A 49,666-nucleotide genomic window follows, 5' to 3' on the forward strand; every position below is an offset into this window, starting at 1 on the left:
CGTGCGTGGTCAGCGGGGGTGTGTGCTGTGTCCGCCGTCGTGTGCCGACTATCAATTTTGTCTGGGGTGCGGGGGGAGCGCGGCGCGGGGCGCGCCCCCGTGCCGAGTGGCACGGGGGCTCGCCGGTGACGCGGTGCGTCAGCTGCCGTTGACCGGGATCGTGGCGATCCGCTCGGCGGGCGTCTTGCCGAGCAGCGCCTTGCGCAGCGGGCCCACGACGTCCGTCGGCTGGACGGGCGTCTTGGTGCCGTCGCCGCGCTGGATGAGCACGCCGTTGAAGGCCGTGCCGTACAGCTCCTTGAGCGCTTCGAGGTTGTAGTTGTCGACGAGCTTCCCGCCGACCTCCTTGACGGCCAGGATCTTCGGCAGCGAACGGTCCGGACCGAACTGGATCTTGTGCGCGGCGTCGACCTGGACGGTGACGAGCCCCGACATCGCGGGCTTCGCGAAGTCCTTCATCATCCGGTCGACCTCGGCGTTGCTCACCTTCGGCTGCTGGTGGGAGCTGGGCAGCGTGACGGGCTTGTCCTCGCCGGTGGCGGCGCGGTCGCGGTACGCCTGGGCGACGGTCTTGACCGCGCTGTCGGTGTCCACGCCCTCGTACGCCTGGCCGTACACGGGCACGGCCTTGCCCGGCTCGAACTTGATCGTGCCGTCCTTGGACGAGCCCGACTCGCCGGCCAGCGCCTTGAGCGCGGAGGCGATCTTCTCCTCGTCCGCGACGATCTCGGCCTCGGCCGTGCGGCCGCCGCCGACGAGGGAGCCGATGACGGTGAGCGGGTTGTAGTCCCGCCCGGCCGCCGCCCGGACCGTGGCCTGGGTGTCGATGGACAGGCCCGCCACGGCGGGCTTGAGCTGTGCTTCCTTGCCACCGATCGACACCTTCAGCGGCTTGGCGGCACGGTCGCCGAGCGCGGTGTCGAGCTTTTGGACGGCGTCCTCCTTGGAGCTGCCGCCGATGGCCACGCCGAGCACGGTCGTGCCCTTCGGCACGTCCGCGTGGTCGAGGGCCAGGCCCGCGCCGTACGCGACGGCGACCAGGCCGACGAGCCCGCCGCCGAGCAGGACGAGCTTGGAGCGGCCCTGCTTCTTGGGCGCGGCCTTCGGTGCGGCCTTGGGGGCGCTCTTGGGCGCGCTCTGCGCCGCGGGAGCGGCCGCGCCGGGGCCGGGCACCTTGGGCTTGGGGACGGGCACGCGGGGCGCGCCGGAGTCCACGGCAGCGGCCTTCCGCCCGGGGCCGGGCGGCGGGGGGACGGCGGGGACGCCGCCGACGCGCGTCTGCCCGCCGGCCTGGCCACCGGCGGCGGGGGGCTTGGGCCCGCCCTTCTTGCCGCCGCCCTTGCCGCCCTTGCCGCCGCCCTTGGGCTGCTGCTTGCCGGCCGGGGCGGGCGCGCCGCCGTTCGGTGCGGGGACGCGCGGCGTGCCCTCGCGGGGGGTGTCCGTACGGCCGCCCGCGAAGGCGGCTCCGCCCGCAGGAGCGGCGAACGGCGTGGCCGTCCCCTGGTCCATGGTGGGCGCGGGGAACTGCTGGGTGCTGTCCGCGCCGTCGTTCCACGCCGGGGCGCCCGTGCTCATGGGCGGGGTGGACTGCATGATCGGGTTGGTGCCCGTGGCCATCGGGTCGACGGGCCAGGGGGTGCTGCCCGTGGTCTGCGGCGTGGCGGGCTCGCCGGGCCAGGGCGTCGCGCCCGTGGTGGACATGCCGTCGGAGGGCACACCCTGCCAGGGGGCGCCGGCACCGCCCGCGCCACCGGGCGCGGAGGGCCCGGAGGATCCTGCGGAACCAGCGGTTCCGGAGGCGCCGGGCCAGTCGTCGACCTGCGAACCGGAACCTCGCGCGGCGCGGGCCGCGGAGGCGTCGGCCTGCCACTGCGGCGTCCCCGCCACCGGGCCGGCCGGCCAGTCGTCGACGGGCGCGGCGGGCTGCTGCTGGGCGTTCTGCTGCTGCTGTGCCTGCTGCTGCGCGGCTGTGGGCACCGAGCCCTCGCGCACCCACGGCGCCCCGCCGGTGCCCGCGCCGGGGGTCCCGGTGGCGGGCGAGGGGCTGACGGGCCAGTCGTCGACGGGTGAAGCGGAACCCGTTCCCGGGGTGCCCGCGGCGCCGTCGGCGGGCCAGGGTGTGGCCGCCGTCGTCGAAGGGCTGACGGGCCAGTCGTCGACCGGCGGGGAGGACTGCTGCGGGGCGCCCGGCGCCGCGGAGTCGCCCGGCCACGGCGTCGCCGCCGTGGTCTGGGGGTCGCCCGCGGGCGGCGTGGTGCCGCCGGGTGCCTGCCGGCGGGGGGCCGCCTGCGCGGGCGCGGCGGGGGCCGCCGGGCCGGACTTGCGCGGGGCGAACCAGTCGCTGGTCTTGTCCTTCGCCGCGGCGCCCGACGGGCGCTCCGGCTCCGGGCGCGCGGGAGCCGCGGACGGCTCGGGGCGCCGGGGCAGGGCGGGCTTGCGCTCGGCGCCGCCCGTGGGGGCGGTGCCCGGTCCCTGCGCGGCGGCCGGGCCCGGCGCGGGCGCGGCGGCGTTGTCCGCGGCGGGGCCGCCCTCGTCGACGGGCGTCCGCATGATGACCGGCGGGATGGGCCGCGAGCCGGGGATGTTGATGCGGATCCGCGTCGTCAGCGTGGTCTCGGTCCTGGGCTCTTCCGGCTTCGGCGCCATGGCCGGCTCCTCGCTGCCGCCGCCGTCCTGTGACGGGTGGCGGGTTCCGTACGGCGGGGTCCCCGACGGGTAAGCGGCGCCACCGCGCCCCTGGGGCCCGGAGGACGAACTGTCAGATTCACGGCTCAAAGCAGGTTCTCCCGGTTAGCTCCGCCGCCCGTCATGACCTCGCTCGGGCGGCTCGGCGGCGCGCACCACCATACTGGGCACCGCGGACGCGCGATTGACGGCCGCTGGATCACCCCGGCGACACAAGGGGCGAAGGGTGTCTTGGCGCCTCGGACGCGTCAGGCGGAAATCGTCACGTCACTTGCCAAGTCGGACCGAAGGCCCGCCCGGTTGCGGCAGTTTCGACAGCGTGGCGCACATCACAACCACGGCCATCCCTCCCAGCAGGAAGACATACGACCCGATTCCGGCACCGAAGAGGAAGTCGCCCTCGGACCGGCTCGCGGTCAGCAGCAGCACCGCCAGCAGCCAGCCCGCTCCGGGCACCACGCCGCCGGTTCTGGTGCGGGTGGCGGTGATGCCGCCGTAGCAGAGCCCGGCGATGCCCAGCAGGGCGAGCAGCAACCCGCCGGGGAACCAGCCGCCTTGGACGAGCGCCCCCGCGGCCCCGACCAGGGCCCCGAGCGCGCCGAGCCCGGCATACGCGGCCAGGCGCGCGCCGTTGAGCGGGGACGCCAGGCCGGTCACGCGCCCACCCCCGCGAAGAGGTCGTCCTCGCGGCCGGCCGCGGCCGTGCCCCGGACGAGCCGGTAGTACTCGTCGGCGAGGAGCGGCTGCCCCAGATCGTTGGAGAGCGCGAAGAACGGGCCGTCCACGGCGATCTGGGTGGCGTGGGCCCGCATGGCGGCCGCCTTCGCGGGCGCGTAGGCGGAGCTGTCGATCGCCGCCGTCACCTCTTCGTCGGCGACGACGCCCGGTACGTCGGAGGGCGAGGCGATGCCGGGGAAGAGCTTGTCCTCGCCCCGCTCGCGCAGCCGTGCGAAGCCCGCCTCCACGACGGAGCGCGGCACGCAGTTCCAGTAGACCTTGGCGACCGTGTGGGCATCGCCCAGATCGCGGCGGAACGCCGGCTCCGCGGCCAGCTCCACGGCGCGCATCGCGACGCGGTGCGCCTGGATGTGGTCGGGGTGGCCGTAGCCGCCGTCGGGGTCGTAGGTGACCAGCACTTGCGGACGGACCTCGCGGATCACCTCAACGAGGTACGCGGCGGCCTCGTCGACATCGGCGCGCCAGAAGCACTCGGGGCGCTCGTTCTGCGGGGCGCCCATCATGCCGGAGTCGCGGTACCGGCCGGGGCCGCCGAGGAAGCGGTGGTCGGTGACGCCCAGCTCGGCCATCGCGGCGGAGAGTTCGCCGATGCGGTGGGCGCCGAGGGTGTCGTCCCGGTCGGCCGCCAGGTGGGCCAGGCCGGCCGGGATCACTTCGCCCTCCTCACCGAGGGTGCAGGTCACCAGGGTGACGTGGGCCCCTTCGGCGGCGTACTTGGCCATGGTCGCGCCGTTGTTGATCGATTCGTCGTCCGGGTGCGCGTGCACCAGGAGCAGCCGGCGGCCTGGCAAGTGGGAGCGGTCGGTCATGGGGAACAGCCTACGAGCCCCGCCGCCCCCGCGGGGAGCCGCCCGTACGGAGGACCTTTTCCCCCACGGGTCAGAACTTGATGCTGTTGATGATCCCCGTGACGCTCGACGTCAGCTGGTTGAGGGTCGGGGCGATCGACGAGCTCGCCAGGTAGAAGCCCAGGAGCACGCAGACCACGGCGTGGCCCGCTTTCAGCCCCGACTTCCGGACCAGCAGGAAGACGATGATCGCCAGCAGCACCACCGCCGAAATCGAGAGTGCCACGGCGGTTCACCTCCAGTAAGCGGGTCGGACGGACATGACGGACGGACGACGGGCCGGGCGCCGCGGCGGACAAGCTGACGAACGCCACGGCACACGGCTGACGGACACCCCGCGGAGGGGACGCATCGGCAGGAACGGCAACACCGATACAGCGACGTCCTCCACGGCGCGGCCACCGTGCGCCAGCGATCATAACTTTCTGCAGCCTCTCCATCACTCGGTGCACAGGGGCACACCCGGGGCGCACGGCGAGTTCTCGCCGCCCCGCCGTAGGCTCGCCCGCATGACAGGAGAGCTCTCGTTCCCGCGGCAGCACGCTCGTACTCAGCGCTTTTCCCTCGGCGCGCCGCGCGCCTTCAGCGTGTCGCCGGACGGCTCGCGCGTCGTCTTCCTTCGCTCCCGTACCGGAACCGACCGCGCCAACGTGTTGTGGGTACTCGATCCGGCCACCGGGCGGGAGCACCCGGCCGCCGACCCGGCGGTCCTGCTCGGCGGGGCCGACGAGGAGTTGTCCGCCGAGGAGCGGGCCCGGCGCGAGCGCAGCCGCGAGGGGTCCGCGGGCGTCGTCGGGTACGCCGTGGACAGCGCGGTGGAGACGGCCGCGTTCGCGCTGTCGGGGCGGCTGTTCGTCGCCGGGCTGCGCGACGGCGGCACCGCCCGTGAACTGCCCGTGCCGCAGCCCGTCGTGGACCCGCGCCCCTCGCCCGACGGCCGCCGCATCGCCTATGTGACCGGCGGCGCGCTGCGCGTCGCCGAGGCGGACGGCAGCGGTGACCGCGCCCTGGCCGAGCCCGAGGGCCCCACCGTGACCTGGGGGCTCGCGGAGTTCGTCGCGGCCGAGGAGATGGACCGGGCGCGCGGCTTCTGGTGGGCGCCGGACGGGGAGTCCCTGCTGGCCGCGCGCGTGGACGACGCGCCCGTGCGCCGCTGGTGGATCGCCGACCCGGCCAACCCGGACCGCCGGCCGGCCGAGGTCGCCTACCCGGCGGCGGGCACCCCCAACGCCGAGGTGTCGCTGTCCCTGTTGCGGCTCGGCGGGGGCCGGACGGACATCGTGTGGGACCGCGAGGCCCACCCGTACCTGGCGCGCGTCCACTGGTCCGCCGGCGGCCCGCCCCTGCTGCTGGTGCAGGCCCGTGACCAGCGCAGCCAGCTGTGCCTGACGGTGGACACCGAGACGGGTGCGACCCGAGTGGCACACACGGACGAGGACCCAATCTGGCTGGATCTTTTCCCTGGCGTGCCCGTGTGGACCCCCGATGGCCGACTCGTACGGATCGCCGACGAGGACGGCGCCCGGGTGCTGGTGGTCGGCGGCCGCACGCTGACCGGACCGCACTTGCACGTCCGCGCCGTGCTGGACGTCTCCGAGGAGGACGTGCTGGTCACGGCGTCGGCAGGACCTGGTGCGACCGCCCCGGAGACCGGCGAGACCCACGTCTACCGGGTCACCGAGGACGGCGTGGAACGCATTTCCCAGGGCCGTGGATGGCATTCGGCGGTGCGTTCGGGCGCGGTCACGGTGCTGGTGTCGGCGTCACTGGAGCGCAGCGGTGCGTCGGTCGAGGTGGTGCGCGACGGCAAGCGGGTCGCGTCCGTGGCCTCGCACGCCCATACGCCGGTGCTGTCCGCCCGCGTGCGGCTGACCGAAGCAGGCGCGCGCCGCATTCCGTGCGCCGTGTTGCTGCCGACCGGTTACGCCGAGGGGGACGGCCCGCTGCCGGTCCTCATGGACCCGTACGGCGGGCCGCACGGGCCGCGCGTCGTCGCGGCCCACAACGCCCACCTGACCTCGCAGTGGTTCGCCGACCAGGGCTTCGCGGTCGTGGTCGCCGACGGGCGGGGCACCCCGCACCGCTCCCCCGCCTGGGAGAAGGCCGTGCGCGACGACTTCGCGGGCGTCACCCTGGACGACCAGGTGGACGCGGTCCGGGCGCTCGCGGAGCGCTTCCCGCTGGACCTCTCGCGGGTCGCGATCCGGGGCTGGTCCTACGGCGGGTACCTGGCGGCGCTGGCCGTGCTGCGCCGCCCGGACGTCTTCCACGCGGGTGTCGCGGGCGCCCCCGTCACGGACTGGCGTCTGTACGACACCCATTACACGGAGCGCTACCTCGGCGACCCGGGCGAGCAGCCGGGCGTCTACGCCCGCAACTCCCTGGTCACCGAGCAGGGGCTGGCGGAGGCCGCCGGGCAGGCCCGGCCGCTGATGATCGTGCACGGGCTGGCCGACGACAACGTCGTGGCCGCGCACACCCTGCGGCTCTCCTCGGCCCTCCTCGCGGCAGGCCGGCCGCACGAGGTGCTGCCGCTGTCCGGGGTGACGCACATGACCCCGCAGGAGCAGGTCGCGGAGAATCTCCTGCTGCTCCAGGTCGACTTCCTCAAGCGGTCCCTCGGCCTGTCCTGACCGTCCCGCGGCGCGGCGTGCCCGGCAGCCCTGTCAAGCACGCCGCGTCGTCGATCTGCACAACCTTCGCTCAAGATGCCGGACCCGGCCGCCTCCGGGCCCGCAGCCCCCTTGACTGCGCCGTAAATCCATTGCCACAGTCCGCTCAACCCACCGCGTGCCGGCTGTTCGCGGGGGCTGTCCCGACGACGGGGGATTTGCGCGATGACGGGTACTTCCCAGAGCCTGGCCGCTCCCGTGGAGCTCGCGGGGCGCTCGCCCGGGCAGCTGATGTGGCGTCGCTTCAGACGCGACCGCGCGGGGGTGGTCTCCGCGTACGTCGTGGCGTTCTTCTTCCTCGTCGCCCTCGCGGCCCCGCTGATCTCCCGGCTCTACGGCAAGAATCCGACGACGACCTACGGGCTCAACGAACCGGGCCTGCTCAATGAGTTCGGCTATCCCGTGCAGCCCAACGGCGGTATTTCCGGCCGTTTCTGGTTCGGTATCGAGCCGACACTGGGACGGGACGTCCTGACGCAGCTCGTCTACGGAATCCGCACCTCGCTGCTCATCGCCGCGGCGGCCACCGTGCTGTGCGTGCTGACCGGCGTTCTGGTGGGGGTGACGGCCGGCTATCTCGGCGGCCGGACGGACTATCTCCTGGGCCGTTTCACGGATCTGCTGCTGGCCTTTCCCTCGCAGTTGTCGTTCGTGGCGTTCACCCCGGTCGTCTATTCCCTCTTCGTCAGTCCGGAGAAGGAGACGCCGACGTACCTGCGGGTGCTGACGCTGATCCTCGTGCTGTGGGTGCTGGGCTGGATGGGCCTGGCGCGGCTGCTGCGCGGGCAGGTCCTGAGCCTGCGGGAGCGGGAGTTCGTCGAGGCGGCGAAGGTCACCGGCGCCTCGCCCTGGCGCATCATCCGCAAGGAACTGCTGCCCAATCTCTGGACGCCGATCCTGGTGCAGTCGACGCTGATGCTGCCCTCGATCGTGACCATCGAGGCGGGCCTTTCCTTCATCGGCGTCGGCATCGTGGAACCCACCCCGGACTGGGGCCGGATGTTCGCCAACGGCGCCCATTACTACGAGAGCGACATCACCTATATCTTCTTCCCCGGCCTCGCGATGATCCTCTTCGTGGTCGCCTTCAATCTGCTCGGGGACTCGGTCCGGGACGCCTTCGACCCGAAGACCAAACGCTAGCCCGGGCGCTCTCCGGCGGCCGGCCCCACAACTGACGCAACGCCTTACCAGTTTTCTACGGACAGGCAGGTGCATCGATCCATGAAGACTTCTCACAGGCCAGGAGCCCGGCGCTGCGGGGCCGCGGCGCTGGCGGCCGGGGCCCTGGTGCTCGCCGCGTGCAGCAGCGGTGGCGGGGGCGGCGGAGGCGACAAGAGCCAGGGGCCGGGCGAGGACAAGACCAAGTCCTCCAACTACTCCATCGGCACCAAGGAGGACTCCACCGGCCCGGCGCCCGGCGTCCCGGGGGCGAAGAAGGGGGGCACCGTCACCGTGCTCCAGCGCGACGCCTTCCACCACCTGGACCCGGGGCAGATCTATTACGCCGACGTCCTGGCCAACCAGTTGCTCTACAACCGCTCCCTGACCGCCTACAAGATCGGCGACAAGGGGCAGGTGAAGGTCGTCGGCGATCTGGCCACGGACGCCGGCACCGCCTCGGACGGCGGGAAGACCTGGAAGTTCACCCTCAAGGAGGGACTGAAATTCGAGGACGGCTCCCCCATCACCTCCAAGGACGTGCGGTGGAGCGTCGAGCGGCTCTACGCCTCCTACCAGTCCGACGGCCCGCTCTACATCCCGCAGTGGCTCTCGGGTGAGGGCAGCACCTTCCGCAAGGCCCTGCCGGACGGCCCGTACAAGGGGCAGCACCTGCCCTCCTCGGTGCTGGACACCCCCGACGACCGGACCGTCATCTTCCATTTCCTTCAGCCGCACGCGGACACCCCCTTCGCGACCGCCATGCCCAACATCGGCGCCGTCAAGGCGGAGAAGGACACCAAGCAGAAGTACGACAACGCCCCCTTCTCCTCGGGGCCGTACAAAGTCGGCGACTACAAGGTCGGCAAATCCCTGACGCTGGTGAAGAACGAGAACTGGGACCCCGGGACGGACCCCGTCCGCCACCAGTACGCCGACAGGTTCGACATCAGCTTCGGCCACCAGTACGCCGACTCCACCCGGCGCCTCCTCGCCGATCAGGGCGGCGACAAGAACGGCCTGTCGTTCTCCAACGCCGTGGCCCCCGAGATGACGGAGAAGGTGCTCCAGGCCGACACCGAGCGGCGCCGCTTCATCGAGGTCCAGCCCTACGTCGACTACATGACCATCAACGTCGACCGCATCAAGGACGTACGGGTCCGCAAGGCGATCGTCCACGCGATGCCCAACGGGCAGGTGCTCCAGCAGAACGGCGGGGCGTCCGCCGGGCTCCTGGCCACCAACTACCTCTCGCCCGCGATGGACGGCTACCAGCCGACCGACCCCTACGGAAAGAAGGCCAAGCCCAACGGCGACCCGGAGAAGGCCAAGGCCCTGCTCAAGGAGGCCGGCAAGGAAGGCCAGGAGATCGTCTACGCGTACGCCAACACCGACGTCCACCAGAAGGTCGCCGTGGTGGTGGCCCAGGCCCTGGAGCGGGCCGGCTTTAAGGTGCAGAAGAAGGAGGTCGACTCCAACACCTGGCGGACCGCCATCGCCGAGGTGAAGAACAAGTTCGACATCTACCGCAACTCCTGGGGCGCGGACTGGCCCGTCTCCTCGACCGTCGTCCCGCTGCTCTTCGACGGCCGTCAGATCGCCGACGGCAGTCAGAACTACAGCCACCTCAACAGCCCCGCCGTCAACGCCGAGGTCGACCGCATCAGCAAGATCCCGGACGTGAAGCAGGCCGGCCCCGCGTGGCAGAAGCTCGCCGACCGGATCCTCACCGAGGAGGCCCCGGCGGCGCCCACGTTCTACAACCGGCAGTTCTCGCTGTGGGGTTCGAACCTCGGCGGGGTGAAGTACCACCCGGTCTACGGGACCGTCGACCCGACCGGCGTCTACGTGAAGTAGCCGGGCGCAGCCCCGCTCCCCGCCCGGCCGGGCCCGTGCCCCGGCCGGGCCCGCCGCGACCCGCCGACCGGAGACCGCGACCCCATGCTTCGATTCCTCGCCCGCCGCTCGCTCGGCGCGCTCGTCATCATCCTGCTGATCAGCGCGATCACCTTCACCCTCTTCTTCGCGCTGCCCTCCCAGCCGGCGCTGATGTCCTGCGGCAAGAACTGCACCCCGGACGCCATCGCCCTCATCAACAAGAACCTCGGCCTCGACGACCCGGTGCCCGTGCAGTACTGGCACTACATGGCGGGCATCTTCGCGGGCCGCGACTTCCAGGTCGGCCACTGCCCGGCCCCCTGCTTCGGCTACTCCTTCTCCAACCAGCAGCCGGTCTGGGGCACCATTGTCGACCGCTTCCCGACCACGCTGTCCATCACGCTCGGCGGCGCGTTCGTCTTCCTCGTCGTCGGCATCGGCATCGGCATGCTCGCCGCCGCCTTCCGGGGCACCTGGGTCGACAAGTTCGTCAGCTCCCTGTCGCTCGTCGGCAACGCCCTGCAGATCTACTTCGTGGGCGTCATCGCCCTGGCCGTCCTCGTCAGCGGGCTGCACTGGATGGACAACCCCGCCTACCACCCGATCACCGAGAACCCCGTGAAGTGGTTCACCGGCATGCTCATCCCCTGGCTGGTGCTCTCCATCATCTTCATCGCCAACTACAGCCGGATGACGCGCTCACAGATGATCGAGCAGCTCGGCGAGGACCATGTGCGCACCGCGCGCGCCAAGGGGCTGGGCCGGCGCACGGTCTTCTTCCGGTACGCCTGGCGGGGGGCCATGGCGCCGATCGTCACCATCTTCGGCATCGACCTCGGCTCGCTGTTCGGCGGCGCGATCATCACCGAGTTCACCTTCAGCCTGCACGGGCTGGGCCGGCTGGCGGTCTCCTCGGTGAGCGAGACCGACCTGCCCACCCTGATGGCCGTGATGCTCGTCGGCTGCACGGCCATCGTCGTCGCCAACATCGTCGTCGACGCCGCCTACGCCTTCATCGACCCGCGCGTGCGCTTCGCCTGAGCGCTCCGCCGGAAGCCCGGCACGCCGGCCGCGGGTGCGTCGTGGCTGGTCGCGCAGTTCCCCGCACCGGACTTCACCAGGACCGCTCCGCAGCCGCCCGACACCCAGGAGTACCACCGCCGTGACCGAGACCAGAGCCTTCCTCTCCGTGCGGGACCTGTACGTGCGCTTCGACACCGAGGACGGCGTCGTCCAGGCCGTCGACGGGCTGGACTTCGAGCTGGAGCGCGGCCGGACGCTCGGCATCGTCGGGGAGTCCGGCTCGGGGAAGTCCGTCACCAACCTCGCCGTCCTCGGGCTGCACGACCGGCGGCGGACGGAGATCCGGGGCGAGATCCTGCTGGACGGGCAGGAGCTGACGGGCGCGCCGGAGCCGACCCTGGAGAAGCTGCGCGGCAACAAGATGGCCATGATCTTCCAGGACTCCCTCACCGCGCTCTCCCCCTACTACACCGTCGGCCGGCAGATCGCCGAGCCCTTCCGCAAGCACACCGGCGCGTCCCGGCGCGAGGCCCGGCAGCGGGCCGTGGAGATGCTCGACAAGGTCGGCATCCCGCACGCCGCGCTGCGCGCCGACGACTACCCGCACCAGTTCTCCGGCGGCATGCGGCAGCGGGCGATGATCGCGATGGCGCTCGTCTGCGACCCCGAGCTGCTGATCGCCGACGAGCCGACGACGGCGCTCGACGTGACGGTGCAGGCGCAGATCCTCGACCTGCTCAAGGACCTCCAGCAGCAGACCGGTTCGTCGATCATCCTCATCACCCACGACCTGGGCGTCGTCGCCCACACCGTGGACGAACTGCTGGTGATGTACGCCGGACGGGCCGTCGAGCGCGGCACCGTCCGCGAGGTGCTGCGCTCGCCCCGGCACCCGTACACCTGGGGGCTGCTGGGCTCGATGCCGCGCCTGGCGTCGGACGTCGAGGAGCCGCTCACCCCCGTCCCCGGGACGCCGCCCAGCCTCCTGGCCCCGCCGCCCGGCTGCCCCTTCCATCCGCGCTGCGCCTTTACGGCGGCCGTGGGCGGGGACCGCTGCCGCACCGAGCGGCCCCGGCTGCCGGCGGGCCGGGGAGCCGCCTGCCACCTCACGGACGACCAGCAGCGGACGACGTTCGCCGAGCAGATCAAGCCCCGACTGGGCTGAGGAGCCATACGCCATGACCGAGAACGCCTTGCCGCCCGCGCCCCGTCAGGCCCCGCCCGGGGGCGAGCCGCTGCTCGTCGCCGAGGGGCTGACCAAGCACTTCCCGATCCGGGCCGGCTTCCCCTTCAAGCGCACGGTCGGCGCGGTGCAGGCCGTGGACGGCATCGACCTGACCGTCCTGGCCGGGGAGAGCTTCGGCCTGGTCGGCGAGTCGGGCTGCGGGAAGTCCACCACCGGGCGGCTGCTGACGCGCCTCCTGGAGCCGACCGCCGGGCGGATCACCTACCGGGGGCGGGACATCACGCACGCGGACCGCCGGGCGCTGGCACCGGTCCGCCCCGAGATCCAGATGGTCTTCCAGGACCCCTACGCCTCGCTGAACCCCCGGCAGACGGTCGGCCGGATCATCTCCGGCCCCATGGAGATCAACGGCCTGCGCCCGCCCGGCGGCCGTGAGCGGCGCGTGCGCGAGCTGCTGGAGACGGTGGGTCTTAACGCCGAGCACTTCAACCGCTTCCCGCACGAGTTCTCCGGCGGCCAGCGGCAGCGCATCGGCGTCGCCCGCGCCCTTGCCCTGGAGCCCCGGATCGTCGTGGCCGACGAGCCCGTCTCCGCCCTGGACGTCTCCATCCAGGCCCAGGTGATCAATCTGCTCCAGCGGCTCCAGCGCGAGCTGGGCATCGCGTTCCTCTTCATCGCCCACGACCTCGCCGTCGTACGGCACTTCTCGCAGCGCGTCGCCGTGATGTACCTCGGGAAGATCGTCGAGGTGGGCGACCGCGACGACATCTACGAGCGGCCGCGCCACCCCTACACCCACGCGCTGCTCTCGGCCGTCCCCGAGGCGTCGGACCTCATGGACGAGGGGGTACCGGCCGGAGGTGGCCGGGAGAGGATCCGCCTCGCGGGCGACGTGCCGTCCCCGGTCCGGCCGCCGTCAGGCTGCCGCTTCCGCACCCGGTGCTGGAAGGCGACGGAGAAGTGCGCGGAGGAGGCGCCGCCGCTGGTGCGCCGGCCGGACAGCGCAGCCGGGCACCTGGCGGCCTGCCACTTCCCGGAGCCGCCGACGGTCCGGCGCACCACGGAGGTCATCCTGGACCCGGCGCTGCGGGCGGCGGAGCGCCCGCCGAAATCCAGCCCGTCCGGCGCTTGAGGACGCGCCCGCAGGGCGCCCGCCGCCGCAGACGGCCACGACGGCCCGCAGCCGAAAAGCCGCCGGGCACCCCCTACGCCCCCTCCCCCCCGGCGGAGCCGACCGGAGGAACCACACTCCGCTCCTCCGCATAATGGCAAGCCGAAGGATGCCCCGTCGGCTCGCCGCCCTCGCGGAACCAGTCGGGCACCTCCAGCGGCGGCACCACCTGCGCGCACTTCTCCTTCGCCTTCCAGCAGCGGGTGCGGAAGCGGCAGCCGGACGGCGGGTGGGCCGGCGAGGGCACGTCCCCCGCGAGCAGGATCCTCTCGCGCCGCTCCCGCGCTTGGGGGTCCGGGACGGGCACGGCCGACAGCAGCGCCTGCGTGTAGGGGTGGGTGGGGTGCTCGTAGATCTGGGTGCCGGTGCCCACTTCGGCGAGGCGGCCGAGGTACATCACCGCCACCCGGTCGGAGATGTGGCGCACCACCGACAGGTCGTGGGCGATGAAGACGTAGCTCAGGTCGAACTCGTTCTGCAGCCGCTCCAGCAGGTTGACGACCTGGGCCTGTACGGACACGTCCAGGGCCGAGACCGGCTCGTCGGCGACGATCACCTCGGGGCGCAGGGCCAGGCCGCGGGCGATGCCGATGCGCTGCCGCTGACCGCCGGAGAACTGGTGCGGGTAGCGGTTGATGTACTCGGGGTTGAGGCCGACGACGTCCAGCAGTTCGCGCACCTTCTGCCGCCGGCTGCCCTTGGGCGCCACCTCCGGGTGGATCTCGAACGGTTCGCCGACGATGTCGCCGACCGTCATCCGCGGGTTGAGCGAGGTGTAGGGGTCCTGGAAGACCATCTGGATGTTGCGGCGCACGGCTTTGAGGGCGGGGCCGGAGAGGCGGGTGATGTCCTCGCCCTTGTAGCGGATCTGCCCGCTGGTCGGCCGTTCCAGGTTGACCAGCAGCTTCGCGACCGTCGACTTGCCGCAGCCGGACTCCCCGACGATGCCGAGCGTCTCGCCGCGCCGCAGGTCGAAGGAGATGCCGTCGACGGCCCGGACGGCGCCGATCTGCCGTTTGAAGAGGATGCCCTGCGTCAGCGGGTAGTGCTTGACGAGGTCCCGCACCTCCACAATCGCCTCGCCGTCAGCGCTCATCGAGGGTTTCCTTCCAGAAGTGGCAGGCGCTGGCGCGGCCGGGGGCCACGGCGAAGAGCGGCGGCCGGTCCGTGCGGCAGATGTCCTGGGCCTTGGGGCAGCGGGGGTTGAACGGGCAGCCGGGCGGGATCGCGGTCAGGTTGGGCGGCAGACCCTTGATCGCGTAGAGCTGACGGCCCTTGTGGTCCAGGCGGGGGATGGAGTCCAGCAGGCCGCGGGTGTACGGGTGGGCGGGGGCGGCGTAGAGGGCGTGCACGGGGGCGGTCTCCACGATGCGGCCGGCGTACATCACCGCGATCTCGTCCGCGACGTCCGCCACGACGCCCAGGTCGTGGGTGATCAGGACGAGGCCCATGTGGTACTCGCGCTGCAACTCCGCGAGCAGGTCCATGACCTGGGCCTGGACGGTGACGTCCAGCGCGGTCGTCGGCTCGTCCGCGATGATCAGGTCCGGCTCCAGGGCCAGCGCCATCGCGATCATGATGCGCTGGCGCATCCCCCCGGAGAACTGGTGCGGGTAGTCGCCCAGCCGCTCCTTGGCGGCCGGGATACGGACCCGGTCCATCAGCTGGACCGCCTTCGCCCGGGCGTCCTTGCGGGCCATCCGCTCGTGCACCTGGAACATCTCGGCGAGCTGGGCGCCCACGCTCATCACGGGGTTGAGCGAGGACAGCGCGTCCTGGAAGATCATCGCCAGCTTGGCACCCCGCACCCGGCGGCGGGTCTCGGCACCCATGGTCAGCAGGTCCCGGCCGCGGAAGAGGACCTGGCCGCCGGTGACGAAGCCCGGCGGCGAGTCGAGGATGCCCATGATCGCCTGCGCGGTCACCGACTTGCCCGACCCCGACTCCCCCAGCACCGCCAGGGTCCGGCCGGCCGCCACGCTGTAGCTGACGCCGTTGACCGCCTTGGCCACGCCGTCCCGGGTGCGGAACTCCACCTGGAGGTCGCGCACGTCCAGCAGGGTCGCCGGCTCGTCGTTCGGGTGCTCCATCCGCCCGCTCCTCAGCGCAGTTTGGGGTCGAGGGCGTCGCGCACCGCGTCGCCGAGCATGATGAACGCCAGCACCGTGATGCTCAGCGCCCCCGCGGGCCACAGCAGCATGTGCGGGGCGTTGCGGATCTGGGGGGAGGCGTTGGAGATGTCGATGCCCCAGGACACGGTGGGCGGCTTCAGGCCGACGCCCACGAACGACAGCGTCGCCTCCAGAGCGATGTACGTGCCCAGCGCGATGGTCGCCACGACGATGACGGGCGCCACCGCGTTGGGCGCGATGTGCCGCAGCAGCATCCGCCGGTTGCCGGCGCCCAGGGCCCGGGCCGCCTGGACGTAGTCGTTCTGCTTGGCGGTGACCACGGAGCCGCGGGCGATCCGGGAGATCTGCGGCCAGCCCAGCAGCACGATGAACCCGACGACGGGCCACACCGAACCGCTGGTGACCACGGAGAGGAAGACCAGCCCGCCGAGGACGATCGGGATGCCGAAGAAGATGTCGGCGATCCGGGACAGCAGCGCGTCCCACCAGCCGCCGAAGAACCCGGCCAGCCCGCCCAGCACGCTGCCGAGCAGGGCGGCCCCCGCCGTGGCGCAGACGCCGACGGCGATGGAGGCCCGGGCCCCGTGGACCGTCCGGGTGTAGACGTCGCAGCCCTGGGCGTCGAAGCCGAAGGGGTGCCCGGCCTGGGAGCCCTCCTGGGCCCGGGCGAGGTCGCACGCGAGGGGGTTTCCGCTCGCGATCAGACCAGGCCAGAGCGCGATCAGCACCAGAAAGAGGATGACCAGGCCGGAGGCCACGAAGACGGGGTTGCGCCGCAGGTCGTGCCAGGCGTCGGACCACAGGCTGCGGTCCTTGCCGCTGCCGGGGCCGCCGGGTACCGGGCCGCCCTCCAGGGTCTGCGCGTCCTCGGTGGCCAGGGTCATCGCCCCGCCGTCACCGGGGGTGATGGCGTCCTGTGTTCCGTGGGATTCAGGCATAGCGGATCCTCGGGTCGAGCACGGCGTAGAGGAGGTCGACCAGCAGGTTCGCCAGCAGGAAGACGATGACGAGGATCGTCACGAAGCCGACGACGGTCGGGGAGTTCTGGCGCAGGATGCCCTGGTAGAGCTGGAAGCCGACGCCGTGGATGTTGAAGATCCGCTCGGTGACGATGGCGCCGCCCATCAGCGCTCCGATGTCGGTGCCGATGAAGGTGACCACCGGGATGAGGGAGTTGCGCAGCAGGTGCCGGGTGATGATCCGGTGGCGGGGCAGGCCCTTGGCGACGGCGGTGCGGATGTAGTCCGCGCGGGAGTTCTCCGCGACGGTGGTGCGCGTGAGCCGGGTGACGTAGGCAAGCGAGGTCAGGGCCAGCACGACGCCCGGCAGGAGCAACTCGTCGAAGGGGGCCTCCGGGGAGACGGCCGGGGAGACCAGCTCCCACTTCACGCCGAAGAGGAACTGCAGCACGTAGCCGCTGACGAACGTCGGGATGGAGACGACGATCAGGGTGAGCAGCAGGACGCCGGTGTCGATCGAGCGCCCGCGCCGCAGCCCGCTGAGCACGCCGAGCGCGAGGCCGACGACGATTTCGAAGAGGATCGCCACCAGCGTCAGGCGCAGGGTCACCGGGAAGGCGTTCGCCATCAGTTCGGTGACGTCCTGGCCGTTGAAGGCGGTGCCGAAGTCACCGGTGAGGATCTGGCCCATGTAGTGCAGGTACTGCTTCCACAGCGGCTCGTCGAGGTAGAGGTCCGCGCGGATGCGCGCCGCGGTCGCCGGGTCGGGTGCCCGGTCGCCGAAGAGCGCGGCGACGGGGTCGCCCAGGGCGTAGACCATGAAGAAGATCAGGAACGTGCTGCCGATGAAGACCGGGATCATCTGGAGCAGCCGCCGGATCACATACCGTCCCATGGGGGCTCCGGGGTGTGGGGAGGGGAGGCCGGGCGCCCTTGGCGGGGCGGCTCCCTTTGACGGACGCCGGGGTCAGCCGACCTTGATCTGCTCGTACACGGGGACGCTGAAGGGGTTGAGCGTCACGTCGGAGATCTGCGGGGAGAATCCGGCGCTGCCGTTCTGGTACCAGAGGGGGATGGCCGGCATCTGTTCGGCGAGGATCTGCTCCGCGTCCTGGAATTTGGCGTTGGCCTTGTCCTGGGAGCTCTCGGCGTTGGCCTCGTCGACGAGTTTGTCGAACTCCGGGTCGCTGAACTTCCCGTAGTTGGAGGAGGCGCCGCTGTAGTACAGGGGCTGGAGGAAGTTCTGGGCGAGCGGGTAGTCCATTTGCCAGCCGGAGCGGAACGGGTTGGTCAGCCGGTGCTCGGAGATCTGGTTGCGGAAGTCGGCGAAGGTGCCGACGGGGTTGACGGTGCATGCCTTGTCGTTGCCGAGGGTGTTGTTGATGCTGTTGCAGACGGCGTCCATCCACACCCGGTGGGAACCGGTGTCGACGTTCGAGGTGAGGGTGATCCGGCCGCCCGGCAGGCCGCCGCCCTCCTCGATCAGCCTCTTCGCGGTGGCGGGGTCGTAGTCGCACGCGTCGCCGCACAGGCCGGCCTTGTAGCCGCCCTTGTCGCCGAGGGCGGGTGAGGTCCAGTCGGTGGCGGGGGTGCGGGTCCGGTGGTAGATCTGCTCGGTGATCTGCTCGCGGTTGATCGCCATGGACAGGCCCCGGCGGACCTTCTCCCGGCCCTCGCCGGACCAGTTCTTGTCGTACATCGGGAAGACGACGGTCTGGACGATGCCCGCCGGCTGGTTGATGTAGCGGTCACCGAGGTCTTTCTTGACGTTCTTGAGCTGGGCACTGGGAATGTCGTCGGCCAGGTCGAGATTGCCGGCCTGGAGGTCGGTGTAGGCGGTGTTGTTGTCGGTGTAGACCCGCAGTTCCACCCCGTTGTTGCGGGCCTTGTCCTCGCCCGGGTAGCCGTCCCATTTCCGCAGCCGCATCGCGGATCCCTTGGTGTAGGAGTCGATGACGTACGGGCCGTTGCCGACGGGTTTCTTCAGCCAGGCCGCGTGGTCGTCGAAGAAGGCCCGCGGGAGCGGCGCGTAGGCGGTGTAGCCGAGGGTGTCGGGCCAGGTGGAGAACTTGGTCCGCAGCTTGACGGTGAAGGTGCGGTCGTCCTTGACGGCCAGGCCGGACAACGTCTTGGCGCTCGCGGTGCCGCCGGCGGGGTGGACCTTGTCGTAGCCGTCGACGTATTCGAAGAAGGGGGCGTTCTTCTGTTTGTTGTCGACCAGGGCCGCGTAGTTCCAGGCGTCCACGAAGGACTTCGCGGTGACCTTCTCGCCGTTGCTGAAGGTCCAGCCGTCCTTCACGGTGACGGTGAAATTCTGCTGGTCGGTGGTCTCGATCTTCTCGGCGAGCATGTTCTCGGCGGCGCCGCTCTTCGGGTCGTAGCGCTTGAGCCCGCGGAAGATCATGTCCAGGACCTTGCCCCCCTGGACCTCATTGGTGTTGGCGGGCTCCAGCTGGTTCTGCGGATCCCCCCAGGAGGCCCGCACCACGCCTTTTCCCGCGCCGCCGCCTCCTCCGCACCCGGAGGCCACGAGCACGACCGACAGCCCACAGGCGGCCCACTGGGCGCGCGCGGCTCCACGCATGGCATGCCTCCTCGGGTCCTAAAAATCGCGCTTAGGACCCAAATGACACCTCATTCCATGACTCTCCGCACTGTTATGGCCGCCGTCCGGGTACACCTCGCGCGGAAACCGCCGCGTCCCCGGGCGGCCGGGCACGCGTGAGGGCTCCCCCGGAAGATCCCGGGGGAGCCCTCACGCGGCTCGCTGCGGACGGCGGCGGTCAGGCCGCGCCCACCACCTGCTTCTCCTCCGCGAAGTGGCACGCCGACTCGTGCGCCGCCGGGGTGTCCAGGCCCGCGAAGACCTCGGGCACCGCCAGCAGCGGCACCTCCTCGGCGCACTTGTCCTCCGCCTTCCAGCAGCGGGTGCGGAAGCGGCAGCCGGACGGCGGGTTGGCCGGGGAGGGCACGTCACCGGTGAGGATGATGCGCTCCCGGCCCTCCCGGGCGGCGGGGTCGGGGACCGGGACGGCCGACAGCAGCGCCTGGGTGTAGGGGTGCGTCGGGTGGTCGTAGATCGCCGTGTCCGAGCCGATCTCGGCCATCTTGCCGAGGTACATCACACCGACCCGGTCGGAGATGTGCCGGACGATCGACAGGTCGTGCGCGATGAAGAGGTAGGAGAGGTTGAACTCGTCCTGGAGCTTCTCCATCAGGTTGATGACCTGGGCCTGGACGGACACGTCCAGCGCCGACACCGGCTCGTCGCAGATGATGATCTCCGGGTTGAGCGCCAGGCCGCGCGCGATGCCGATGCGCTGGCGCTGACCGCCGGAGAACTGGTGGGGGTACCGGTTGATGTACTCGGGGTTGAGGCCGACGACGTCCAGCAGGTCCTGGACCCGCTTGCGGCGGTCACCCTTCGGTGCCACCTCGGGGTGGATGGCGAAGGGCTCGCCGATGATGTCGCCGACCGTCATCCGCGGGTTGAGCGAGGTGTACGGGTCCTGGAACACCATCTGGATGTTGCGGCGCACGGCCTTCAGCGCGCGGCCGGACAGCTTGGTGATGTCCTGGCCCTTGTAGAAGACCTCGCCGGAGGTGGCCGTCTCCAGGGTCATCAGCAGCTTGGCGACGGTCGACTTGCCGCAGCCGGACTCGCCCACGATGCCGAGCGTCTCGCCCTGGTACAGGTCGAAGGAGATGCCGTCGACGGCCTTGACCGCGCCGATCTGCTTCTTGATCAGGATGCCCTGCGTCAGCGGGAAGTGCTTGACGAGGTTGCGGACCTGGAGGATCGGCTCGCCGCGGCCCGCGGGCGCGTCGAGGACGGCCTCCACCTCGGCGGTCGTGCTGGCGTCGCTGGCCACCACATCGGTGACGTTCGGCGTCACGTCGGCCACGGCGTCGCCCTTCTTGCCGGACTTGTCGAGCTCAGCCATGGATCGTCTCCTTCCAGAAGTGGCACGCGCTGCCCCGGCCGGCCAGCTCCGCGCCGTCCCGCTCGGCGACCGGCTGCAGGGCCGGCGTCTCGGTGCGGCAGATGTCCTGCGCCTTGCCGCAGCGCGGGTTGAAGGCACAGCCGGAGGGGATGCGCAGCAGGTTGGGCGGCAGGCCCTTGATCGCGTAGAGCTCCTGGCCCTTCTGGTCCAGCCGCGGGATGGAGTCCAGCAGGCCGCGGGTGTACGGGTGCGCGGGGCGCTTGTACAGCTCGCGGACCGGCGCCGTCTCCACGATCCGGCCGGCGTACATCACGGCGATCTTGTCGGCGACGTCCGCCACCACACCGAGGTCGTGGGTGATGAGGATGAGGCCCATGTTGAACTCGCGCTGGAGCTCGGCCAGCAGGTCCATGACCTGGGCCTGGACGGTGACGTCCAGCGCGGTCGTCGGCTCGTCCGCGATGATCAGGTCGGGCTCCAGGGCCAGCGCCATCGCGATCATGATGCGCTGGCGCATGCCGCCGGAGAACTGGTGCGGGTAGTCGTTCACCCGCGCCGCGGCGGCCGGGATGCGGACCCGGTCCATCAGCTCGATGGACTTGGCCTTGGCGTCCTTCTTCGACAGGCCCTGGTGCACCCGGTACATCTCGCCGAGCTGGTAGCCGACGCTGAGCACGGGGTTCAGCGAGGACAGGGCGTCCTGGAAAATCATGGCGATCTTGCTGCCGCGGATCTTCCGCCGCTCCTCGGCGGACATCTTGAGCATGTCCTGGCCGCGGTAGAGGATCTCGCCCTGCGGGATCTTCCCGGGGGGCATGTCCAGGATGCCCATGATCGCCTGCGCGGTCACGGACTTGCCGGAGCCGGACTCGCCGAGCACGGCGAGGGTCTCACCGGCGTCGACGGAGTAGTTGACGCCGTTGACGGCCTTCGCGACGCCGTCGCGGGTGTGGAACTCCACGTGCAGGTCGCGGACTTCGAGCAGCGGGCCGCCCTTGCCGTCCGCCGCCCGGGGTTCGGGGACGTTCGCGGTCTTCTCCATAGTGGTCACGTACGCCTCCCTCAGCGCAGCTTGGGGTCGAGGGCGTCGCGCACCGCGTCGCCGAGCAGGATGAACGCGAGCACGGTGAGGCTCAGGAAGCCCGCCGGGATCAGCAGGACATGGGGGGCGTCACGCAGCTGCGACTGGCCGGCGGCGATGTCCACGCCCCAGGAGACCACCGGGTCCTGGAGGCCGATGCCGAGGTAGGACAGGGTCGCCTCGGTGGAGATGTAGCCGCCGAGCGCGATGGTGGCGACCACGATCACCGGGCCGATGACGTTCGGGAGGATGTGCCGGAACAGGATCCGGCCCGTGCCCGCGCCCAGCGCCCGGGCGGCCGTCACGAAGTCCGCCTCCTTCTGCGTGATGACGGCACCGCGCATGACGCGCGCGATCTGCATCCAGCCGAAGGTGGCCAGACCGAGCGTCACCGTCCACACCGTGCGGTGGGTGAACGCCTGAAGCAGCGTCAGACCACCGAGCAGCAGCGGGATGCCGAAGAAGATGTCCGTGAGGCGGGAGAGCAGGGTGTCGATCCAGCCGCCGAAGTAGCCCGCGAGCATGCCCAGGAGGCCGCCGAAGAGGGTGACCGCGAGGGTGACGCAGACACCGACGGTGATCGAGGCCCGGGCTCCGTGGACCGTACGCGCGTAGACGCTCTGGCCCTGCCCGTTGTAGCCGAACCAGTCCTTCTCGAAGACGTGGGACCAGTTCGGGGGGCTGAGGTAGTGGCCGCGCAGGTCGGCCTCGCGCGGGTCCACACCGGTGAACAGCGTCGGGAAGACCGCCATGAGGACGAGGAGGACCAGCAGCACGCCGGACGTCCAGAACAGCCAGCTGGAGCGCAGCTCGCGCCAGGCGTCCTGGCCCAGGCTGCGGGGCTTGCTGCCGTCGCCGCTCTTGAGGGCGGTGCTCACCGCTTCGGGCGTGGTGGTCTCGTGAGGCAGCGTCTTCTCAGGCATAACGGATCCTCGGGTCCAGGACGGCGTACAGCAGATCGACGACCAGGCTGCTCACGAGGTAGACGAGCACGAGCACGGTCACGATGCCGACCACGGTGGGGCCTTCGCTGGTCTGGATGGACCGGAAGAGCGTGTTGCCCACACCCTGGATGTTGAAGATGCCCTCGGTGACGATGGCGCCGCCCATGAGCATGCCGAGGTCGGTGCCGAGGAACGTGACGACGGGGATGAGGGAGTTGCGCATCAGGTGCACGCCGATCACCCGGCGCTTCGGCAGGCCCTTGGCCACGGCGGTCCGCATGTAGTCGGCCCGGCGGTTCTCGCTCACGGTGGTGCGCGTCAGCCGGGTGACGTAGGCCAGGGAGAGCGCGGCGAGCACGATGGCCGGGATCATCAACTGGCCCAGGTCCTCGCTGTCCTGGACGGTCGGTGTGATGACCTTCCACTTCATGCCCAGCAGGAACTGGGTGATGAAGCCGATGACGAACACCGGGATGGAGACCACGACCAGGGTCAGCACCAGCACGAACTGGTCCAGGAACTTGCCCCGCTTCAGGCCCGTGAGGACGCCGAGGGCGATGCCCACGACCACCTCGAAACCGAACGCGAGGAGGGCCAGCCGGATGGTCACCGGGAAGGCCTCGGCCATCAGGTCGGCCACGGGCCGGCCGGTGAAGCTCTGCCCGAAGTCGCCCTGGAAAAGGCCGGAGATGTAGTTCCAGTACTGCTCGAGCAGTGACTTGTCGAGGCCGTACTCGTGGCGCAGTCTCGCGACCGTCGCCGGGTCGGCCGCCTTCGGGCCGAACAGCGATTTGATGGGGTCGCCCGGAAGCGAGTAGACCATCAAGAAAATCAGCAAAGTGGTCCCGATGAACACCGGGATCATCTGGAGCAGTCGCCTCGCGACAAAGCGCCCCATGGTTCCTCCTGTCGCCGACGGGGCCCGGCGGCCGCCTCCGTGTCCTCGTGGGGGAAGGCGGCCACCGGGCCTGCGTCACTGCAAGCGTGTCCCGGTTACTTCTTGACCTCGACGTCTGTCCAGATCGCCTGGCGGAAGGAGTCGAACTTCACGTTCTGCACCTTCTTGGAGTAGCCGGCGAGCGTGTGGTCGAAGAACAGCGGGATGGAGGGCATGTGCTCGGTGAGGATCTTCTTCTCGGCCTCGGCGTAGAGCTTGTTCGACTCCTCGATGGTCTTGGAGGCGTCGGCCTTGTCCATCAGCTCGTCGATGGCCTTGTCACTGAACTCCATGTCGTTGGCACCGGCCTTGGTCCGGTACTGCGCGGAGATGAAGTTCTGGATGTTCGGGAAGTCCTGGACCCAGGCCATGCGGAAAGCGCTCTTCAGACGGCGCTCGGTGATGTCCGTGCGCGCCTGCTGGAAGGTCGGCTTCGGGTCGGTCACGCACTCGACGCCGCCGTTCTGGCGAATGTCGTTGCAGACCGCGTCCGCCCACTCCTTGTTGGCGCCGTCGGCGTTGTACATGAGGGTGATCTTGTTACCGGGGACACCGCCGCCGGCCTTGATCAGCTCCTTGGCCTTGGCCGGGTCGAACTTGCAGAACTCGCCGCAGGCGCCCGCCTGGTAGCCCTCGACGACCTTCGGGGTGTACCCGTCGGCCGCGTCCTTGCTGCCCTTGAGCGCGGTCTTCGCGATGGTCTCGCGGTCGATCGCCATGGACAGGCCCTGACGGACCTTCACCTTCTCCGGCTTGGCCCACTCGGCCTCGTACAGCGGGAAGGCGATGTTGGTGTTGCCGCCGAACATCTGGCTGATGGCGCGCTTGCCGAGGTCGTTCTTGAACTGGCCCGCCATGGAGTTGGGGACCTGGTACATGATGTCGAGCTTGTCGGAGACGAGGTCGTTGTAGGCCGCGTCGTCCTTGTTGTAGAACTTGAAGATGACGCCGCCGTTCTTCGGCTTGTCGTCACCCTTGTAGTCGGCGAACTTCTTGGTCTTGAACTCGACCTTGTGCTGCCAGTCGCCGTCCTGCTGGTACGGCCCGTTGCCGATCGGGTGCTCGCCGAACGCCTTGGGGTCCTTGTAGAACGCCTTGGGGAGCGGGGAGAACACGTCGTAGAAGAGCTGCTCCTTGAAGGTGGAGACCGGCTTCTTCAGGTCGATCGTGAACTCGAGGTCGCTGACGATCTTCAGGCCCTCGAGCTTGTCGGCCTTCGGGTCGCCCTTCTCCGGGTGGATCTCCTCGTAGCCCTTGATGGGCTCGAACCAGGAGGCGTTCAGCTGGGCGTTCTTGGCGTTGGCCGCCCAGTTCCACGCGTCGACGAAGGACGCGGACGTCTGCGGCTCGCCGTTGTGGAACTTCCAGCCCGGCTTCAGCTTGACCTTGAAGTGCTGGTTGTCGGTGGTCTCGATGCTCTCGGCCGCGACCATCCGCAGCTTCGACTTCTCGTCGAAGTCCACGAGGCTGCGGAAGAGGTTCTTGACGATGTACCCGCCACCGATTTCATTGGTGTTGCTCGGGATGAGCGGGTTCTGCGGTTCGACGTTGTAGTACGTATAGGTGCCGTCGGGATTGACAGCCGCGTTGTCGTCGTCACTGTCACTTCCACCGCCACCGCAGGCCGTTGCAGTCAGAGCAACGACAATTGCACCCGCGACCCAGGTAGCGCTCTTGGCACCGCGCATGGGTATGCCTCCTCAGGAGTCCACGTATCACTACAAGATGAGGCGCCGGCCCCACGCTGACACCCCTGACAGCGGAGACGGAACCGGCACCTCGAGTGTGCTCGTGAGTCGGCGCTCCCCACAGCGCGTGACCCATTGACCCGAGCTCAATGAACCCAACTATTAAGTACGTCCGGCTTGTAAACCACACTTAAAGGGTCTCGCTTTGGTCACATCGATCTCCGGCACCTGTCCGAAATCCGGACAAAGTGAGCACAGACAGACACCCGCGAAACGGACTGTTAACACAACAACAGGATCTGTCCGTCCGTTATGCGGACGAAGGGCAGGCTAAGTTGACGGATAATCCGCTGCCCGCGACAGGTCCCGGGGGCGTCCCGGTCCGAGCATGCCAGAGGCCCGGCACCGCCACGGGGAAAGTGGCGATACCGGGCCTCGGCCGGCGGTGCGGAGCCCGCGGGCGGGCTCCCGTCAGACCGTCAGCGCTTCGCGCGGGAAGCCGTGCGGCCGCGCTCCTTCTGGTCCAGGACGACCTTGCGGATGCGGACGGCCTCCGGGGTCACCTCGACGCACTCGTCGTCGCGGCAGAACTCCAGGGACTGCTCCAGCGACAGCTTGCGCGGCGGGACGATCGCCTCGAAGGAGTCGGCGGAGGAGGAGCGCATGTTGGTGAGCTTCTTCTCCTTGGTGATGTTGACGTCCATGTCGTCGGCGCGGGAGTTCTCGCCGACGATCATGCCCTCGTACACCTCGGTGCCCGGGTCGGTGAAGAGCACGCCGCGCTCCTGGAGGTTCGTCATCGCGAAGGCGGTGACGGCACCGGCGCGGTCGGCGACCAGGGAGCCGTTGTTACGGGTCTTCAGCTCGCCGAACCACGGCTCGTGGCCCTCGTGGATGGAGTGGGCGATGCCGGTGCCGCGGGTGTTCGTCAGGAACTCCGTGCGGAAGCCGATGAGGCCGCGGGACGGGACGACGAACTCCATGCGGACCCAGCCGGAGCCGTGGTTGGACATGTTGTCCATCCGGCCCTTGCGGGTGCCCATGAGCTGCGTGACCGCGCCCATGTGCTCCTCGGGCACGTCCACCGTGAGGCGCTCGACCGGCTCGTAGGTCTTGCCGTCGACCTGCTTGGTGACGACCTGCGGCTTGCCGATGGTCATCTCGAAGCCCTCGCGGCGCATCTGCTCGACCAGGATGGCCAGCGCCAGCTCACCGCGGCCCTGCACCTCCCAGGCGTCGGGGCGCTCGGTGTCCAGGACGCGCAGCGAGACGTTGCCGATCAGCTCGCGGTCCAGGCGGTCCTTGACCTGGCGGGCGGTGACCTTGCGGTCCTTGACCGCGGACTTGGCCTCCGCGCCCTTGCCCGTGCCGCCGCGGCCGACCAGCGGCGAGGTGTTGGTGCCGATGGTCATGGAGATCGCCGGCTCGTCGACCGTGATCAGCGGCAGCGCGATCGGGTTCTCCGGGTCGGCCAGGGTCTCGCCGATCATGATGTCGGGAATACCGGCGACGGCGCAGATGTCACCCGGGCCGGCCACCTCGGCGGGCTTGCGGGTGAGGGCCTCCGTCATCATCAGCTCGGTGATGCGGACGTTGGAGACCGTGCCGTCACGCTTGATCCACGCGACGGTCTGGCCCTTGCGCAGCTCGCCCTGCTCGACGCGGAGCAGCGCGATGCGGCCGAGGAAGTTGTCGGCGTCGAGGTTGGTGACGTGGGCCTGGAGCGGCGCGTCGTCCTCGAACGTCGGGGCCGGGACGTGCTCCAGGATGGTGGAGAAGAACGGCTCCAGGTTGGTGCTGTCCGCGGGGACGGTGCCGTCCTCCGGCTTGGTCAGCGAGGCGATGCCGTCACGGCCGCAGGCGTAGACGATCGGGAACTCGATCTGGTCCTCGTCGGCGTCCAGGTCGAGGAAGAGGTCGTACGTCTCGTTGACGACCTCGTCGATGCGGGAGTCCGGGCGGTCGGTCTTGTTGATGCACAGGATGACCGGCAGCCGCTTGGCGAGGGCCTTGCGCAGCACGAAGCGGGTCTGCGGCAGCGGGCCCTCGGAGGCGTCGACGAGCAGCACGACCGCGTCCACCATCGACAGACCGCGCTCGACCTCGCCACCGAAGTCGGCGTGGCCGGGGGTGTCGATGATGTTGATCGTGATCGGGTCACCACCGTCCTTCGGGTGGTACTTGACCGCGGTGTTCTTGGCCAGGATCGTGATGCCCTTCTCACGCTCCAGGTCGTTGCTGTCCATCATGCGGTCGTCGAGGGACTCGGCGGCGTGCGCGGCGAAGGCGCCGGCCTGCTTGAGCATGGCGTCGACGATGGTCGTCTTGCCGTGGTCGACGTGGGCGACGATGGCGACGTTACGAATGTCGTGGCGGGTGGGCATACTAGCGGCGCTTCTCCCGGAATCGTGGGTGGCGGCGCGTACGGTCCGGCACGCGCGCCCGCCGGGCAGATCACGCCGCGGCCACTGTCCATGGTACGGGGCAACGCCGACTTCGGCCGCCCCAGGCTGCTCGCACCGGCTCTGACCTGCGATTACTTCCGGAAGCCCAGGTCCTGATAGCGGGGTGAGGCCATCCCGAAGGCCCCGGCGTTGACCACCGTGGCCCGGACCGCCACCAGCTCGGGGCGCTGGTAGAGCGGGATCGAACCGGCCGCCGCCCAGATCCGGGCGTCCGCCCGCCCGACGAGATCGCGGGAAACGTCGGCGTCCAGCTCCGTGGACGCCTGCTCGAAGAGCTGGTCGATCTGGTCGGTGCCCACCCGGGTGTAGTTCTGCTCCACCAGCAGCGAGCCGTCGGCGGCGGGCTGGGGCTTGGCGAAGACGGGCCGGGCGTCGGCGGCCGGGAAGGCGGTGGCGGGCCAGGAGTAGAGGGCGAGGTCGAAGGCGCCGGCGGCGATGTGGTCCTTGAAGAAGCCGGCGTCGGCGACCTTGCTGATCTCCGTGTGGATGCCGACGGTGTCGAGGCGGCGGGCGATGCGCTCGCCCACGGCCCGCAGGGGCTCGGCCCCGGAGCCCTCCGGCAGGACGAACCGCAGCGTCAGCTGCTTGCCGTCCTTCATCCGCACCGGGGCGAGGGCCGCCTTGCCCCCGCTGTCGGCCTTCTGATCGGCCCCGGCCGCCTTGGCCGGCGCCGGGTTCCTGGTGGTGGCGCCGCGTCCCGGCCCCTTCTCCCGCCAGCCCGCGTCCGCGAGCAGTGCCCGGGCCGCCTTGGCGTCCGGGCCGCCGATGGCGTCGCTGTTGTCCTCGTAGCCGGGCTGGCCGGCCATGAAGAGGTGGCTGCCGAGCGGCTCGGCCGGCAGGCCCAGCGGCTTCAGCACGGCCGCGGCGAGGTCCTCGCGGTCGATGGCCCGGGCCACGGCGCGGCGGACGCGTTCGTCCGCCAGGGGGCCGGAGGCGCCGTTGAGGGCGAGGTGGGTGTAGGCGGGCTCCAGGGATCTGCGGACGGCCAGGCCGCGCAGGGCGGGGTCGGGGGCCGGCTGCTTCGGGGCGGCCGTCCGCTCCCCTTCCCTCTTCTGCGCCTTGTCCGCCGTCTGCTTCTTCACCGGCTTGTTCGCCGCCGTGATGCGCTCCGCCACGGCCGGGGTGACGTCGGCGAGGTCGAGCTCGCCGCCGGCCAGGGCGGCGGCCCGCTCCTCCCGGGGCACCGCCCGCAGCACGAGCTGGTCGAGCTTGGCCCGCTCACCCCACCACTTCGGGTCGCGGACGAGCGTCAGGGTGCCCTCCCCGTTGTCGCGCGCCCCGACGCGGAAGGGCCCGGCGGAGAGCTTCAGCTCGTTGCGGGCGCCGTCGTTGAAGCCGTCCGGGCTGCCCATGACGGATTTCGGGTACAGCGGGGTGAAGAGCGAGGGCCAGTCCGCGAAGGACTTGGCGAAGGTGACCTTGACCTCCTGGGCGTTCGCGCCCTGCTCGACGCGGTCGATCCGGTCGTAGCCGGCGTTGCGGGCCGTCCAGTAGGCGCTGTCCCGGCCGCGCAGGGCGTTCCACTGGGCCTGGAAGTCGGCGGCCGTCAGGGCGCTGCCGTCGCTCCAGACGGCCCGGGGGTTGAGCTTGTAGAGGACGACCTGCCGCGGCTGGCGCTGGACGACCTCGGCGGCGCTCAGGTAGTCGGCGTCGCGCTGCGGGCGGCCGCGTTCGTCCTGGGTGAAGAGGGTGGGCAGGACGGCCCCGGCGACCCGCTGGGTGGCGGCGTCGGCGTCGGCCTGGAAGGTGTTCAAGGTGGCGGGCAGGGCGTCCACCGCCCAGCGCAGGGTGCCCTTGTCGGCGACCGCGGCGCGGGGGGCGGCGGCGATGTCCGGCGGTGCGGCGCTGCCCCCGGCCTCGTCCCCGCCGCCCAGGCCGCAGCCGGCGAGGAGGGGCAGCGGCAGCAGGACACCCGCGGCGAGCAGGGCGGCGGAGCGGCGCCGGGGGGACCGCGTGCGCGTCGGATGAGGAGCCATGGGTGTACCTCCGCCGGACTGGGCTGGCTGCCGGAACGTTCGTTCGGCGTAATGCGCCGCAAATCGCATCTACTGCCGAGCAGTAGATGCGACCGGAGTGACGAAGGCGCGCCGACACGGCGCCGGGGGAACCCATCCCACCCACGTGGACGAACGTTTCAGCAGCCTCCGGCGCGCGCCGGTCGCCCTCCCGCGAATGGACGATCGCTATCTTCCCCCGGAGGGGTGTGACGCGCGACACTCTCAGTCGCATCAGCGCCACCCGCAACCGCCGACCGCGGAAGTGAGGGCAGAACCATGTCCCTGAACGACGAAGTGACGGCAGTTCAGCGCTGTCTGGACGAGCTGGGCCGGGCACTCGGCCGCCTCGAGTCGCACCTGGGCGACCGGGATCTGGAGCTGCGCCGGATCCGCACCGACGCCGCTCATCTGCGCGAGAGCGTCACCCTGCTGCGTGACGCGCACCCCGTGGAGCGGCCCCGCCCGGAGGTGGTGCGGATCCCCGACGCCCCTTACGACGCCTCGCTGTGGAAGGGCGCCGACGAGGAGGGGCTCGGCGCCTGCGACCGCCGCGCTCCCTGAGGGCCCCGGGCAGCGCGGCAGCCAGGCGCCCCCCTTCCGACGCCCCTCCGACTCCCCTCTCACTCCTCCTCCGGAGTCCCCCTTGGCCACTGGTACCGACCCCGAAGCCACCGCCGACCCCGAAGCCGGGGCCGCGCGAGGCGTCCACCACCCCTCGCGCGCCGCGATCCCCGTCCGGCACCTGCGCGCCGACCGCTGGTGGCTGTCGCCGGCCGTCACCGCCGCCGGACTGTTCGCCTTCGTCGTCTACTCGACCTGGCGGGCCTTCGCCAACGCCGACTACTACGCCGCCCCGTACGTCTCGCCGTTCTACTCGCCCTGCCTCGCGGAGAACTGCGTCCCGATGCGCGACGGCGCGGACTGGGAGCTCTTCGGCTCCTGGTGGGGGCTGTCCCCCGCGCTGCTGATCCTGATCTTCCCGCTGGGCTTCCGGCTGACCTGCTACTACTACCGCAAGGCGTACTACCGGGGCTTCTGGGCCTCGCCCCCGGCCTGCGCGGTCGCCGAGCCGCACAAGAAGTACACCGGCGAGACCCGCTTCCCGCTGGTCCTGCAGAACATCCACCGGTACTTCTTCTACTTCGCGGTGATCGTCGCCGGGATCCTGACGTACGACGCGGTCCTGGGCTTCCGCGACGAGAACGGCGCGTGGGGCCACATGGGTCTGGGCACCCTGGTCTTCCTCGTCAACATCGCCCTGATCTGGGCGTACACCCTCTCCTGTCACTCCTGTCGCCATATCGTCGGCGGCCGGATCCGCACCTTCTCCAAGCATCCGGTGCGCTACCGCATGTGGGGCTGGGTCAGCGCGCTCAACGCCCGTCACATGCTGCTCGCCTGGGCGTCGCTGATCAGCGTCGCGGTGGCCGACTTCTATGTCTATCTGGTCGCCAGTGGCGCCTTCGACGATCCGCGCTTTTTCTAGGAGAGGGGCATTCCCTATGTCGCACACGGCCCGACAGGCGTGGGACGTGGTCGTGATCGGTGCCGGCGGTGCGGGGCTGCGGGCCGCCATCGAGGCCCGGGAGCAGGGCCTGCGCTGCGCCGTGATCTGCAAATCGCTGTTCGGCAAGGCCCATACGGTCATGGCCGAGGGCGGCATCGCCGCCAGCATGGGCAACGTCAACGAGGGTGACAACTGGCAGGTCCACTTCCGCGACACCATGCGGGGCGGCAAGTTCCTCAACCAGTGGCGGATGGCGGAGCTGCACGCCCGGGAGGCCCCGGACCGGGTCTGGGAGCTGGAGACCTGGGGCGCGCTCTTCGACCGCACGGCCGACGGGCGGATCTCGCAGCGCAACTTCGGCGGGCACGAGTACCCCCGGCTGGCGCATGTCGGCGACCGCACGGGGCTGGAGCTGATCCGCACCCTCCAGCAGAAGATCGTCTCCCTCCAGCAGGAGGACCACCGCGAGTTCGGCGACCACGAGGCCCGGCTGAAGGTCTTCCAGGAGTTCACGGTCACCCGGCTGCTGAAGACGGCCACGGACGGCGGCGCGGGCGGGCGGATCTCGGGTGTCTTCGGCTACGAGCGCGAGTCCGGCCGGTTCTTCGCCTTCGACGCCCCGGCCGTGGTGCTGGCCACCGGAGGCATCGGCAAGTCGTTCAAGGTGACGTCGAACTCCTGGGAGTACACCGGGGACGGGCACGCGCTCGCGCTGCTGGCGGGGGCGTCGCTGATCAATATGGAGTTCGTGCAGTTCCACCCCACGGGCATGGTCTGGCCGCCGTCCGTCAAGGGCATCCTGGTCACCGAGTCCGTCCGCGGCGACGGCGGGGTGCTGCGCAACAGCGACGGCAAGCGGTTCATGTTCGACTACGTCCCGGACGTCTTCAAGGAGAAGTACGCGGAGTCCGAGGCGGAGGGTGACCGCTGGTACAAGGACCCGGACCACAACCGCCGGCCGCCCGAGCTGCTGCCGCGCGACGAAGTGGCCCGCGCGATCAACTCCGAGGTCAAGGCGGGCCGCGGCAGTCCGCACGGCGGGGTGTTCCTGGACATCTCCAGCCGGCTGCCCGCCGAGGAGGTCCGCCGCCGGCTCCCCTCCATGTACCACCAGTTCAAGGAGCTGGCGGACGTGGACATCACCGCCGAGCCGATGGAGGTCGGCCCCACCTGCCACTACGTGATGGGCGGCGTGGACGTCGACCCGGACACGGCCGCGGCCGTCGGGGTGCCCGGCCTCTTCGCGGCCGGCGAGGTCGCCGGCGGGATGCACGGCTCCAACCGGCTGGGCGGCAATTCCCTCTCCGACCTGCTCGTCTTCGGCCGGCGGGCCGGCCTGTACGCGGCCCGGTACGCGGCCGGCGTCGCCGCCGAGGGCGGCACCCGGCCCCTCGTCGCGGAGGCCGACCTCGCGGCGGCCGAGGCGGAGGCACTGCGCCCGTTCGGCGTCGAGGGCGGCGACCCGGCCGTCTCCCGGGGGCCGGCCGAGAACCCGTACGCGCTCCACCAGGAGCTCCAGCAGTCCATGAACGACCTGGTGGGCATCATCCGCAAGGGCCCCGAGATGGAGGAGGCCCTGCGGCGGCTGTCCGCGCTGCGCGGCCGGTCCCGGCGGGCGGGGGTGGAGGGGCACCGCCAGTTCAACCCCGGCTGGCACCTGGCCATCGACCTGCGGAACATGCTGCTGGTCAGCGAGTGCGTGGCGCGGGCGGCCCTGGAGCGCACGGAGAGCCGGGGCGGGCACACGCGGGACGACCACCCGGGGATGGACCGGCAGTGGCGGCAGCTCAATCTCGTCTGCCGGCTGGCGGAGGAGAGCACCGGGCCGGCCGTGGCGGATCCGGCGCTGGGCCGGATCAGGGTGGAGCGGCGCGCGATGCCGCCGATCCGCCACGACCTGCTGGCGCTCTTCGAGAAGGACGAGCTGGTGAAGTACTTGACCGACGAGGAGCTGACGACGTGAGCTACGACGCCCACTTCAAGGTATGGCGGGGCGACGCGGACGGCGGCGGCCTGGTCGACTACACCGTCGCCGTCAACGAGGGCGAAGTCGTCCTCGACGTCATCCACCGCCTGCAGGCCACCGAGGCCGCCGACCTCGCCGTGCGGTGGAACTGCAAGGCCGGCAAGTGCGGCTCCTGCAGCGCGGAGATCAACGGCAGGCCGCGGCTGATGTGCATGACCCGGATGTCGGTCTTCGACCCCGCGGCGACGGTGACGGTCACCCCGATGCGGGCCTTCCCCGTGGTCCGGGACCTGGTGACGGACGTGTCCTTCAACTACGCCAAGGCCCGGGAGGTCCCGGCGTTCGTGCCGCCGCCCGGGGTGGCGGCGGGCGAGTACCGGATGCGGCAGGAGGACGTGAACCGCTCCCAGGAGTTCCGCAAGTGCATCGAGTGCTTCCTGTGTCAGGACACCTGCCACGTGGTACGTGATCACGAGGAGAACAAGCCCGCCTTCGCCGGCCCCCGCTTCCTCATGCGCGTCGCCGAGCTGGACATGCACCCGCTGGACGCCGCCGAGGGAGCGGGCCTCGACCGCAAGCGGACGGCGCAGGACGAGCACGGCCTGGGCTACTGCAACATCACCAAGTGCTGCACGGAGGTCTGCCCGGAAGGCATCAAGATCACCGACAATGCGCTGATCCCCCTCAAGGAGCGGGCCGCCGACCGCAAGTACGACCCGCTGGTCTGGCTCGGCAGCAAAATCCGCCGCCGGGGGGCGTAGCGGAGCGCGAACACGGTCCGTATATGCCCCCGAGCCCCCGGTAGCGAGTCGGGCACTACCGCCATACGCTCCCAAATGTGACGCAGCTTGCGAGGCGGTACGGGCCGGGGGCGCCGGGCTGGGCCATGGTCAGGGCCCCGCTCGGCGGGGCCGCCGCGCTCGTCGCCGTGTGCGTCCTGCTGCTCCCGGCCCACCGGGCCCGCGCCGACACCCCCCTCGATCTGGACACCGGAGGCCGGATCACCGACACCGTGGGCGCGCTCGGGCAGCGGCGGCACCAGGTGGCCGTCGCCCTCGAGCGGCTCCACGCCGGCCACCACCTCCAGCTCTACGTCACCTACGTCCGGGACTTCTCCGGCCGTGCCGGGCGCGACTGGGCCAACGCCACCGCGGACCGCAACGGCCTCGGGCCGCGGGACGTCCTGCTCGCCATCGCCACGCACCGGCAGCAGTACGCGGTCTCCGCCGCCAAGGACTCCGGGTTCCGCGCCGCCCAGCTCAAGGACGTCGCCACCACCGCCATCGCACCCGCGGTCGCCCAGCACGACTGGGCGGGCGCGGCCATCGGCGCCGCCGACGGCTACGGGGCCGTCCTGCGGGGCGAGCCCGTCCGGCCCCCCGCCATCTCGCCCGGTGACAGGGACCCCGGTGCCGACGGGCTCGTACCGGGCCACCGGCGGATCTGGCTGCCGGTCGCCGTGGCCGTGCTGGCCTGCCTGACCGGCCTGTACCTCTACGCGCGCCGGGCCGCCGGCCGCCGGGCGGCCCGGCGGCGGCCCGTCGTCGCCACCACGACACCGCCCGGCCTCGCCCGGATGGCGCAGCCGCTCACGCCCCTGCCCGAGCTGGACGCGGAAGCCGCCCGGACCCTCGTCGAGACGGACGACGCGGTCCGCACCAGCGCCGAGGAACTGCTCTTCGCCACGGCCCAGCTGGGCAAGGAACCGGTGCGGCCCTTCGCCGAGGCCGTCGCCTACGCGAGGAGCGAGCTGGACGACGCCTTCCGGCTGCGGCAGCAGCTGGACGACAGCCCGTACGAGGACGAGGACATCCGCCGGCGCACGCTGGACGAGATCTGCTCCCACTGCACCAGCGCCAACCGGCGGCTGGACGCGGAGTCCGCGGCCTTCGACCGGCTGCGGGGGCTCAGAGCCAACGCGGCCGGCATCCTGGCCCACGCCGAGGCCGCGGCCGCCTCGCTCACGCTCCGCGCCGACACCGCCGAGGCCGCGCTCGCCGCGCTCGCCGGCTGCTGCGCCGCCACCGCCCTGGCCCAGGTCGCCCGCCACCCGGACGAGGCCCGCGACCGTCTCGCCTTCGCCACCACCGGCCTGGCCGAGGCCCGCCGCGCCCTCGCCGGAGGCGACGGCGACAGCGCAGTGATCTCCTTGCGCGCCGCCGAAGGGGCACTCTCCCAGGCCCGCACCCTCACCACCGCAGCCCTGCGCCGCGCCCACGAGCTCACGGGGACGGCGGCCCGGCTGCGGGCCGCCCTGGCGGACGCCGAGGCGGGCCTGGCGGCGGCACGGGACGCGGCCGGGCCCGGGGACGAGCAGCGGGTGGCGGCCGCCGGGCGGGCCCTGGCCGAGGCCCGGCGGGAGGCGGCGGGCGGACGGTGCGACCCCCGGGCGGTGCTGCGCCGGGTGGAGGACGCGGCGGCCTCGCTCGACGCCATCGCCGGGGGCCGCGCCGACGAGCGGCGGGCCCGGCGGCGGGTGGAGCGGGCGGTGCCGGCCGCGCGGGGCGAGGTGGCGGCGGCCCGGGACTTCATCGGCACCCACCGGGGGGCCGTCGGCTGCCGGGCCCGCACCCGGCTGGCCGAGGCCGAGCGCCACCTGGCACTGGCCCGCGCCCTGCCGGCGGCGGAGGGCCCGGCGATCCTGGCGGCCACGGGCCACGCGGACTCCCTGGCCCGCCAGGCCCGCGCCCTGGCCGAGCACGACGTGGCCGACTATGCGGCCCCCTACGACCCGGAGACCCCCCGCCAGGCCAGGGCCCTGGGTGGCGCCCTCCTGGGCGGCATCATCGTGGCGGGCCTCCTCCCGGCGACGTTCGGCGGCGGGGCGACACGGGGGCGGCTGGCGGGCTGAGGCGGGGGGGGGCGGTGCGCTGACCGCGCGGCGGTGTCCTCAAGCTCCCGCAGTTACCCCTGGAGGTGCCCCCAGGAGGTGCCCCCGGACGGGCTGGTGTGGGCTGAGCTCAGCCACATCAGCCCGTCCGGCGTTTGAGGACGCGCCCGCAGGGCGCTCGCCGCCGCAGGCGGCAACGACAGACCCGCAGCCGAAGACCTGCCGGGCGGGCCCTGGGCTGACGGTCACGTCGACGGTGGTTGCTGCGGGCGGCGGCAGCCGGCCGGCCCCGGCCGTCAGTACAGGCTCATCAGTGCCTCCACCGCATCCGGGGCGGGCGCGTCGCCGTCCGGGAGGGCCAGTTCGAACCAGACCGTCTTGCCCAACGGCGTCCGCCGGCTGCCCCAGGCCGCGCTGAGCAGGCCGACCAGCTGCAGGCCCCGGCCGCCCTCGTCCGTGTCGCGGGCCCGGCGGCGGCGCGGCTGGACCAGGCCGCCGTCCCAGACCTCGCACACCAGCGTGCGGTCCAGGAGCAGCCGGAGCCTGATCTCGCCCTCGCCGTACCGCAGGGCGTTGGTGACCAGCTCGCTGACCAGCAGCTCCGTGGTGTCCACCAGGCTCTCCAGGCCCCAGGCCACCAGCTGCTCCCGGGCCATCTCCCGCGCCCGGGCCACCGAGCGCGGCTCGGGCGGCAGCGTCCAGTCGCCGACGCAGTCGTCCGGCAGGCCCCGCAGCCGGGCCATGAGGAGGGCGATGTCGTCCTCGCCGTGGTGGGTGTCCAGGGCGTCCAGGACGTGGTCGCAGACGTCCTCCAGGGGCCGTGCCGGGTCGTCGAGGGCGTCGCGGAATGCCTGGAGCCCCTCGTCGAGGGGGTGGTCACGGGACTCGACGAGGCCGTCGGTGTAGAGGGCGAACAGCGCGCCGTCCGGCAGGTCGACGACCGTCTCCTCGAAGGGCTCGCCCCCGACGCCCAGCGGCATCCCGGGCGGCACGTCCAGCAGCATCGCCGGCTCGCCGGCCTCGACCAGGACGGGCGGCAGGTGACCGGCGTTGGCGACCGTGCACCGGCGGGTGACGGGGTCGTACACGGCGTAGACGCAGGTCGCCAGGTAGACCTCGGAGAGGTCGGCGGCCCGCACCCCGCCCCGGACCCCGCGCGACGCGGACTGCTTGCCGCCGGGTCGGCCGAGGCCGTGGGCGATCTCGTCCAGCGCGGAGAGCACCTCGGCCGGCTCCAGGTCGAGCATGGCCAGGGTCCGCACGGCGGTCCGCAGTTCGCCCATGGCGACCGCCGCCCGCAGGCCGCGGCCCATGACGTCGCCGACGACGAGGGCCGTGCGGTGGCCGGGCAGCTCGATGACGTCGAACCAGTCGCCGCCGACCTCGGTGGCCGCGTTGGCGGGCAGGTAGCGGCAGGCGATGTCGAGCCCGGCGGCGTCGGGGTCGCCGGGGGGCAGCAGGCTGCGCTGGAGGATCAGGGCGCGCTCGTGCTCGCGCCGGTAGAGCCGGGCGTTGTCGATGCAGACCGCCGCCCGCGCGGCCAGTTCGACGGCCAGGGCGGTGTCGCGCTCGCCGAAGGGCTCGCTGCCCTTGGTGCGGGAGAACTGGGCCAGCCCCACCACCGTGTCCCGGGCGACCATCGGCACCGCGAGCGTGGACTGGACGACGGCGCCCAGCTCGGGCCCCTCCTCGCGCTCCCGGCGCGGGACGACCTGCACCTGGGCGGTGCGCAGGGCACCCGCGCACGGCGAGTGGAAGGGGTAGCGGTGCACCTCGCCGACCTGGATCGGCTTGTCGTCGCCGTCCACGGGCGCTCCGGAGACGGCGCTGGCGTAGGCGACGCGGCGCAGCTCACCGCTGCCGTCGGCGAGCCCGGGCGGCGCCTCGTCACCGGCGAGCAGGCCCTGGTAGAGGTCGACGGAGGCGAGGTCGCAGAACTGCGGGACGGCGACGTCGAGCAGCTCCCGCGCGGTGGTCTCCAGGTCCAGGGAGTTGCCGATGCGGGCCCCGGCCTCGTTCAGCAGCGCCAGGTTGCGGCGGACGCCCGCCGCTTCCCGCTCCGCGCGGCGCCGCCCGGTGACGTCGGTGGCGAGGGCGGCCACGCCGATCGGCCGCCCGCTGCCGCTGTGCAGCCGGTACAGGGACACCGACCAGCGACGACGCTCGCTCTGCCCCGGCACGGGCCCCACGAGCTGGATGTCGGAGACCGGTTTTCCGCTGTCGAGGACCTGGCGCAGCGCGGCCGTCAGGCGGTCGGCCTCGCTGCGCGGCAGGAAGTCGTGCGGGGTGCGGCCGCGGTGCCAGGCGGCGGGCCGTCCGAAGGTCTGGGCGAAGCTCTCGTTGACGCGCAGGAGCGTGAGGTCCGTGCCGAAGAAGAAGAAACCCAGCGGAGATTGGCCGAAAACGGCTTCGGAGGCGGCGATGTCGGTCTCTATGGCCCGCAGTGCCCGGACGTCGACGGCGACGCAGAGCGCCGCGCGCTCCCCGTGGTCGTTCTCGGTGGGCATCACGTAGATCTCGGCGAGGCCCGGCTGCCGTTCGCCCCGCTGGTAGGGGACGATGCCGGTCCACTCCCGGCCGTCGAGGCCGCCCTCGCCGAGGAAGGGGGCCCCGGTCAGGGGCGTTCCCGGCCGGGGGCGCGCACCGGCGGGGGCGAAGATCTCCAGGGGGTCCTTGCCGACGGCGTGCCGAGCCGCTATTCCGAAGAGCTCGGCCGCGCGCTCGCTCCACTGCTCGATGCGCCCGTCGGCGCCGAGGGAGAAAGAGGCCACGCGAATGTAGTCGTAGAGGGATCCGGGCGGGCTGTTCTGCCACAGTGCCGTGACATCCGTTCCCTCCGGCGTACCGCTCGCCGTACCCGCTGGCTTTTCGCTCACGTGCCCGTCCCCTCCGGCTCATGTGCTCGCACCGGCATCAGAAGGCCGAGTATCCAGCACAGGGGCCCTTCGGAACACGGACTTCACGATCACAGCACGGTCTCGACCCGCTATGTCTCCTCACCGGGTTCCTAACCGGGCAGGCTCAGCTCGAACCACACGGTCTTGCCGGTGTTGCCCCGGCGGGTTCCCCAGCGGAGGGAGGCGCATGCCACCAATTGCAGGCCCCGCCCGCCCTCGTCGTCGGGCTCGGCGACACGTTCGGTGGGCGGATCGGGCAGCGGATCGGAGACTTCCACCAGGAGGGTGGGGCCGGCGTGCGAGTACATCCGTACGCCGATGGGCCCGCTGGCGTACCGCAGGGAGTTGGTGACCAGCTCGCTGACCAGCAGGACCGTCACATCGGTGACCGCGGTCAGCCCCCATTCCTCCAGGGTGTCGCGCACCAGGGCGCGCGCGGTCCGTACGGCACCGGGTTCGGCGGGGAAGCTCCACTCGGCGAAGCCGGGGGGCCATGCCAGGGTCCCTGCGCTGTCGCTCACGCCGACCACTTCCCAGACCGCTGCGGCCCCGTCGGGTTTGCCCGAGTAAGGGGAGAATAATCAGCACATACCCGGTCCGACGGGCCGACTATCTTCTTTGGTGGTCCCCAGTCGTCAGCTGTGACACGTATGGCGTAGCCGGTCAGCGACGTGAGCGGGGTTCACACCGGCCGGCCGGGGCGTCCGGGCCGGCCGGCGCTCCGGCGAGCAGGCGCGCGGCCGCCGCCACCGCGGGGCGGTCCTGGTCGAGCCAGTCGACCTCGTCCACCCGCTCGGGGGTGAGCCAGCGCAGTTCGTCGTGGTCCTGGAGCGGGCGGGCCTCACCGCTGAGCAGCCGCGCCGTCCACACCTGGAGCACATAGGGCGGCCGCAGGGGCCACTCCCCGCCGATCCGCTCCAGGGGCCGGACCTCCACGCCGAGCTCCTCGCGCAGCTCCCGCACCAGCGCCTGCTCGGCGCTCTCGCCGGGCTCGACCTTGCCCCCGGGGAGCTCCCAGCGGCCGGCGAGCTCCGGCGGCGCGCTGCGCCGGGCGGCCAGCAGCCGCCCCCGGTCGAACACCGCTCCGCCCACCACTACCCGCGCCGTCGTCATGACCGGCAGCTTAGGGCGTGTCTTACGAACCGGACCGGCGCGGGCCACGGCGGGCTCGCGGGGCCGCAGCTCACGTGACGGCGCGTCCGACCCGCTCGACTATGTAGTGGTGCCGGCGGCCGCTGATGCCGAGGCGGTCCACCACCTGCTCGGCCTCGGTCTTGGTGGCGTATCGCCCGACGCGGTAGCGGTTGCCGTTGTCGTCCTGGCGGATCACCAGCCAGGGCAGGATCGGTCCGCCGCTGTCAGTCATCGCCCCTGCCCTCCCGGCGGCACCCGCACCGGCGCACGCCCTTTGGCATTTCCCGGAGAAACCGCAGTCCGCATATGCCTGAGCGTACGCCCGACCTTTACGCAGCGGATACGGTTTCTTACAAAGAGGCACGCATTTGGCCACGCTGTGCTCCCTCGGGGCGCCCCGCGCCGCCTTGGGGGCCGGTGCGCTCCCGAACGCGCCGCAGGGGGCGGCCACGGCGCCGGTCCGGCACCTGTGGTCGCCCCCTGCGGGGTGTCTGCGTCCTGCGGTCACGCCTTGGAGAGCGGGGCCGCCTCGGCTTCCGCGGCGGCCTCGTCGGCCGCCTCCTGCTCCATCTCCTTCTCGACCGCCACCAGCGAGGGGTTGCGCCACGCGCTGCGCACGCCCCACACGTAGAAGACGAGGGCGATCACGGCGACCACGGCGACGTCCCAGCCGGGGGCCAGGTAGCCCTTGCCGCCGAACTCCGTGCCGCCGGCCCACGACACGAACGCCATGACCAGCAGGTAGGCGACCACCCAGGCACCGGCCAGCAGGTGCGGCTTGAGCACGGCCCACGGCTTGCGCAGTTCGTACCAGGCCCACACCGGCAGCCCGACGGCCATGATCAGGATGACCTTGCCGGTGAGCGGCCAGCGGCCCCAGTACAGGACGAGCGAGCCGAAGACCATGGCGATGGGCGCGATGACGGGCATGGCCCGCAGCTTGACCGGGCGCTTGAGGCCCGGGGATATGCGGCGCAGCGACATCACGGCGACGGGGCCGGTGATGTAGGAGATGACCGTCGCGACGGAGACGATCTCGGCGAGCGAGCCCCAGCCGCGGAAGACCGCCAGGAACATGAAGGCCACGGCGAGGTTGAGCAGCAGCGCGGGGCGCGGCACGCCGGTCTTCGGGTCGACCTTGCCGAAGACGCCCGGCAGGTGGCCGTTCTCCTGCACGCCGTGGATCATGCGCGAGGTGGTGGCGGCGTAGATCATGCCGGTGCCGGACGGGGAGATGAAGGCGTCCGCGTACAGCAGCATCGCGAGCCAGTTCAGGCCCCAGGCCAGCGAGAGGTCGGCCAGCGGGGAGTCGTAGCCGAGGTTCACCCAGCCGCCCGCCTCGGAGAGGTCGGCGGCGGGGACGGCCATCAGGAAGGCGAGCTGCAGCGCGACGTAGATGACGAGCGCGATCAGGATCGAGCCGATGACGGCCTTGGGGAGCGACTTGCCGGGATTGCGCGCCTCACCCGCCATGTTCAGCGGGGACTGGAAGCCGTTGTAGGCCCAGACGATGCCGGAGACGGCGACGGCGGTGAAGACCGCGCTCCAGCCGTTCGGGGTGAAGCCGCCGTGGTCCTTGACGTTGCTGGTGTCGAAGTGCGCCATCATCAGCGCGCCCGCGGTCAGGATCGGGACGACGACCTTGAAGACCGTGATGGCGTTGTTGGTCTTCGCGAAAAGGGTGATCGCGAACCAGTTGAGGAAGAAGTAGAAGACGAGCAGGACGCTGGCGACCGCCACTCCGGTGCCGGTCAGCTCCTTGCCGTCGTACAGGCCGTGCGCCCAGCTGAAGTCCCAGGAGCTCATGTACTGGACGGAGGCGGTGGCCTCACCGGGGATGACGGAGACGATCGCGATCCAGTTGGCCCAGGCCGCGAGGTAGCCGGCGAGCGAGCCGTGCGAGTACTGGCCGTAGCGGACCATGCCGCCGGCCTTGGGGAACATCGCCCCGAGCTCGCTGTAGGTGAGGGCGATGGTCAGCGCGACGACCGCACCGATCACCCAGGCGACGATCGCCGCGGGACCGGCGATGGCCGCGGCCCGTTCGGCGCCGAAGAGCCATCCGGAGCCGATGATCGACCCGAGGCCGACGGCCGTCAGGGCTACCGGACCGAGGGTCCGGCGGTAATTGGAGTGGGAACCCTGCTCGGTACTCAAACCCCGGATCTCCTTTGCTTTCTACTCCCTCATGGGCAGGACACAAACCGCGCCATCCTACGAGCGATTTGGACGATCACATTCCGCGAAAAGCCCTTGACCTGGGCGTATGTGAGTTTTGCAACAGAAAAACCCGCCCTGTCATAACACGACAGAGCGGGGCGAACTACGCAGTTCCTACTCGTGGGTACCGATCATCGAAGGGGGTTCCCCCGGCCGAAAGCCCTTCCTTCCGGCCGGGGTCGCGCAGTGTTCATCCAGCCGACACGACTACTTCACCGGCAGGTGATAAGCGATCCGGTAGCGCTCGGCGAGGACGACGACATCGGCCGTCTCGACCGGGCAGCCGCCGGCGAAGTACGTCCGCGAGACGACGACCACGAAATGACCCGGCACCCCACCGAGCGCCAGGACCTCCTCCGCGAGGCCGGGACGGGCGCTGACCTCCTCGGCGACGTTGTCCACGATGAGGTCGATGGCGGCCATCCGCTCGACCACGCCGCGCCCGGCCAGCGGGCCCTCCTCGGGCAGCATCACGGGCGTCCGCCCCGTGAGGGCCAGCGGCTCCCAGGAGGTGGAGAGCATCACCGGCTCACCGCCGGCGCGGAAGAGGTAGTCGGTGCGCATCGCCCGGTCGCCGGTGGCGATCCGCAGCCGGCGCGCCACACCGGCGTCCGCCGCCACCTGCTCGCTGCGCGACTCCCAGGTGCCCTTGACCCGGCTGTCGGCCTGCTCCTGGCGGAAGGGCGTGGACTCACCCGCCGTGCGGTAGCCCGTGCGGGCCAGGGCGCGCGGCACCGGCTGCTCGCGCACATAGGTACCGGAGCCGGACCGCCCCTCGACGAGCCCTTCGGCCATCAGGACCTTGCGGGCCTCCAGGGCGACGGTGTCCGAGACGCCGTACTGCTCCCGGATCCGGGCTTGCGAGGGGAGGCGGGTGTGCGGCGGGAGTTCGCCTGCGACGATCTTCTGCCGAAGATCACCGGCGACTCGGAGGTATGCGGGCTGGTCACCGAAGGCCACGGCCACTCCCAACAGGTTGACAGTCCGCAACAGCTTGGCAACCCTCTGTCGCCATCCGCAACTAAAGGCCAACGATTCGCTAGATGTAGTGAATTGCAGTTCAGGGACGCGTGACCGCCGAAACGTCCGCAAAGGCGGTGAGCATCAGTCGCCGACGCCTCCGCAATTATGCGCCGCGCGCTCACCGAGCGGTATACGACCTCATCACTCACTGTGACGACCTCCTCAAGAAAACCGCCGACGCCCGACGTGGCGGCCGTCACAGCCCGAGCGGTCTGGATCTTGCTAACGTCGCCCCAGTCACACAGTTGGATGTTCAAACCCACTCAGGTCGGCCGAATCGCCACCTCTCCGGAATGCGGCCTCGGTCCGGCTTCGCCACGGAACAGCTCATTCGAGGGGGACGCGCCATGTCGCGGAACGCAAATGATCAGGACGCCGAGCTCGCGGCGTCGCTGGACGGCGACTTCAGCAGTGAGTACGCGGACGTCAACGGCGTCCGGCTGCACTACGTGACCGGTGGCCACGGCGAGCCGCTGGTGCTGCTGCCCGGCTGGCCCGAGACCTGGTGGGAGTACCGCAAGGTCATGCCCGCCCTGGCGGCCCGCTACCGGGTGATCGCCGTGGACATCCGCGGCATGGGCGGATCGGGCAAGCCCGAGTCCGGCTTCGACAAGAAGAATATGGCCCGGGACATCCACGAGCTGGCCCGCCACCTCGGCCACGGCAAGATCAATATCGCCGGCCACGGCATCGGGGCCATGGTCGCGTTCGCCTTCGCGAACAACCACCCCGAGGCCACGGAGAAGGTGGCGATCCTCAACACCACCCACATCGACGAGAGCTACTACGACTTCCCCATGGTCCCGCGCCCCGGCGACAAGGGCCCCCACCGCTGGTGGCTCGCCTTCCACCAGGTGCGCGAACTCCCGGAGCAGCTCCTCGCCGACGGCAGGTACCGCCACCTGATCGACTACATGTTCGGCCTCAGCCTGGTGAACCCCGAGGCGATCACCTCGTACGACCGGGACGTCTACGCGCGGGCGTACTCCTCACCGGAGGCGATCCGCGCGAGCCAGAGCTGGTTCCAGGCGTACCAACAGGACATCGAGGACTTCAAGAGCTACGGCAAGGTCTCCGCGCCGATGCTGGGCCTGGCCTACGGCACGTTCTTCGAGTACATGGAGAAGGTCCTCCCCACCCAGGGCACGGACGTCCGCATGGCGGAGATCAAGGAGACCCGCAACTACTTGGTGGAGGAACAGCCGGAGGCGGTGGCACGCGAACTCCTGGCGTTCTTCGGCTGAGCGGACGGGAGCCCGGAACGCGAAAGGCCCGCCGCCCCGGCATACGGGGGCGGCGGGCCTTTCGCTGTGGCGTCAGACGTTAAAGCGGAACTCCACCACGTCCCCGTCCGCCATCACATAGTCCTTGCCCTCCATGCGCGCCTTGCCCGCCGCGCGGGCCTCCGCTACGGAGCCGGTGGCGACCAGGTCGTCGAAGGAGATCACCTCGGCCTTGATGAAGCCCTTCTGGAAGTCGGTGTGGATGACACCGGCCGCCTCGGGGGCCGTGGCGCCCTTCTTGATGGTCCAGGCGCGGGTTTCCTTCGGGCCGGCCGTCAGGTAGGTCTGCAGGCCCAGGGTGGCGAAGCCGACGCGGCCCAGGGTGGCGAGGCCCGGCTCCTCCTGGCCCATGGACTGGAGGAGCTCCAGCGCCTCGTCGTCGTCCAGCTCGATCAGCTCGGACTCGATCTTCGCGTTGAGGAAGATGGCCTCGGCCGGGGCGACCAGGGCGCGCTGCTCGTTCTTGAAGTCCTCGTCGACCAGTTCGTCCTCGTCGACGTTGAAGACGTAGAGGAACGGCTTGGTGGTCAGCAGGTGCAGCTCGTGCAGGAGGTCACCGCGCTCGGTGCCCTTGGTGATGCCCGCGGAGAACAGGGTCTGGCCGGACTCCAGGATCTCCTTCGCCGCCTCGACGGCGGCGAGGACGGCGACCTTCTCCTTCTGGAGGCGGGACTCCTTGGTCAGGCGCGGGACGGCCTTCTCCACGGACTGGAGGTCCGCGAGGATCAGCTCGGTGTTGATGGTCTCGATGTCGTCCTTGGGCGAGACCTTGCCGTCGACGTGGACGACGTTCTCGTCCTTGAAGGCGCGGATGACCTGGCAGATCGCGTCGGACTCACGGATGTTCGCGAGGAACTTGTTGCCCAGGCCCTCGCCCTCGGAGGCGCCGCGCACGATGCCGGCGATGTCGACGAAGTCGACCGTGGCCGGGAGGATCTTCTGCGAGTTGAAGATCTCGGCCAGCTTCTGCAGGCGGGGGTCGGGGACGCCGACGACGCCGACATTGGGCTCGATGGTGGCGAACGGGTAGTTGGCCGCCAGCACGTCGTTCTTGGTCAGGGCGTTGAACAGGGTCGACTTGCCGACATTCGGCAGACCGACGATTCCGATCGTGAGCGACACGTGGCGACTTCCCGTAGCGAGATTCCCGGGGGAGGTCGACGGCAGGTCGGCCGACGCCATCCCCGGGAAGGGTGTAAAGGGTCCGCGGCCCACGGCGGGCCGGTCATCCAGTCTACGGGTCCCCGCCCCGCGACCGCCCCGGGCGGACTATCAGTCGAACGCGCGCCCAAGGTGGCTCAAACGGCGTGTCCAACGACGGATTCCTCCCGGTTCTCGACCTACTTTGGTCGGGTGGAGCAACCGAGCACGCGTATCCCCCAGCGCAAGGTCCGCCGTGCGACCCCCGTGCCCAGGCCCGCCACCCCCGTGGGGCCCGGCGAGAGCGCGGCGGTCTACCGGGCCGGGCGCGCCTCCCCGCCGCTGCGGGCACTCGGCCGCGGGCCGCGGCTGACCGGGCTCGGCGCGGGGCTGCTCACCACGCTGTGGATGCTCGCCGTCGGCGCCCTGATCGACTCCATGGGCGGCTCCGGCACCGCCTACGGGGCGTTCTTCCTCTTCGCGTCGGTGATCTGCGCCCTGTGGGTGCGGCCGGCCGACCTGGTGACGGCGCCGGTGACCGCGCCCATCGCCTTCGCGGCGGGCGCGGTCCCCCTCACCGGCGGTTCCGGCGGCCTCGCCGGGCACGCCATGGGGCTGGTGACGCTGCTGTCCCTGAACGCGGGATGGCTCTACTCCGGCACCCTGCTGGCCGCCCTGGTCGCCCTGATCCGCCGGATCGCGCTGATCAAGCGGCGGGCCCGGGAGCGGACCCGGCAGCGGCGGCGGCCATCGCGGCCCCCACGATCCCCGCGTTGTTCTGAAGACGAGCGGGCACGATCTCGGCGCTGATGCCCTTGATCAGCGGCAGGAACTTCTCCGCCTTGCGGCTGACCCCGCCGCCGATCACCATCAGCTCGGGCGAGAAGAGCATCTCCACGTGCGCGAGGTACCGCTGCACCCGGCGGGCCCAGTGCTGCCAGCTCAGGTCCTCGTCCTCCTTGACCCGGGTCGAGGCGCGCTTCTCCGCGTCATGGCCGCCCAGCTCCAGATGGCCCAGCTCGGTGTTGGGCACGAGCTTGCCGTCGGTGAAGACGGCGCTGCCGATGCCCGTACCGAAGGTGAGCACGACGACGGTGCCGCGCCGCCCGCGGCCCGCGCCGAAGTACATCTCGGCCAGACCGGCGGCGTCGGCGTCGTTGAGGAGGGTCACGGGGGACCCGATCCGCTCGCCGAGCAGCCGGGAGGCGTCCTGGCCCACCCACCCCTTGTCGACATTGGCGGCCGTGCGGATCGTGCCGCCGAGGACCACGCCGGGGAACGTCACCCCGATCGGCTTCCCGGCGTGACCGAAGTGCTCCACGACCTCCCGCACACAGTCCGCGACCGCGTCCGGGGTGGCCGGGCGCGGGGTGAGAACCTTGAACCGCTCCTCGGCCGGCTCGCCCCGCTCCAGATCCACCGGTGCGCCCTTGATGCCCGATCCGCCGATGTCCACGCCGAATACGTTCATGACGACCACGCTAAGGGGTGGCACCGGCGGACACCCCTCGGACGGCCGAGGAAGCCGGGAAAACGAAGGACAGGCGGCCTCGCCTCAGGCGCCGGCCCGGCCCTCCGCCGACGGGTCCGCCGCCGACAGGTCCGCCGCCTCGGCCCGCAGGTCCCGGCGGAGCTCCTTGGGCAGCGAGAAGGTGATGGACTCCTTGGCGGCGGTGATGGTCTCGACGTCGTCGTAGCCGCGCTCGGCGAGCCACTCCAGGACGCCCTCGACGAGGATCTCCGGCACCGAGGCGCCCGACGTCACACCGACCGTGCCGACGCCTTCGAGCCACGCCTCGTCGATCTCCTCCGCGAAGTCCACGAGGTGGGCGGCGCGGGCGCCCGCGCCGAGGGCCACCTCGACGAGGCGGACGGAGTTGGAGGAGTTCTTGGAACCCACCACGATCACCAGATCGGCGTCGGCGCCCATCTGCTTGACCGCGATCTGCCGGTTCTGCGTCGCGTAGCAGATGTCGTCGCTCGGCGGGCTGATCAGCTGCGGGAAGCGGCCCTTGAGGGCGTCGACGGTCTCCATCGTCTCGTCGACGGAGAGGGTGGTCTGGGAGAGCCAGACGACCTTGGACTCGTCGCGGACCGTCACGTTCTCCACGTCACCGGGGCCGTCGACCAGGGTGATGTGGTCCGGAGCCTCGCCGCTGGTGCCGATGACCTCCTCGTGGCCCTCGTGGCCGATGAGGAGGATGTCGTAATCGTCGTCGGCGAAGCGGACGGCTTCCTTGTGGACCTTGGTGACCAGGGGGCACGTCGCGTCGATGGTCGCGAGCTTGCCGCGCCGGGCCTCCTCGTGGACGACCGGGGCGACACCGTGCGCCGAGAAGATGACGATGTTGCCCTCGGGCACCTCGGCCGTCTCCTCGACGAAGATCGCGCCCTTCTTCTCCAGGGTCTTGACCACGTACTTGTTGTGCACGATCTCGTGGCGCACGTAGACAGGGGCCCCGTACTGCTCCAGGGCCTTCTCGACGGCGATCACTGCACGGTCCACACCCGCGCAGTAGCCACGGGGGGCGGCGAGCAGGACCTTGCGGGCGGTCGTAGAAGTCATGCCGTCCATCGTACGGGCCCCGCCGCGGTGATCCCTCTTGACCGGCACGGCTGCCGGAGCTGGGGCACGATGACCGCAGAGACCCGTCTGCACCCGTTAGTTCCCACCTGATCCCGTTCCGGTTCCCACCGAGGGAGGGGCCCATGGCGACACCACCCACCGGCGGCCGGGACGCGCTGCGCCGGACGCTGTCCTTCCGGGACCTGGTGGTCTACGGCCTGCTCTTCATCGCCCCGATGGCCCCGGTCGGCATCTTCGGCACGCTCGACGCCACGTCGCACGGCGCGGTCGCCCTCGTCTACCTCGTGGCGACCGTCGCGATGGCGTTCACCGCCTTCTCGTACGCCCAGATGGTGCGCGTCGCGCCCCGGGCGGGGTCGGTCTACACCTACGCGCGGGTGGGGCTCGGGGACGGGCCGGGGTTCGTCGCCGGGTGGATGGCGATGCTCGACTACCTGCTGATCCCCGCGGTCGCCTACCTCTTCTCCGGGATCGCGATGCACGCGCTCGTGCCCGCCGTCCCGCAGTGGGTGTGGACGGCCCTCGCCGTGGTCGTCACCACCGGGCTGAACCTGTGGGGCGTGCGGACCGCCGCGGCGGTGGGCTTCCTGGTGCTGATCATGGAGATCGCCGTCCTGCTGGTCTTCGTGGTGGCCGCGTCGGTGGCCCTCGCCACGGACGGCGCCCGCCGGGGCTGGCTCTCGCCGCTGAGCGGGGAGGGCGGGTTCTCCGCGGGCGCGGTGCTCACGGCCGTGTCGGTGGCCGTGCTGTCGTATCTGGGCTTCGACGCGATCGCCGCGTTCGCGGAGGAGGCCACCGGGGGCTCGGCGCGGGTCGCCCGCGCCGTGCTCACCTGCCTGGCGGCGGCGGGGGTGCTGTTCGTCCTGCAGACGTACCTGGCGTCGCTGCTGGCCCCCATGTCACCCGCGGAGCTGGCGGCGAAGCCGGGGAGCCAGGGTTCCGCGTTCTACGACACGGTCGACGCCTCGACGGGCACCTGGCTGCACGACCTGGTGGCCGCCAGCAAGGCGATCGGTGCCGCCTTCGCCGCCCTGGCCGGGCAGGCGGCCGCGGGCCGGCTGCTGTTCGCCATGGCCCGCGACCGCCGGCTGCCCCCGCTGCTGGCCAAGGTCGACCGGGGCTCCGGGGTGCCGCGCCCGGCGCTGCTGGGCGCGGCGGCGGTCACGCTGGTGGCGGCCGTGTGGGCGGCCCGGCGGGACGACGGCCTGGACCGGCTGGTGTCGGTGGTCGACGTCGGCGCCCTGGTCGCGTTCGGGCTGCTGCACCTGTCGGTGATCAGCTGGTTCGCCGTCCGCAAGCAGGGCGGCAGGCCGCGCCCGGTGCGGCACGTGGTGGTGCCGCTGCTGGGTCTGGCCGTGGTGATCGCCGTCCTGGTGAAGGCGTCGGCCGCGGCCCAGATCGTGGGCGGGGTGTGGCTGGCGGTGGGCCTGGCCGTCCTGGGGGCGCAGACGCTGCGCCGCGTGCCTGGCTGGCGGCACCCGGTTCATCGCGGGCGGTGAGGCGATCTACGGCACCGGCACCGGCACCACCGGGCGGTGCACGCTCGGCTTCAACGTCACCAAGGGCGGCA

The 49,666-nt window shown here is 71.2% G+C and carries 39 protein-coding genes; 14 read left to right on the plus strand and 25 right to left on the minus strand.

Going from position 1 to position 49,666, the window contains the following annotated elements; genetic code table 11:
• Nucleotides 1-138: 138 nt before the first annotated feature.
• The 4 genes from ABZ951_RS22170 to ABZ951_RS22185 form a co-directional block, all read right to left on the minus strand.
• Entirely contained in the window at nt 139-2,646 is a 2,508-nt protein-coding gene (locus ABZ951_RS22170; RefSeq protein ID WP_361280512.1) for a hypothetical protein, read from the minus strand.
• A 306-nt stretch (nt 2,647-2,952) separates the two neighbouring features.
• Entirely contained in the window at nt 2,953-3,333 is a 381-nt protein-coding gene (locus tag ABZ951_RS22175) for a DUF6113 family protein (protein WP_344094763.1), read from the minus strand.
• A 5-nt stretch (nt 3,334-3,338) separates the two neighbouring features.
• A complete protein-coding gene (mshB, locus tag ABZ951_RS22180) occupies nt 3,339-4,232 on the minus strand; it encodes an N-acetyl-1-D-myo-inositol-2-amino-2-deoxy-alpha-D-glucopyranoside deacetylase (protein WP_344094761.1) in 894 nt (297 codons plus the stop codon).
• 70 nt (nt 4,233-4,302) lie between these two features.
• Nucleotides 4,303-4,497: a hypothetical protein gene (locus ABZ951_RS22185; protein WP_344094759.1), complete on the minus strand. Its 195-nt coding sequence runs from the start codon at nt 4,495-4,497 to the stop codon at nt 4,303-4,305.
• A 283-nt stretch (nt 4,498-4,780) separates the two neighbouring features.
• Here ABZ951_RS22185 and ABZ951_RS22190 point away from each other — a divergent pair, with 283 nt between their 5' ends.
• From ABZ951_RS22190 to ABZ951_RS22215, 6 genes are all read left to right on the plus strand, one after another.
• Nucleotides 4,781-6,904, plus strand: coding sequence for an alpha/beta fold hydrolase (locus ABZ951_RS22190; protein ID WP_344094757.1), 2,124 nt, complete (start codon nt 4,781-4,783; stop codon nt 6,902-6,904).
• A 204-nt stretch (nt 6,905-7,108) separates the two neighbouring features.
• Complete coding sequence (locus tag ABZ951_RS22195; RefSeq protein WP_344094755.1) at nt 7,109-8,086, plus strand: ABC transporter permease; 978 nt, start codon at nt 7,109-7,111, stop codon at nt 8,084-8,086.
• Nucleotides 8,087-8,167: 81 nt separating this feature from the next.
• A complete protein-coding gene (locus ABZ951_RS22200; protein ID WP_344094753.1) occupies nt 8,168-9,961 on the plus strand; it encodes an ABC transporter substrate-binding protein in 1,794 nt (597 codons plus the stop codon).
• 84 nt (nt 9,962-10,045) lie between these two features.
• Nucleotides 10,046-11,023, plus strand: coding sequence for an ABC transporter permease (locus ABZ951_RS22205; protein WP_344094751.1), 978 nt, complete (start codon nt 10,046-10,048; stop codon nt 11,021-11,023).
• Between the two features lie 121 nt (nt 11,024-11,144).
• On the plus strand, nt 11,145-12,170 hold the full coding sequence (locus tag ABZ951_RS22210; RefSeq protein ID WP_344094749.1) for an ABC transporter ATP-binding protein: 1,026 nt from the start codon (nt 11,145-11,147) through the stop codon (nt 12,168-12,170).
• Nucleotides 12,171-12,183: 13 nt separating this feature from the next.
• Nucleotides 12,184-13,323 (plus strand): oligopeptide/dipeptide ABC transporter ATP-binding protein, encoded by a 1,140-nt coding sequence (locus ABZ951_RS22215; protein WP_344094748.1) that lies wholly within the window; start codon nt 12,184-12,186, stop codon nt 13,321-13,323.
• Between the two features lie 73 nt (nt 13,324-13,396).
• On the opposite strand, the gene ABZ951_RS22220 is transcribed toward ABZ951_RS22215, so the two are convergent.
• The 12 genes from ABZ951_RS22220 to ABZ951_RS22275 all read right to left on the minus strand — a co-directional run bounded on the left by ABZ951_RS22220 (nt 13,397) and on the right by ABZ951_RS22275 (nt 29,488).
• Nucleotides 13,397-14,458: a dipeptide ABC transporter ATP-binding protein gene (locus tag ABZ951_RS22220; RefSeq protein WP_344094746.1), complete on the minus strand. Its 1,062-nt coding sequence runs from the start codon at nt 14,456-14,458 to the stop codon at nt 13,397-13,399.
• Complete coding sequence (locus ABZ951_RS22225; protein WP_344094744.1) at nt 14,448-15,452, minus strand: ABC transporter ATP-binding protein; 1,005 nt, start codon at nt 15,450-15,452, stop codon at nt 14,448-14,450. The genes ABZ951_RS22220 and ABZ951_RS22225 overlap by 11 nt, the downstream gene beginning before the upstream one ends.
• Nucleotides 15,453-15,463: 11 nt before the next feature.
• The gene (locus ABZ951_RS22230) at nt 15,464-16,432 is read right to left on the minus strand and encodes an ABC transporter permease (protein ID WP_344094742.1); all 969 of its coding nucleotides are present in this window, start codon (nt 16,430-16,432) and stop codon (nt 15,464-15,466) included.
• Nucleotides 16,425-17,348, minus strand: coding sequence for an ABC transporter permease (locus tag ABZ951_RS22235; protein WP_344094740.1), 924 nt, complete (start codon nt 17,346-17,348; stop codon nt 16,425-16,427). Before ABZ951_RS22235 ends, ABZ951_RS22230 begins: the two co-directional genes overlap by 8 nt.
• 72 nt (nt 17,349-17,420) lie before the next feature.
• Nucleotides 17,421-19,037: an ABC transporter substrate-binding protein gene (locus ABZ951_RS22240; protein ID WP_344094738.1), complete on the minus strand. Its 1,617-nt coding sequence runs from the start codon at nt 19,035-19,037 to the stop codon at nt 17,421-17,423.
• A gap of 199 nt (nt 19,038-19,236) precedes the next feature.
• Nucleotides 19,237-20,397: a dipeptide ABC transporter ATP-binding protein gene (locus tag ABZ951_RS22245; RefSeq protein WP_344094736.1), complete on the minus strand. Its 1,161-nt coding sequence runs from the start codon at nt 20,395-20,397 to the stop codon at nt 19,237-19,239.
• Entirely contained in the window at nt 20,390-21,448 is a 1,059-nt protein-coding gene (locus ABZ951_RS22250; RefSeq protein WP_344094734.1) for an ABC transporter ATP-binding protein, read from the minus strand. The genes ABZ951_RS22245 and ABZ951_RS22250 overlap by 8 nt, the downstream gene beginning before the upstream one ends.
• Nucleotides 21,449-21,459: 11 nt before the next feature.
• On the minus strand, nt 21,460-22,401 hold the full coding sequence (locus ABZ951_RS22255) for an ABC transporter permease (protein ID WP_344094732.1): 942 nt from the start codon (nt 22,399-22,401) through the stop codon (nt 21,460-21,462).
• Complete coding sequence (locus tag ABZ951_RS22260; RefSeq protein ID WP_344094730.1) at nt 22,394-23,320, minus strand: ABC transporter permease; 927 nt, start codon at nt 23,318-23,320, stop codon at nt 22,394-22,396. The genes ABZ951_RS22255 and ABZ951_RS22260 overlap by 8 nt, the downstream gene beginning before the upstream one ends.
• A gap of 95 nt (nt 23,321-23,415) precedes the next feature.
• Nucleotides 23,416-25,047: an ABC transporter substrate-binding protein gene (locus ABZ951_RS22265; RefSeq protein WP_344094728.1), complete on the minus strand. Its 1,632-nt coding sequence runs from the start codon at nt 25,045-25,047 to the stop codon at nt 23,416-23,418.
• Between the two features lie 479 nt (nt 25,048-25,526).
• Complete coding sequence (gene typA, locus ABZ951_RS22270; RefSeq protein WP_344094726.1) at nt 25,527-27,431, minus strand: translational GTPase TypA; 1,905 nt, start codon at nt 27,429-27,431, stop codon at nt 25,527-25,529.
• Between the two features lie 152 nt (nt 27,432-27,583).
• Nucleotides 27,584-29,488 (minus strand): ABC transporter family substrate-binding protein, encoded by a 1,905-nt coding sequence (locus ABZ951_RS22275; RefSeq protein WP_344094724.1) that lies wholly within the window; start codon nt 29,486-29,488, stop codon nt 27,584-27,586.
• A 297-nt stretch (nt 29,489-29,785) separates the two neighbouring features.
• Between ABZ951_RS22275 and ABZ951_RS22280 the strand changes: the two genes are divergently transcribed.
• From ABZ951_RS22280 to ABZ951_RS22300, 5 genes are all read left to right on the plus strand, one after another.
• Nucleotides 29,786-30,070, plus strand: coding sequence for a hypothetical protein (locus ABZ951_RS22280; protein WP_344094722.1), 285 nt, complete (start codon nt 29,786-29,788; stop codon nt 30,068-30,070).
• An 82-nt stretch (nt 30,071-30,152) separates the two neighbouring features.
• On the plus strand, nt 30,153-30,995 hold the full coding sequence (locus ABZ951_RS22285) for a hypothetical protein (RefSeq protein ID WP_344094720.1): 843 nt from the start codon (nt 30,153-30,155) through the stop codon (nt 30,993-30,995).
• A gap of 16 nt (nt 30,996-31,011) precedes the next feature.
• Entirely contained in the window at nt 31,012-32,979 is a 1,968-nt protein-coding gene (locus ABZ951_RS22290; protein WP_344094718.1) for a fumarate reductase/succinate dehydrogenase flavoprotein subunit, read from the plus strand.
• Complete coding sequence (locus ABZ951_RS22295; RefSeq protein ID WP_344094716.1) at nt 32,976-33,743, plus strand: succinate dehydrogenase/fumarate reductase iron-sulfur subunit; 768 nt, start codon at nt 32,976-32,978, stop codon at nt 33,741-33,743. The genes ABZ951_RS22290 and ABZ951_RS22295 overlap by 4 nt, the downstream gene beginning before the upstream one ends.
• A 77-nt stretch (nt 33,744-33,820) precedes the next feature.
• Entirely contained in the window at nt 33,821-35,833 is a 2,013-nt protein-coding gene (locus tag ABZ951_RS22300) for a TPM domain-containing protein (protein WP_361280521.1), read from the plus strand.
• A gap of 275 nt (nt 35,834-36,108) precedes the next feature.
• On the opposite strand, the gene ABZ951_RS22305 is transcribed toward ABZ951_RS22300, so the two are convergent.
• The 6 genes from ABZ951_RS22305 to ABZ951_RS22330 all read right to left on the minus strand — a co-directional run bounded on the left by ABZ951_RS22305 (nt 36,109) and on the right by ABZ951_RS22330 (nt 43,023).
• Nucleotides 36,109-38,628 carry a SpoIIE family protein phosphatase gene (locus tag ABZ951_RS22305; protein WP_344095560.1) on the minus strand — a complete coding sequence of 840 codons (2,520 nt, stop codon included), beginning with the start codon at nt 38,626-38,628 and terminating at the stop codon, nt 36,109-36,111.
• A 191-nt stretch (nt 38,629-38,819) separates the two neighbouring features.
• Nucleotides 38,820-39,239 carry an ATP-binding protein gene (locus ABZ951_RS22310; RefSeq protein WP_344095556.1) on the minus strand — a complete coding sequence of 140 codons (420 nt, stop codon included), beginning with the start codon at nt 39,237-39,239 and terminating at the stop codon, nt 38,820-38,822.
• 133 nt (nt 39,240-39,372) lie between these two features.
• Nucleotides 39,373-39,822 (minus strand): (deoxy)nucleoside triphosphate pyrophosphohydrolase, encoded by a 450-nt coding sequence (locus ABZ951_RS22315; RefSeq protein ID WP_344095554.1) that lies wholly within the window; start codon nt 39,820-39,822, stop codon nt 39,373-39,375.
• Nucleotides 39,823-39,892: 70 nt separating this feature from the next.
• The gene (locus ABZ951_RS22320; RefSeq protein ID WP_344095552.1) at nt 39,893-40,075 is read right to left on the minus strand and encodes an SPOR domain-containing protein; all 183 of its coding nucleotides are present in this window, start codon (nt 40,073-40,075) and stop codon (nt 39,893-39,895) included.
• A 272-nt stretch (nt 40,076-40,347) separates the two neighbouring features.
• Nucleotides 40,348-42,000 (minus strand): APC family permease, encoded by a 1,653-nt coding sequence (locus tag ABZ951_RS22325; RefSeq protein ID WP_344095550.1) that lies wholly within the window; start codon nt 41,998-42,000, stop codon nt 40,348-40,350.
• Between the two features lie 270 nt (nt 42,001-42,270).
• On the minus strand, nt 42,271-43,023 hold the full coding sequence (locus tag ABZ951_RS22330) for a GntR family transcriptional regulator (RefSeq protein WP_344095558.1): 753 nt from the start codon (nt 43,021-43,023) through the stop codon (nt 42,271-42,273).
• Nucleotides 43,024-43,433: 410 nt separating this feature from the next.
• Here ABZ951_RS22330 and ABZ951_RS22335 point away from each other — a divergent pair, with 410 nt between their 5' ends.
• On the plus strand, nt 43,434-44,330 hold the full coding sequence (locus tag ABZ951_RS22335) for an alpha/beta hydrolase (RefSeq protein WP_344095548.1): 897 nt from the start codon (nt 43,434-43,436) through the stop codon (nt 44,328-44,330).
• 72 nt (nt 44,331-44,402) lie between these two features.
• Here ABZ951_RS22335 and ychF read toward each other — a convergent pair whose 3' ends face one another.
• On the minus strand, nt 44,403-45,491 hold the full coding sequence (gene ychF, locus ABZ951_RS22340) for a redox-regulated ATPase YchF (protein ID WP_344095546.1): 1,089 nt from the start codon (nt 45,489-45,491) through the stop codon (nt 44,403-44,405).
• Nucleotides 45,492-45,722: 231 nt separating this feature from the next.
• Between ychF and ABZ951_RS22345 the strand changes: the two genes are divergently transcribed.
• Nucleotides 45,723-46,319: a DUF6542 domain-containing protein gene (locus tag ABZ951_RS22345; protein WP_344095544.1), complete on the plus strand. Its 597-nt coding sequence runs from the start codon at nt 45,723-45,725 to the stop codon at nt 46,317-46,319.
• Here ABZ951_RS22345 and ppgK read toward each other — a convergent pair.
• Together ppgK and ABZ951_RS22355 are read right to left on the minus strand one after the other, a co-directional pair.
• A complete protein-coding gene (ppgK, locus tag ABZ951_RS22350) occupies nt 46,216-46,980 on the minus strand; it encodes a polyphosphate--glucose phosphotransferase (RefSeq protein WP_344095542.1) in 765 nt (254 codons plus the stop codon). The genes ABZ951_RS22345 and ppgK overlap by 104 nt on opposite strands.
• An 84-nt stretch (nt 46,981-47,064) precedes the next feature.
• Entirely contained in the window at nt 47,065-48,075 is a 1,011-nt protein-coding gene (locus ABZ951_RS22355) for a 4-hydroxy-3-methylbut-2-enyl diphosphate reductase (RefSeq protein ID WP_344095540.1), read from the minus strand.
• A 143-nt stretch (nt 48,076-48,218) separates the two neighbouring features.
• Here ABZ951_RS22355 and ABZ951_RS22360 point away from each other — a divergent pair, with 143 nt between their 5' ends.
• Nucleotides 48,219-49,595 carry an APC family permease gene (locus ABZ951_RS22360; RefSeq protein WP_361280526.1) on the plus strand — a complete coding sequence of 459 codons (1,377 nt, stop codon included), beginning with the start codon at nt 48,219-48,221 and terminating at the stop codon, nt 49,593-49,595.
• Nucleotides 49,596-49,666: the final 71 nt, after the last annotated feature.

It is taken from the genome of Streptomyces sp. NPDC046215 (assembly GCF_040646215.1).
Taxonomy (GTDB): domain Bacteria; phylum Actinomycetota; class Actinomycetes; order Streptomycetales; family Streptomycetaceae; genus Streptomyces; species Streptomyces stramineus.

What these genes read in the sequence shown, in the direction of transcription:
- ABZ951_RS22170 (WP_361280512.1), bottom strand. Translation starts at nt 2,646, where the DNA reads ATGGCGCCGAAGCCGGAAGAGCCCAGGACCGAGACCACGCTGACGACG.
- mshB (WP_344094761.1), bottom strand. Translation starts at nt 4,232, where the DNA reads ATGACCGACCGCTCCCACTTGCCAGGCCGCCGGCTGCTCCTGGTGCAC.
- ABZ951_RS22190 (WP_344094757.1), top strand. Translation starts at nt 4,781, where the DNA reads ATGACAGGAGAGCTCTCGTTCCCGCGGCAGCACGCTCGTACTCAGCGC.
- ABZ951_RS22195 (WP_344094755.1), top strand. Translation starts at nt 7,109, where the DNA reads ATGACGGGTACTTCCCAGAGCCTGGCCGCTCCCGTGGAGCTCGCGGGG.
- ABZ951_RS22200 (WP_344094753.1), top strand. Translation starts at nt 8,168, where the DNA reads ATGAAGACTTCTCACAGGCCAGGAGCCCGGCGCTGCGGGGCCGCGGCG.
- ABZ951_RS22205 (WP_344094751.1), top strand. Translation starts at nt 10,046, where the DNA reads ATGCTTCGATTCCTCGCCCGCCGCTCGCTCGGCGCGCTCGTCATCATC.
- ABZ951_RS22215 (WP_344094748.1), top strand. Translation starts at nt 12,184, where the DNA reads ATGACCGAGAACGCCTTGCCGCCCGCGCCCCGTCAGGCCCCGCCCGGG.
- ABZ951_RS22220 (WP_344094746.1), bottom strand. Translation starts at nt 14,458, where the DNA reads ATGAGCGCTGACGGCGAGGCGATTGTGGAGGTGCGGGACCTCGTCAAG.
- ABZ951_RS22225 (WP_344094744.1), bottom strand. Translation starts at nt 15,452, where the DNA reads ATGGAGCACCCGAACGACGAGCCGGCGACCCTGCTGGACGTGCGCGAC.
- ABZ951_RS22230 (WP_344094742.1), bottom strand. Translation starts at nt 16,432, where the DNA reads ATGCCTGAATCCCACGGAACACAGGACGCCATCACCCCCGGTGACGGC.
- ABZ951_RS22235 (WP_344094740.1), bottom strand. Translation starts at nt 17,348, where the DNA reads ATGGGACGGTATGTGATCCGGCGGCTGCTCCAGATGATCCCGGTCTTC.
- ABZ951_RS22240 (WP_344094738.1), bottom strand. Translation starts at nt 19,037, where the DNA reads ATGCGTGGAGCCGCGCGCGCCCAGTGGGCCGCCTGTGGGCTGTCGGTC.
- ABZ951_RS22245 (WP_344094736.1), bottom strand. Translation starts at nt 20,397, where the DNA reads ATGGCTGAGCTCGACAAGTCCGGCAAGAAGGGCGACGCCGTGGCCGAC.
- ABZ951_RS22255 (WP_344094732.1), bottom strand. Translation starts at nt 22,401, where the DNA reads ATGCCTGAGAAGACGCTGCCTCACGAGACCACCACGCCCGAAGCGGTG.
- ABZ951_RS22260 (WP_344094730.1), bottom strand. Translation starts at nt 23,320, where the DNA reads ATGGGGCGCTTTGTCGCGAGGCGACTGCTCCAGATGATCCCGGTGTTC.
- ABZ951_RS22265 (WP_344094728.1), bottom strand. Translation starts at nt 25,047, where the DNA reads ATGCGCGGTGCCAAGAGCGCTACCTGGGTCGCGGGTGCAATTGTCGTT.
- typA (WP_344094726.1), bottom strand. Translation starts at nt 27,431, where the DNA reads ATGCCCACCCGCCACGACATTCGTAACGTCGCCATCGTCGCCCACGTC.
- ABZ951_RS22275 (WP_344094724.1), bottom strand. Translation starts at nt 29,488, where the DNA reads ATGGCTCCTCATCCGACGCGCACGCGGTCCCCCCGGCGCCGCTCCGCC.
- ABZ951_RS22280 (WP_344094722.1), top strand. Translation starts at nt 29,786, where the DNA reads ATGTCCCTGAACGACGAAGTGACGGCAGTTCAGCGCTGTCTGGACGAG.
- ABZ951_RS22290 (WP_344094718.1), top strand. Translation starts at nt 31,012, where the DNA reads ATGTCGCACACGGCCCGACAGGCGTGGGACGTGGTCGTGATCGGTGCC.
- ABZ951_RS22315 (WP_344095554.1), bottom strand. Translation starts at nt 39,822, where the DNA reads ATGACGACGGCGCGGGTAGTGGTGGGCGGAGCGGTGTTCGACCGGGGG.
- ABZ951_RS22320 (WP_344095552.1), bottom strand. Translation starts at nt 40,075, where the DNA reads ATGACTGACAGCGGCGGACCGATCCTGCCCTGGCTGGTGATCCGCCAG.
- ABZ951_RS22335 (WP_344095548.1), top strand. Translation starts at nt 43,434, where the DNA reads ATGTCGCGGAACGCAAATGATCAGGACGCCGAGCTCGCGGCGTCGCTG.
- ppgK (WP_344095542.1), bottom strand. Translation starts at nt 46,980, where the DNA reads ATGAACGTATTCGGCGTGGACATCGGCGGATCGGGCATCAAGGGCGCA.
- ABZ951_RS22355 (WP_344095540.1), bottom strand. Translation starts at nt 48,075, where the DNA reads ATGACTTCTACGACCGCCCGCAAGGTCCTGCTCGCCGCCCCCCGTGGC.
- ABZ951_RS22360 (WP_361280526.1), top strand. Translation starts at nt 48,219, where the DNA reads ATGGCGACACCACCCACCGGCGGCCGGGACGCGCTGCGCCGGACGCTG.